Here is a 57671-nt window from a genome sequence, read left to right as displayed (position 1 = left end):
ATCGCTGATAAATGTAAGTTGTCATCGATAACTTTATGCGTTGATTCATTCGTATATGTTAACCAACATGGAAGTTGATCTAAAATATATTCTGTAGTTTCGAAACTGAACGCTCTGCCAACGTCATCACCGGGTTGGATTTCTGTTTTGTCATAATCTATAGTTTTAGCGTTAACACGTGGTGGTGTTCCTGTTTTGAATCTCACAACGTCAAAGCCAAGACCTCTTAAATTATCTGCAAGTGTGACAGATGGTAATTGATGGTTTGGACCACTTGAATATTTCATGTTTCCTAAAATGATTTCGCCACGTAAAAATGTACCTGTCGTAACAATAACTGCTTCTGCATAATATTCCGATTGAATATTCGTACGTACACCCTTAATTACGTCGTCTTCGATAATTAATTCATCGACCATGCCTTGCATAACGTCTAAGTTAACTTCTTCTTCTAAAACACGTTTCATTTCTTGTTGATACAATACTTTATCTGCTTGTGCTCTTAACGCTCTTACTGCAGGTCCTTTACCTGTATTTAACATACGCATTTGAATGTGTGTTTTATCGATTGCTTTAGCCATTTGACCACCTAAAGCATCTATTTCACGAACTACAATCCCTTTCGCAGGACCACCTACAGATGGATTACAAGGCATAAATGCAATATTATCCAAGTTAATTGTTAACATTAACGTTTTAGCACCACGTCTTGCAGAAGCTAAACCAGCTTCAATTCCAGCATGTCCGGCTCCGATTACAATGACATCATATTTTTGAGCCATAATTATTTCCTCCTTTTATTTTCCTAAACAGAACTGACTAAATAGTTGATCTATAAGTTCATCACTAGCGGATTCTCCGATAATTTCACCTAAAATTTCCCATGTGCGTGTTAAATCAATCTGTACCATATCCATTGGCACACCAGACTCTGCTGCATCTATTGCATCTTGAATGGCATTTCTAGCCTGCTTTAACAGTGAGATATGTCGTGAGTTAGATACATACGTCATATCTTGGTTTTGTACGTCGCCACCAAAGAATAAATCTCTAATTTGGATTTCCAACTGATCAACACCTTCTTGTTTTAACATTGATGTTTGAATCAGTGGCATATCACCAATCATAGCTTGAACTTCGCTTAAATCTAAATGTTGTTCCAAGTCCATCTTATTCACGATGACAACCGCATCTTCATTTTTAATGACTTCATAAAGCTTTCTATCTTCTTCAGTTAAAGCTTCGTTATAGTTTAAGACGAATAATACTAAATCCGCTTCGCTCAATGCTTTACGAGAACGTTCAACACCAATACGCTCCACGATGTCTTCGGTATCTCTAATACCTGCTGTATCCACTAAGCGTAATGGGACGCCTCTTACATTGACGTACTCTTCTAAAGTATCACGTGTCGTACCCGCAACTTCCGTTACTATAGCTTTATTATCTTGAATTAAGTTATTTAACATCGAGGACTTACCAACATTAGGTTTACCTACGATTACTGTAGATAGGCCTTCACGCATAATTTTACCTTGTGTGCCAGTATCCAATAATTTATTAATTTCAGCTTTAATTTCTGTTGATTGTTTTAATAAAAATTCAGTGGTAGCATCCTCTACATCATCATATTCTGGGTAATCAATATTAACCTCTACTTGTGCAAGGATTTCGAGTATGGATTGACGCTGTCGTTTAATCATATCACTTAAGCGACCTTCAATTTGATTCATCGCAACTTTCGAAGCGCGATCAGTTTTAGAACGTATAAAGTCCATAACTGCTTCTGCTTGGGACAAATCAATACGTCCATTTAAAAATGCACGTTTCGTAAATTCGCCAGGTTCTGCCATACGTGCGCCGTGTGTCATCGTCAATTCTAAGACACGGTTTATGGTTAAAATACCACCGTGACAGTTAATTTCAACAATATCTTCACGTGTAAATGTCTTAGGTGCACGTAATACAGAAATCATAACTTCTTCTACTACTTCATTTGTTTCTGGATCAATGATATGACCATAATTAATTGTATGTGATTGGACTTCAGCTAAAAGACGTTTACCTTTATATAAGGTATCCGCTATGTCTACAGCTTGTGCACCTGATAGTCGTACAATGCCAATCGCACCCTCCCCCATTGGGGTTGATATACTCGTAATCGTGTCTAATTCCATCATCCATCTCGCCTCCTTGTAACTAAATTATCATTATAATATTGTAAAGACTTTGGACTGAAAAAGCTAATATCATGAATTACATTTTTCACAATTCAGTCTTCCGTTTGTCTGAGGTAAGGCTAACGTACGTCTAAATATTACCTTCCCCCTACCCTATCGAATACGTTTATTGAACACTTTCGCAATTTTTAAGACATGTTCCAAACTAGCTTGAATTTGTAATGCGGTCATATCTTTGGCAGGCTGTCTCGCGATAACGATAATTTCTGTTGCTATAATATCGTCTTTATGTACTTTAAACGTTTCTCTAACGCCACGCTTAATTCGATTTCTAACGACGGCATTACCAATTTTCTTAGATACGCTTATCCCTAATCTAAAATGCGTTAATGTTTTATTCGGTTTGGTATAAACAACAAACTGTCTGTTTGCCACTGATTTACCTTTTTTATAAACAAATTGAAAATCTTTATTTTTTTTAATGCGGTACTGTTTCTCCACGTCATATCACTCGCCTATCTGTTATCCATTTCCTCATCCAGACGTATTTCTTCTATATAATGGTTAATTTTAATGTGTATTGCTATCAGCTTCAAATCATTAAGATTGTTTAACATTACAATTAACTTTACGTCTCCAAAAAGTGATTTAAAACCAAAAAAAAGACCACTGATGAGTCAGTGATCTTATGCAGATAAAACTTTACGGCCTTTACGACGACGACGCGCTAGAACTTTGCGGCCATTGCTAGTGCTCATGCGTTTTCTGAAACCATGAACTTTACTATGTTTACGTTTATTTGGTTGATAAGTACGTTTTACCATGCAAAAACACCTCCATCTTTATTCAGTTATCTAAACGATTATATAGATAAATTTTAGTATACGTTTCTGCTAATAAGTCTTGATTTAACTCAATTATTTTCTAGTCATAATTCAAGCAACTACTAAAATATAACAAATTCTAATTTATAAAGCAAGCACCAATTTACTCATATAGTGAAGAAATATGAAATTTATTTGACTTTCTTATTATGTAATTGGCGCCAAATCCGAACAATATGCCTCCGATTTTACTAGCAATTCAAAAGACGAACATCATTATACATTTTCCATACAATTCATATAAATTATTTCCCAACTCCCCAAAATGCCTTTTTTCTGTTATAATTAAAAACTTCGCAACTTATCCACTTATACACAGTTTATTTGTTCAAAATTGTGGATAATATTATCTATATTCACAACCCATTCGCAGATTTACAAACATATTCACAGTCATTTGACATCTTAACCTGTTAAAACGTATAATTATGTGGATAAGTCAGCTAATTATTGATACATAAAGGGTTGCATTTAGTAGATTTACCGAAAAATGCTGTGTATAACAATGAAATTAATCTAAGTTATCCACTGATTGTTATTAACTTGTGGATAATTATTAACACCCTGTGATTATAGTTATTCACATGTGTTATTTTTGTGTATAAGTCAAAAATTTTAGTGAAAGATGGAGTAGTTAATATGTCAGAACAAGAAATCTGGGAAAAAGTACTTACGCTAGCTCAAGAAGAAATTAGTGAAGTAAGTTATAAAACTTTTCTAAAAGATACCAAACTTTATTCATTACGAAACAATGAAGCCATAGTAATTACCGATAATCCGTTTGTTGCCGATTGGTTGAAAACGCATTATGCTCAAATTATCGAATCCTTATTATATAAAGCTATTGGCCATGAAATTACACCTGTATTTTACTCAGAGGATCAACTTGAAAATCTCCAAACGCAGAGCGAACCAGAAACAACAAGTGCACTCGATGAATCAAGTACGAATGTAGCTGAAGTGAATGGAGAACAATTCAATACGCATAATACATTTGATACTTTCGTCATTGGTCCGGGCAACAGATTCCCGCATGCAGCAAGTCTTGCCGTAGCTGAAGCACCAGCCCAAGCTTATAATCCACTATTTATTTATGGTGGCGTAGGGTTAGGAAAAACACATCTTATGCACGCGATTGGTCATTATGTGTTAGCCAACAAACCCGATGCTAAGGTCATTTATACTTCTAGTGAAAAATTCACCAATGAATTTATTAAGTCTATTCGTGATAATAAAGGGGAACAATTCCGAGAAAAATACCGTAGTATCGATATTTTGTTAATTGATGATATACAATTTATTCAAAATAAAGAACAAACTCAAGAAGAGTTTTTCCATACATTTAATGAATTGCATCAGGCAAATAAACAAATTGTCATTTCAAGTGACCGTCCACCAAAAGAAATCGCTAAGTTAGAAGATCGTTTGCGCTCACGCTTCGAATGGGGCCTAATCGTTGATATTACGCCTCCTGACTATGAAACTCGAATGGCAATTTTACAAAAGAAAATTGAAGAAGAAAATTTAGATATTCCGATCGAAGCCTTAACTTATATTGCAAATCAAATTCAATCAAATATCCGTGAATTAGAAGGAGCGCTTACGCGTGTCCTTGCCTTTTCAAAATTACAAGGAGAGCCTATTACAACTGAACTGACAGCTGCAGCTCTAAAAGATATTATACAAGCACCAAAATCCAAAAAAATTACAATCCAAGATATCCAAAAGGTTGTAGGCGAATATTATAGTGTGCGTATCGAGGACTTTAGTGCGAAGAAACGTACTAAATCTATCGCATATCCACGTCAAATCGCTATGTATTTATCCAGAGAATTAACGGATTTTTCATTACCAAAAATCGGTGAAGAATTCGGTGGCCGTGATCATACAACTGTCATTCACGCTCATGAAAAAATTAGTACTGATATAAAAAATGATCCAACATTTAAACAAGAAGTAGAAAACTTAGAAAAAGAAATTCGTAATCCTTAAAAAAACTGTGTTATAACAGATTGAAAGTAGTAAATTTGAGGAATAGTACAATGTGGAAAAAATAGTTAATTGTGGATAATGTGTAAAAGTAATACACACAGTGCACAAGTTATCCACACCATTAAAAACTTGGCAACAGTAGCATTTTCCGTGTTATCCACTAATTCACAGGCCCTACTACTATTACTACGGTTTTAAAACATATATAATTTATATATAAACGACTGGAAGGAGTTTAAATTACAGATGGAATTCACAATTAGAAGAGATTATTTTATAAATCAATTAAATGACACTTTAAAAGCCATCTCCCCAAGAACAACATTACCTATACTTACAGGTATAAAAATTGATGCTAAAGACAACGAAGTGATACTAACAGGTTCTGACTCAGAAATATCTATCGAAATCACTATTCCAAAACAAGTAGATGGTGAAGATATAGTTACAATAACTGAAACTGGTTCAGTTGTACTCCCTGGTCGTTTCTTTGTTGATATTATTAAAAAGCTTCCAGGTAAAGAAGTAAAATTATCTACAAATGATCAATTCCAAACTCTTATTACATCAGGTCATTCTGAATTTAATTTAAGTGGTTTAGATTCAGATCAATATCCATTATTACCAGAAGTATCACGTGATGATGCAATACAATTATCAGTCAAAGTGTTGAAAAATATTATCGCACAAACAAACTTTGCAGTGTCCACCTCAGAAACACGCCCAGTACTTACTGGTGTGAACTGGCTTATACAAGAAAATGAATTAATATGCACAGCAACTGACTCACACCGCTTGGCTGTAAGAAAAGTTGGTTTAGAAGATGACTGTGAAAACAAAAATGTCATCATTCCTGGTAAAGCGTTAGCGGAATTAAATAAGATCATGAGTGACAGCGATGAAGATATTGATATTTTCTTTGCGTCTAATCAAGTGTTATTTAAAGTCGGCAATGTCAACTTTATTTCACGTCTATTAGAAGGGCATTATCCAGATACATCACGTTTGTTCCCTGAAAACTACGAAATAAAATTAGGCATTAACAACGGTGATTTTTATCATGCTATTGATCGTGCGTCATTATTAGCACGTGAAGGTGGTAATAACGTTATTAAACTAAGTACGGGTAATGAATTAGTAGAATTATCATCAACATCACCAGAAATTGGTACGGTGAAAGAAGAAGTAGAAGCAAGTGATGTTGAAGGTGGCAACTTGAAAATATCATTCAACTCAAAATATATGATGGACGCATTAAAAGCCATTGATAATGATGAAGTAGAAGTCGAATTCTTTGGAACAATGAAACCATTTATTTTAAAACCAAAAGACGATGATTCTGTAACGCAATTAATTTTGCCAATCAGAACATACTAAGAATCTATAGCACTGATTTGCACTTCGAAGTTGCGCTTTGAAGTGCTTTTTTTTTGCGTCTCAAAGCTGCCTAACTTGTGGATAACATTGTGCTCTTAGTTAATGGCTAACACACTAAAGTTACAACTGTGATAGCCATATGCATTTTAAAGCTACTCATAAGCTTTATATAAGGAATTAGGAATAAAGTTGGGTTTTTTCCTCTAGAATTAGATACAATAAGCAAATAGAGTATTTAAAATGCAATACAGGCTATAATTAATATTGTAGTCACCTTTGAAATAGCATGATACATAACTATTGGGATAATCATGTTACTAACAAAGTACATAATTCTACAAAACAAGGTGCTTATTTTTAGTTGTTATAAACCGTATTAAGTAGCAGTCACAGCGTTTGTATTGTGGTGAAAATCGCAATTAAATAAGCTATGAAAAAAATTCACTATAAGTAAACGTTTTCACCCTTGTTTTACATGAAATTTTTCGTGAAAAAAGGTATAATAAATAGATGACCTATATAGAAATGGAGTGATTGGTTTGGTTGAAGAAGTAGTTGTAGATGGCGACATCACATTAGGACAATTTCTAAAGACGGAAGGTATTATCGAATCTGGCGGGCAAGCGAAATGGTTCTTAAATGAGTTTGAAGTATTGTTAAACAATACGCGTGAAACACGCCGTGGTAAAAAGTTAAGCCATCGTGACACAATTGAGATACCAGAAATACCTGAAGTGGGTTCATTTGTGATTTTGCATCAAGGTGAAGAATGAAACTCAAGACACTCCAATTAGAAAACTATCGTAACTATGAGGCAATTGCCTTAGATTGTCATCCTGACGTCAATATCCTAATTGGGGAAAATGCACAAGGGAAGACTAATCTTCTCGAATCTATTTATACATTAGCATTAGCGAAAAGCCATCGCACATCAAACGACAGAGAATTGATTCGTTTTGACCGTGAGTATGCTAAAATAGAGGGAGAATTAAGTTACAGATATGGTGAAATGCCACTCACAATGTATGTCACTAAAAAGGGTAAGCAAGTCAAAATCAATCACTTAGAACAAAGTCGGCTAACGCAATACGTTGGTCATTTAAATGTGGTGTTATTTGCACCTGAAGATTTAAATATAGTGAAAGGCTCACCTCAAATCAGACGACGCTTTATTGACATGGAACTTGGACAAATATCGGCAGTGTATTTAAATGATTTAGCACAGTATCAACGTATCTTAAAACAAAAGAATAATTATTTAAAGCAATTGCAATATGGTCAAAAGACAGATGCCACAATGTTAGAAGTGTTAAACCAACAATTCGCTGAATATGCGCTTAAAGTTACGATACGGCGTCAACATTTTATCAAAGAATTGGAAACTTTAGCACAACCCATTCATGCAGGTATCACTGAAGACCGTGAAGCTTTATCGTTGCGCTATGTTCCCAGTATTAAGCTCTCAGATATTGAGCAGGATGAAGCGGTCCTACTTGAGGAAGTCTTAACAACGTTAAATGACAATATGGAACGTGAGAAAGATCGAGGTGTTTGTTTATTCGGTCCACATAGAGATGATTTAGGTTTCGATGTTAATGACATGGATGCACAAACTTATGGCTCACAGGGCCAACAACGAACGACGGCATTATCGATTAAGCTTGCCGAAATAGAATTAATGAATATCGAAGTAGGGGAGTATCCCATTTTACTTCTGGATGATGTCTTGAGTGAATTAGATGATTCACGACAGACGCATTTATTAAGTACGATTCAACATAAAGTACAGACGTTTGTGACAACAACGTCCGTAGACGGTATCGATCATGAAATAATGACGAATGCCAAGCTCTATCGTATTAATCAAGGCAAAATTATTAAGTAACAGAAAGTGAAGGTGGACGCATTGTCAGACGTGAACAACACGGAAAATTATGGTGCTGAACAGATTCAGGTTTTAGAAGGTCTAGAAGCGGTTCGAAAAAGACCAGGTATGTATATCGGCTCAACTTCAGAAAAAGGTCTACACCACCTTGTGTGGGAAATTGTTGATAACAGTATCGACGAAGCACTCGCAGGTTATGCAGATGAGATCCAAGTAGTAATTGAAAAAGATAATTGGATAAAAGTAACAGATAATGGTCGTGGAATTCCTGTTGATATTCAAGAAAAAATGGGACGTCCTGCCGTTGAAGTTATTTTAACTGTACTACATGCCGGCGGTAAATTCGGCGGTGGTGGTTATAAAGTATCAGGTGGTCTACATGGTGTAGGTTCGTCTGTAGTTAATGCTTTATCCGAAGATTTAGAAGTCTATGTATACTTAGATAATAAAATACACCACCAAGCATACAAACGCGGAATACCTCAGTTTGATTTGAAAGTCATTGGCGAAACAGACGGTGACACAACAGGTACAGCAATTCGCTTTAAAGCAGACTCTACAATCTTTACTGAAACAACAACATACAATTACGAGACTTTAGAGCAACGTATCAGAGAGTTGGCATTCTTAAATAAAGGTATCTCCATCACATTAAGAGATGAGCGTGAAACATTAGAAGATGGCTCTTTCAGAGAAGACAATTACTTCTATGAAGGCGGTATTAAATCTTATGTCGAAATGCTAAATGAAAATAAAGAACCGTTACATGAAGAACCGATTTATGTACATGAATCTAAAGATGAAATCGAAGTGGAAATTGCATTGCAATACAATAGTGGCTTTGCAACTAACTTATTAACATATGCGAATAATATTCACACATATGAAGGCGGCACGCATGAAGATGGTTTCAAACGTGCGTTGTCACGTGTGTTAAACAGTTACGGAATAAAGAGTAAAATTATTAAAGAAGACAAAGACCGACTATCAGGTGAAGATACACGTGAAGGTTTGACTGCCGTCGTATCTATCAAGCATGGAGATCCTCAGTTCGAAGGACAAACGAAAACAAAATTAGGCAACTCCGAAGTACGTCAAGTAGTGGATAAGTTGTTCGCCGAATTATTTGAACGTTTCTTATATGAGAATCCAAATGTGGCTCGTGTCATTGTCGAAAAAGGAATTATGGCATCACGCGCGCGTATTGCTGCGAAAAAAGCACGTGAAGTGACACGCCGTAAATCGGCATTAGAAGTATCAAGTTTACCAGGTAAACTGGCAGATTGTTCAAGTAAGGATCCTGAAAAGAGTGAAATCTTCATCGTAGAGGGTGACTCTGCCGGAGGGTCTACAAAATCTGGCCGTGATTCTGAAACACAAGCAATTTTACCGCTACGTGGTAAGATTTTAAATGTGGAAAAAGCACGTTTAGACAGAATTTTAAATAACAATGAAATCCGTTCTATGGTCACAGCATTTGGTACCGGAATTGGTGGCGAATTTGATTTAAGCAAAGCACGCTATCACAAGATTATTATTATGACCGATGCCGATGTAGACGGTGCGCATATTAGAACCTTGTTATTGACGTTCTTCTATCGCTTTATGAGACCGTTAATTGAAGCGGGTTATGTGTATATTGCACAACCACCATTATTCAAACTGACACAAGGCAAGCAAAAATATTATGTCTTTAATGAGCGAGAGTTAGACAAACTTAAAGCAGAGTTAGAACCGACACCAAAATGGTCTATTGCACGTTATAAAGGACTTGGTGAAATGAATGCGGATCAATTGTGGGAAACTACGATGAATCCAGAAAATCGTTCAATGTTACAAGTAACATTAGAAGACGCGATTAGTGCAGACCAAACATTCGAAATGTTAATGGGAGACGTTGTGGAAAACCGTAGACAGTTTATTGAAGACAACGCAGTGTATGCGACCTTAGATTTCTAATTACAATGAACTGAATTTTGAAGGAGGATATCTTGATGGCTGAAGTACCTGAATCAAGAATTAATGAACGAAATATAACAAATGAGATGCGAGAATCATTTCTAGATTATGCGATGAGTGTAATTGTTTCACGTGCCTTACCAGATGTTAGAGATGGTTTAAAACCTGTACATCGACGTATCTTATATGGCTTAAATGAGCAAGGTATGACACCGGATAAGTCATATAAAAAATCTGCACGTATTGTTGGGGATGTTATGGGTAAATATCACCCACACGGTGACTTATCTATTTACGAAGCAATGGTAAGAATGGCACAGGATTTCAGCTATCGATATCCATTAGTCGACGGTCAGGGTAACTTTGGTTCTATGGACGGCGATGGAGCTGCAGCGATGCGTTATACAGAGGCGCGTATGTCTAAAATTACGTTAGAGTTATTACGAGATATCAATAAAGATACGATTGATTTTATAGATAACTATGATGGTAATGAAAGAGAACCGGCAGTCTTACCTGCAAGATTCCCTAACTTACTAGTGAACGGTGCGTCTGGTATTGCAGTAGGTATGGCTACTAATATTCCACCACACAATCTTACAGAAGTGATTAACGGTGTATTAAAAGTAAGTCATAACCCAGATGCTACAATTGCGGAATTAATGGAAGACATTCAAGGACCAGATTTCCCAACAGGAGCATTAATTATGGGAAAAAGTGGCATACGTCGTGCTTATGAAACAGGTCGTGGTTCCATTCAAATGCGTGCACGTGCTGAAATAGAAGAACGAGGTGGTGGCCGTCAACGTATCGTGGTCACAGAAGTACCTTACCAAGTGAATAAAGCACGTATGATTGAAAAAATTGCGGAATTAGCACGTGATAAAAAAATTGACGGCATTACTGATTTACGTGATGAAACAAGTTTACGTACAGGTGTTAGAGTTGTTATTGATATCCGCAAAGATGCAAACGCAAGTGTTATTTTAAATAACTTATATAAACAAACACCGCTACAAACATCATTTGGTGTGAATATGATTGCCTTAGTTAATGGTCGTCCAAGACTGATTACTTTAAAAGAAGCATTAGTTGAATATTTAGAACATCAAAAAGTGGTCGTACGTCGTCGTACGGAATATAACTTGAAGAAAGCACAAGATCGTGCGCATATTCTTGAAGGTTTACGTATAGCACTAGATCATATTGATGAGATTATTACAACTATCCGTGAATCTGAAACAGATAAAGTCGCGATGGCAAGCTTGCAAGAACGCTTTGAATTAAGTGAACGTCAAGCACAAGCGATTTTGGATATGCGTTTAAGACGTTTAACTGGTTTAGAACGTGACAAAATTGAAGATGAGTACAATGAGCTTGTTGCTTATATTAAAGAATTACAAGAAATCTTAGCAGATGAAGAAAAGCTCTTACAAATAGTGCGTGATGAATTAATTGATATTCGTGAGCGCTTTGGTGATGATCGTTTAACGGAAATTCAGTTAGGTGGCTTCGATAATATTGAAGACGAAGATTTAATTCCAGAAGAACAAATTGTCATTACGTTAAGTCACAACAACTACATTAAACGTTTACCTGCGTCTACATATCGTGCGCAACACCGTGGTGGCCGTGGCGTCCAAGGTATGAATACACTGGAAGAAGACTTTGTCAGTCAATTGGTAACATTAAGTACACATGATCACGTCCTATTCTTTACGAATAAAGGTCGTGTCTACAAACTTAAAGGTTACGAAGTACCGGAACTGTCACGTCAGTCTAAAGGTATTCCAGTCGTCAATGCTATCGAATTAGATAATGACGAAAATATTAGTACGATGATTGCTGTGAAAGACTTAGAAAGTGAAGATGATTTCTTAGTCTTTGCAACGAAAAAAGGTATCGTCAAACGTTCAGCATTAAGTAACTTCTCACACATTAATAAAAACGGTAAAATTGCCATTGGCTTTAAAAATGACGATGAACTGATTGCAGTCCGTTTAACAGATGGTGAGCAAGATATCTTAATCGGTACAGCACATGCATCATTAATCCGATTCCATGAAACATCTCTACGCCCATTAGGACGTACAGCATCAGGTGTGAAAGGTATCACTTTACGTGAAGGCGACCAAGTTGTTGGCTTAGATGTTGCTGATGATGCCAGTGATGATGAAGTACTCGTTGTGACTGAAAATGGTTACGGTAAACGTACACCAGTTAATGACTACCGTTTATCTAACCGTGGTGGTAAAGGTATTAAGACAGCCACTATTACAGAGAAAAATGGTAACATTGTGTGTATCACGACAGTGACAGGTGAAGAAGACTTAATGGTTGTAACAAATTCTGGTGTGATTATCCGTATTGATGTACAGGATATTTCACAAAATGGTCGTGCGGCACAAGGTGTACGATTAATTAAATTATCAGACGAACAATTCGTTTCTACAGTAGCAAAAGTCGACGAGGAAGACGAAGCGTCTGAAGCAGTAGAAACAGAAGAAGCAACATCAGCTACAGAGACAGGTGATAATTCGGAACAAGTCATTGCTGATGATGCACCAGGTAACGCTATTCACACTGAAACAGATAGTGATGACAATGCAGAAGCGCCATCAGATGATGAGCCAAAAGCATTACGTCAAGACTTTATGGATCGTGTAAATGAAGATATAGATAACGCATATAATGATGATTCAGAATCTTAATCGTTAACTTAATTGATTAATATAGCAAACAGACTACACAGTAACGTGTAGTCTGTTTTTTTGTTCTATTATAGTGAGACGGGTTACCCTCTTAAGAATCGTTAATATTACAGTTTATAAAGATTGTGTAAATGTCCGTACACAGAATTTATTTCATGTTAAAATAGAAGCGAATTTCGATATCGAAAAACGATATTAAGAAAGGAGTGGTCCAATGGAATCCAAATTAGAACGCCGTATGTTTCTGGGGTTTATTTATATTCATATTTTACATCATGCGCATGAACACCCAATATATGGTAGCTGGATGATAGAAGAATTAAGAACGCATGGTTATTCAATGAGTGCTGGGACGTTGTATCCAATGTTACATAATATGGAAGCAGAAGGTTTATTGCACAGTGAGAAAATAGTTGTCGAAGGTAAACAGCGAAAGCAATATACTATTACAGATTATGGACGTACTATGTTAAGAAAAAGTCAGCAAAAATTGCAAGAATTAACTCGAGAAGTGTGGTAAGGAGGAAAGCATATGAAATTTTTAGAGATATTGTTAGTATCACTACGATTGGGCTTAACATCATTCGGTGGCCCAACTGCACATTTAGGTTATTTTTATGATGAATACGTTAAGCGGAGGCAATGGTTGACAGAAAGCCAGTACACTAATTTAGTGGCACTATGTCAATTCCTACCCGGACCGGCAAGTAGTCAAGTTGGCTTTGGTATCGGGGTGGCTAAAGGAGGTCTATTAGGAGGCGTCATTTCATTTCTTGGCTTCACTTTACCCTCTGTCATTGTCTTGATGCTGTGTGCGCTATTTTTATTGTCATACAGTGATAATTTAACATGGACGCATGGTTTGAAATTAGTAGCTGTTGCCGTTGTGTTAAATGCTATTTTAGGTATGGCTACAAAGCTAGTACCAGACGTCAAAACGAAGTTACTCGCCTTGTTTACATTAATTATAAGTGTCTTAATAAGTCATTCACTGTCGCAATTAGCTGCATTGATTATTGTTGCTATAGCAGGTCTAGTATTATTTAGAACTCACCATAATGCTCAAAAAATGGTGAAAATCTTTAATATACCGAAGAAAGTTGGCGCTAGCGCACTGATTATGTTTTTTATATTATTAATTTGTTTGCCTATTGCGAACTATGCGTCGACTTCTCAATGGATAGCGATGATTGATGCTTTTTACCGTTCAGGAGCATTAGTATTTGGTGGAGGTCATGTCGTTTTACCATTATTAGAGCAATCCTTTGTGGCGACTGAAATGATTAGTACGACTGATTTCTTAACAGGCTACGCGTTAGCACAAGCAGTGCCTGGACCATTGTTTACTTTTGCATCTTATATAGGAACAGTGATGTCTGGTGTTACAGGAGGTATTGTTGCAACGATAGCAATCTTTCTACCTGCATTTTTATTATTAGTAGGTGTCTTACCTTTTTGGGAATATGTTCAGTCTAATCGTTATGCACAAGCTATGTTAAAAGCGGTTAGTGCAGGAGTTGTAGGTATTTTAATTGCAGCACTGTATGATCCCATCATAACTTCTACAATTAAGTCTCATCTAGATTTTGTAATTGCAGCAATTCTATTTGTATTATTAGCATATTGCAAAGTGCCGTCATGGTGTATTGTACTCTTAGGAATAATTGCTGGTGTTATTTTATATTAACAACGAGAAACCCCTTGCTTAGCATCTATGTAAGAAGTTAAGCAAGGGGGTAATTTTATTGTTCTAATGTTTTCATAGCATAAGGTATTTCACTAATTAATTTAGATGGTGGTACTACATACATTGATTCTGATAATGATTCACCTATATAGCTATGTGTATAAGTCGCACTCGTTACTGCATGTTTCATATTATCGAATTGACCTACAAAACTCGTTATCATACCAGCTAAAGTATCACCCATACCACCCGTTGCCATTGCTGGCGTGCCGATAGGTAGTTTATACTCATTATCTTTAAAATAGATTTCTGTGCCATGCATTTTTAAGACAATCGTACCATTAAGACGGTCTGCCGCTTCACGGTTACGTTCATAAGTTTGTTCGTCGATAGGTATACCACTTAATCGTTCCCACTCTTTTTGATGTGGTGTAAAGACGACATTACACGTTGGTAAGTCTGGTTTCAATTTACTGAAAATTGTTATAGCATCACCATCCACGATTAATTTTTGATGTGGCTGAATATTTTGCAGTAAAAAAGTAATAGCATTATTACCTTTAAAATCACAACCTAGACCAGGTCCGATGAGAATACAATCTGTTGCTTCAATCATCTTAGTTAACATTTTTGTATCATTAATATCAATCACCATTGCTTCAGGGCAACGTGAATGTAATGCTGCATGATTATTTGGATGTGTTGCGACAGTAATAAGGCCACTGCCACTATAAACACAAGCACGTGCAGCTAAAATAATTGCTCCACCTAAATTGGCATTGCCACCAATTAGCAGAATTTTCCCATAATCGCCTTTATGTGTGTCATCTTCTCGTTTAGGTATGTTTACAGATGCTAATGTTTCCACTGTGAAACCTCCTTTTCTCACTTTACATTTACGCTATATCAATCACACAATATTAAGTGTTTATAAGTGTGTTTGTTAGTAAGAATTTTTTAAATACAATAGAAAATAATATACCTGCAAAGCAGTTAAGTCAACAGTAAAAATTAGACATTTTTAGTTAAATTTATGGCATGTCAAAATTTTGTACTTTATCCTATTAAATTAGTAATTTAATACCATATTACGAGTATTGCAAAAGCTATTGTCCTCCTATAAATGTAAGCGTATACTCTGTATGAGTATCGATGTATTTTGAGAGGAGATGGGAACATGACATTAGCATTAACCGGTGAACGATTAACGATTGCCGATATTAAACATTTCTTAAATAATAAGGACACAGTAGTAATTACAGAAGAGGCACTAGCACGTGTAAAACAGAGCCGTGCTATTGTAGAAGGTATTATTAACAACAAAAAAACAATATACGGTATTACGACTGGCTTTGGCTTATTTAGTGATGTCCGTATAGATGAAGGTGAATACGAGCAATTACAAACGAATTTAATTCGTTCTCATGCCTGTGGCGTGGGTCAACCATTTTCAGAAGAAGTCTCATTAGTAATGATGATATTACGTTTAAATACTTTATTAAAAGGACACTCTGGTGCGACCGTCGCATTAGTAGAACAACTAGTATTTTATATTAATCAACGTATTATCCCAGTAATCCCACAACAAGGATCATTAGGCGCATCAGGTGATTTAGCACCGTTGTCACATTTAGCACTGGCTTTAATTGGTGAAGGCTCTGTGTATTATCAAGGGGAAGAAGTAGATAGTAGACATGTGTTACAACAATTAGATCGCCAGCCATTACAATTACAAGCTAAAGAAGGCCTTGCATTGATTAATGGTACCCAAGCAATGACGGCACAAGGTGTGATTAATTATATTGAAGCGGCAAGTTTAGGTTATCAGGCAGAGTGGATTGCAGCGCTCACACATCAAGCATTAAATGGCATTACAGATGCATATAATGCGCATGTACATAAAGTACGTAATTTTGATGAACAAACAGCAGTAGCTGAACGTATGTTAGATTGGTTGGAAGGTTCTGAGTTAACGACACGACAAGGAGAAATCCGGGTCCAAGATGCTTATACATTACGCTGTATTCCACAAATACATGGTGCAAGCTTCCAAGTATTCCAATATGTGAAAGAGCAGTTAGAACGTGAAATGAATGCTGCCAATGACAATCCATTAATTTTTGATGAAGATGATGAAACTTTAGTCATTTCTGGTGGTAATTTCCACGGACAGCCCGTAGCCTTTGCGTTAGACTTCTTAAAGTTGGGTGTTAGTGAGCTTGGAAATGTAGCCGAACGTCGACTAGAACGCTTAGTAAATCCGCAACTAAATAATGGCTTACCTGCTTTTTTAAGTCCACAACCGGGTTTACAAAGTGGCGCTATGATTATGCAATATGCTGCGGCAAGCTTAGTGTCAGAAAATAAAACATTGGCACACCCAGCAAGTGTTGATTCAATTCCATCATCAGCTAACCAAGAAGACCATGTCTCTATGGGAACTATTGCTTCGCGTCATGGTTATCAAATGATTGAAAACTCTCGCCGAGTGATTGCAATTGAATGTATTATTGCATTACAAGCAGTAGAACATAAAGATGTGGATAAATTATCGCCGAAAACGAAAGCTAAATACGATGAACTCCGTCAAATTATACCGTCTATTACGGAAGATCGTCAGTTCCACAAAGATATAGAAGCGGTCGCACAATATTTACGTGATGTCTCATACCAACAATAAAATACGCGCGACAATCGTTTCGCGCTTGAAAAGATTTAAGTAATTTGCTATATTAAATTTAACTTAATATAGTATTGTTTGTAGGCTAAGTAATATTGATGACGAGATTTCAGAGAGCTTGTGGTTGCTGTGAACAAGTAATCCGTCTTAGTACGAATCTACCTACGAGAGTGAACAATCGGTTTAACCGTTATTTTAGTGAGAGTGCAGTCTAATTAGACTGTTAAATAGGGTGGCAACGCGTAGACCACGTCCCTTGTTCAGGGATGTGGTCTTTTTTGCGTCCATTCAAATATAAATGGGAAGGATAGATGAGTGATGTTAGATATTAAATTATTCCGTACAGAGCCTGACTTAGTAAAAGCTAAAGTTGCTAAACGAGGCATGGATGCACAAGTTGTAGACGATGTATTAGCATTAGATGAACAACGCCGCCAACTGATTGGCGAAGCTGAACAAATGAAAGCTGAGCGTAATAAAGTAAGTGGAGAGATTGCACAGAAAAAACGTAATAAAGAAAATGCTGATGATGTCATTGCTGAAATGCGTGACTTAGGAGATAAAATTAAAGCAAGTGATGAGCAATTAACTAAAGTAGATAAATCATTAACTGATACTTTATCTCGTATTCCTAATCTTATTCATGACGATGTGCCAGAAGGTGCATCAGATGAAGAGAATGTGGAATTAAAACGTTGGGGCACACCAAGAACGTTTGACTTCGAAGCAAAAGCACATTGGGACTTAGTAGAAGAATTAAAAATGGTCGATTTCGAACGTGCTGCTAAAGTGTCTGGTGCCCGCTTTGTCTTTTTAACAGGTGAAGGTGCACAATTAGAACGTGCGTTAATGAATTACATGGTAACAAAACATACAACTCAACATGGCTATACAGAAATGATGGTGCCTCAACTGGTGAATGCTGATTCTATGTATGGTACAGGTCAGTTACCGAAGTTCGAAGAAGATTTATTCAAAGTAGAGCAAGAAGGCTTATATACAATTCCAACAGCAGAAGTCCCATTAACGAACTATTACCGTAATGAAGTCATTGCACCGGATGTGTTACCTGCAAAATTCACTGCCCAATCAGCATGTTATCGTAGTGAAGCAGGATCAGCTGGACGTGATACACGTGGCTTAATTCGTCTTCACCAATTCGATAAAGTTGAAATGGTGAGATTTGAAAAACCCGAAGATTCTTGGGCTGCTTTAGAAGAAATGACAAATCATGCGGAAGCTATTTTAGAAGAATTAGAATTACCATATCGTCGCGTCATTTTATGTACAGGTGATATCGGCTTCGGTTCAAGTAAAACGTATGATATCGAAGTATGGTTACCAAGCTATGATGACTATAAAGAAATTAGTTCTTGTTCAAATATTACAGATTTCCAAGCACGTCGTTCTAACATTCGTTTTAAACGAGATAAAACAGCAAAACCAGAATTAGCACATACGCTAAATGGTAGTGGTTTAGCAGTAGGACGTACCTTTGCTGCCATCGTTGAAAATTATCAAAATGCCGATGGTTCAGTGACTATTCCAGAAGCACTTGTACCATTTATGGGTGGCAAAACAGTAATCGGTCCAGTAACGCAATAAGCACAACGATATAAAGTGAAAGCGCGCCAATCAGCATGATGGCGTGCTTTTTTGTGTGGACAGAAGAAGGTAGGGGAGTCTATAAGAATGTCTAAAATAATAGAGGGTTAGTCAAAATTATAAAGCAAGCTAAGATGTTAAATGAATACTAAATAAAAAATATTTAAAGACAAATTTATATAAATTTGTCAAAAATAAATAACATTACACAATCAAAAAATATGTTTTATAATTATTTATGACATGCTTTAGTAGGGTAGGGGGAGTAAAAATAAATAAATAGCATTCCTCGACGACAAAGAGTAAAGGTCCGAGAAATGAAGGTTTTTAGTATTCGGGTAGTCTAACCTCAAACAAACCTAAGTCTAACCTTATTGATGTTCCATTATTTCTATATTAGACTGTTACTATTATTTTACGCTTTAGGAGGGATGAAATGACTGAACATGTGACGTTTAAGCAAGGTGTGAAAGAATGTATTCCTACATTATTAGGCTACGCGGGTGTAGGCTTATCATTTGGTATTGTAGCTGTGGCATCTGGTTTTAGTTTGCTCGAAATAATCTTGTTATGTTTATTAATATATGCAGGTGCAGCACAATTTATTATTTGTAGTTTGGTTATCGCTGGTACACCAATTTCTGCGATCGTACTTACTACATTTATCGTCAATTCTAGAATGTTTTTATTAAGTATGACATTGGCGCCAAGTTATAAAAATTATGGCTTGTGGAATCGTATAGGCTTATCAACGTTAGTTACAGATGAAACATTTGGTGTAGCTATCACACCACATTTAAAAGGCGAGAAAATCAATGATCGTTGGTTGCATGGACTTAACATTACAGCGTATTTATTTTGGACGCTTGCGAGTGTGGTAGGTGCGGTCTTTGGTAAATACATACAAAATCCCGATGTTTTTGGACTCGACTTTGCGATTGTTGGCATGTTTATTTTCTTAGCAGTATCACAATTTGAGACGGTTCAACGTTCTTATATTTCAATTTACTTAATATTGATTGTTAGTGTTCTTGTCATGATGTTGCTATTCAGTCTAATCATGCCGACTTATGTAGCAATTATTTTATCTTCCGTAATTGCAGCGTGTTTAGGGGTGGTGATGACTCGATGACTACTTCAGTACATATGTTAATTATTATTGTGATTTGTGGTTTAGTAACATGGTTAACACGTATTATTCCATTTATTGTAATTTCGAAGATTCAACTTTCAGAGCAAGTCGTTAAGTGGTTGTCATTTATTCCGATTACTTTATTCACCGCATTAATTATCGATGGTGTGATTGAACAACAGAGTGGGAGTTTTGGTTATAGTTTGAATATTCCTTTTTTAGTAACGATAATTCCCACTGTGCTCGTAGCATTAGTAACACGTAGTTTAACTATAACCATCTTGGCAGGTATTTTTGTCATGGCGATGATTCGTTTATTATTTTGATGTTTAGCATTGAAGTAGTAAACGTTATTCGTTAGAATGAAAGTAATTAGAAAATTTAGATTTTTGAGATACTTATACGCAATATTTGTCTAAAGACATAGCGATATACTAAATAAAATTAAATCTTATTCTGAGAAGCTAAGGGACTTGGCCCGATGACGCTTCAGCAACCGACTTGTTAAGCACGGTGCTAAAACCAACGAGTGTTATTCGAATGATAAGTAATTAAGAACTTCTTACTTATATCGGGTAAGAGGTTTTTTAATTTTTGGTAGGAGGAAAACAATGACAAATTATACAGTTGATACATTAGAATTAGGCCCCTTTACAACAGAATCGGGAGAAACGATTAATAATTTAAAATTAAGATATGAACACGTAGGGTATAAAGGTCAACCACTCGTAGTAGTTTGTCATGCATTGACAGGCAATCATCTTACTTATGGGACAGAAGACGATCCGGGCTGGTGGCGTGAAATTATCGATGGTGGTTATATGCCAGTCAATGATTATCAGTTTTTAACATTCAATGTTATTGGGAGTCCATTTGGTTCTAGTTCAGCATTAATAGATGAAGATTTTCCTAAATCAGTAACTTTAAGAGACATTGTGCGTGCAATTGAAGTAGGTATTGAAGCACTAGGGTATAACCGGATAGATATATTAATCGGTGGTTCACTTGGTGGGATGCAGACTATGGAGTTATTGTACAATCGAAAGTTTGAAGTCAATAAAGCTGTTATTTTAGCGGCTACTGACAAAACGTCGTCATATAGTAGAGCTTTTAATGAAATATCACGCCAAGCGATACATCTTGGTGGTACGGATGGTCTCAGCATTGCACGACAGTTAGGATTTTTAACGTATCGCTCGTCTAAAAGTTATGATAAACGCTTTACACCAGATCAAGTCGTTGCATATCAACGACATCAAGGAAACAAATTCAAAAAAAACTTTGATTTAGACTGTTACTTAACACTGCTGGATGTCTTAGATAGTCATGATATTGACCGTGGTCGAGATGATGTTACCGAGGTGCTAAGTTCATTAGAAACAAAAGTATTAACAATGGGCTTTACTGATGATTTACTGTATCCAGATGATTTAGTACGTGCAGTAGGGGAGCGTTTCAAATATCATCGTCATTTCTTTGTGCCTGATAATGTAGGACATGATGGCTTCTTATTAAATTTCAATGATTGGGCGCCAAACTTGTATCATTTCTTAAAAGTATCGCAATTTAAACGTAAATAACACTGATGCCTTAATTTTAGTGTGTAAGCTGCTAAAATTAAGGCATTTTGATGTGTACAGTGAGTTTGAGTAAACTATGTGTATAAAAGTGTCTTTGTGATAGATGAAAATCTACAAAAAGTAGTGACGTGTCGCGTTTCTAGTAGAATTTAAGAAATACAGTTATAATATATTTCCTATAATTGTATAAAACTTTTAAAGAGGTTAGAATAGTAATACAGTCAAAAAAGTATAGGAGTGGCGAATTTGTTTTCAAAAATAAAACCTAAAGCAACTATATTGAGTATTTTAGCATTAATTATAGTAGCTTTAGTCTTGCATATATTACCGCCGCTTGGTCTTGTTTTATGTCTTTTTGCGACGATACCAGGCATCGTGTTATGGCAGAAATCCAAAGAATCTTTTGGTCTAGCGGCTGTGATAACAGTAATCCTAACGACATTGTTAGGAAATGTTTTTGTATTAAGCGTAATGGTCTTAATACTTGTGTTAAGTTTTATCATCGGTCAGCTATTAACCGAACGTACGTCTAAAGAACGTATCTTATATATTACGACAACGTTTGTCAGTATCATAACGTTAGTCGCATTTATGTTATTACAAGCATTTAATAAAATTCCTAGTGCAGCATCATTAACGAAACCACTAAAAGATCAAATGCATAGTGTTATTACAGGTAGTGGTGTCGAAGGCGACTATAAGCAAATGTTAGAAGAAGGCTTTCGTCAAATGGCAGTGCAACTACCAAGTTATGTTATTGTAGCGGCATTTGTGTTGATCTTGATTAACTTGCTGATTACATTTCCAATTTTACGCAAATTTAAAGTAGCAACGCCTATTTTCAAACCACTATTCGCATGGCAAATGAAAAAATCATTACTGTTTATGTATTTAGTTGTACTTATTTGTGTTATGTTTGCGGTCCAACCGGGTACATTTCAAAGTATCATATTAAATTTTGAAATTGTGTTATCATTATGTATGTATATTCAGGGGCTAAGTGTGATTCACTTCTTCGGCAAAGCCAAGTCAATGCCACCTATATTAACAGTGTTATTAATGGTGATAGGGACAATATTAACACCATTAACACATATTGTAGTTTTAATAGGGTTTATAGATTTAGCATTTAATTTAAAAGGTATCATTAAAAAATGATTTGAGGTGGGAAAATGAACCGTCAATCCACTAAGAAAGCGTTAGTTTTACCATTTATTATAATGGCGCTCACGGCAATTGCACTTGTAGTAGTATGGTTTATTTTTAGCCAACTCATTGCAGGTATTGCCGGGGCAATATTAATTGTGATTATTATTCTCGCAGCATTAATGGTGAGGCAAGCGCTGCACAAGATGGACAATTATGTAGACGAACTCAGTGGACACATATCAGCTGGTAGCAATACTGCTATTAAGCACTTACCTATTGGTATGATTGTGATAGATGAGAATGAAAACATAGAGTGGATGAACCAATTTATGTTAGAGCGTTCAGCTAGAAACGTAATTTCTGATCCAATTAATGAAGTATATCCTAATATTTTAAAGCAACTAGAAAAAACCAAAGAAATTGAAATTCAGGATAATGAGTATTACTATCGTGTGAGATATTCAGAAGATGAACACGTAGTGTATTTCTTTGACATAACAGAAGAAGTACATACGAATGAACTGTATCAAGAATCAAAGCCGATTATTGCGACTTTATTCTTAGACAATTATGATGAAATCACACAAAATATGAACGATACGCAACGATCTGAAATTAACTCTATGGTGACACGCGTTATCAGTCGTTGGGCATCAGAATATGATATTTATTTTAAACGCTATAGTACAGATCAATTTGTGGCATATTTAAACCACCGAATCTTAAATGATATTGAAGAAACGAACTTCGATATACTCAGTCAATTACGTGAAAAGAGTGTAGGTTATCGTGCGCAATTAACATTAAGTATCGGTGTCGGTGAAGGTTCGGAAAACTTAATTGACTTAGGTGAATTATCACAGTCAGGTCTCGATTTAGCCTTAGGCCGTGGAGGTGACCAAGTCGCTATTAAAAATATGAACGGTAACGTACGTTTCTATGGCGGTAAGACTGACCCAATGGAAAAACGTACGCGTGTAAGAGCACGTGTTATTTCACATGCGTTAAAAGACATCTTAATGGAAGGCGACAAAGTAATTATTATGGGTCATACACGACCTGATTTAGACGCTATTGGCGCTGCTATAGGGGTATCACGTTTTGCGATGATGAATAACTTAGATGCCTACATCGTGTTAAATGATTCAGATATTGATCCAACGCTACGACGTGTTATGGATGCTATTGATGAAAAACCAGAATTAAAAAATCGCTTTATCAATTCGGATGACGCTTGGGACATGATGACTTCAAAAACAACAGTAGTCGTTGTTGATACGCATAAACCAGAAATGGTCATTGATGAAAATATTTTAAACAAAGCAAACCGTAAAGTAGTCATTGACCATCATCGACGTGGAGAAAGCTTTATTTCAAGTCCACTATTAGTATATATGGAACCATATGCTAGTTCGACAGCAGAGTTAGTCACAGAGCTGCTAGAGTATCAACCGACGGAACAACGGTTAACACGTTTAGAATCGACGGTCATGTTTGCAGGTATTATCGTCGATACACGTAACTTCACATTACGTACGGGTTCACGTACGTTTGATGCTGCAAGTTATTTACGCGCACACGGTGCAGACACTATCTTAACGCAACATTTCTTAAAAGATGATATTGATACGTACATTAATCGAACAGAGTTAATTCGTACGGTCGAATTACAAGATAACGGTGTAGCTATAGCACACGGTCCAGACGATAAAACTTATCATCCGGTGACAGTTGCACAAGCAGCCGACGAGCTGTTAAGTTTAGATGGTGTAGAGGCATCTTATGTCGTAGCACGTAGAGAAGAAAACTTAATTGGCATGTCTGCCCGCTCTCTAGGTGCAGTCAATGTGCAATTAACAATGGAAGCATTAGGCGGCGGTGGCCATTTAACTAATGCGGCGACACAACTGAAAGATGTTTCCGTAGAAGAAGCCATTGCACAATTACAACAAGCAATAACAGAACAAATGAGTAGGAGTGAAGACGCATGAAAGTAATATTCACACAAGACGTTAAAGGTAAAGGTAAAAAAGGCGAAGTTAAAGATGTACCAGTAGGTTATGCAAATAATTACCTTATTAAAAATAAATTAGCTGTCGAAGCAACAGCTGGAAATTTAAAACAATTAGAACAACAAAATAAAGCTGCTGAAGCGGAGAGACAACAAGAAATTGACGATGCTAAACAACTAAAAGCGCAATTAGCAGACATCGAAGTTGAAGTTTCTGCAAAAACGGGTGAAGGCGGTAAAATGTTTGGCTCAGTTAGTAGTAAACAAATCGCTGAAGCTTTAAAAGCGCAACACGACATTAAATTAGATAAACGTAAAATGGATTTACCAAATGGTATCCATGCTTTAGGTTATACAAATGTACCAGTGAAATTAGACAAAGAAGTAGAAGGTACGATTCGTGTGCACACGGTTGAACAATAATTTTGGATTGAGATATGAGGTGTAATTGGAAAAATGGATGGAATGTATGAACAAAATCAAATGCCACATAGTAACGAGGCTGAACAATCTGTCTTAGGTGCCATTATCATCGATCCAGAATTGATTAATACTACTCAGGAAGTGTTGCTTCCTGAGTCCTTTTATAGAGGGGCGCATCAACATATCTTCAGAGCAATGATGAACTTAAATGAAGATAATAAAGATATCGATGTAGTCACTATTATGGATCAGCTGTCGCAAGAAGGCCGATTGAGTGAAGCAGGTGGTCCGCAGTATTTAGCAGAATTAACAAACAACGTTCCGACCACACGTAACGTTCAATACTATACTGAAATTGTCTTTAAGCACGCCACAAAGCGTAAATTAATCCAAGCAGCTGATAGTATTGCGAACGATGGTTATAACGATGAATTAGAACTTGATACGATTCTAAATGATGCTGAACGACGCATTTTAGAGTTATCATCATCACGTGAAAGTGATGGCTTCAAAGATATTCGAGATGTCTTAGGAGACGTGTACGAGAATGCAGAGTTACTAGACCAAAATAGCGGTCAAACACCTGGTATACCAACAGGCTATCGTGATTTAGACCAAATGACTGCAGGTTTTAACCGTAATGATTTAATTATTTTAGCGGCACGTCCATCGGTAGGTAAGACTGCCTTCGCTTTAAATATCGCACAAAAAGTCGCGACGCATGAAGACATTTATTCGGTAGGCATTTTCTCACTCGAGATGGGTGCTGACCAATTGGCTACACGTATGATTTGTAGTTCGGGAAATGTTGATTCAAACCGTTTACGTACGGGTACGATGACTGAAGAAGACTGGAATCGTTTTACGATTGCTGTCGGTAAGTTATCACGTACGAAAATCTTTATAGATGATACGCCAGGTATTCGTATTACTGATATAAGATCTAAATGCCGTCGACTGAAACAAGAGCATGGTTTGGATATGATAGTGATAGACTATTTACAGTTAATTCAAGGTAGTGGCTCTCGCTTTTCAGATAATCGTCAACAAGAAGTCTCTGAAATTTCACGTACACTGAAAGCAATTGCCAGAGAATTAGAGTGTCCGGTCATCGCGTTAAGTCAGTTATCACGTGGTGTGGAACAACGACAAGATAAGCGACCAATGATGAGTGATATTCGTGAATCAGGGTCTATCGAGCAAGATGCGGATATCGTCGCTTTCTTATATCGTGATGATTATTATAATCGTGGCGAAGATGATGAAGACGACGATGATACAAACTTTGAGCCACAAACAAATGACGATAATGGTGAAATAGAAATTATTATTGCCAAACAGCGTAACGGCCCAACAGGTACCGTTAAATTGCACTTTATGAAGCAATATAATAAATTTACTGACATTGATTATGCGCATGCCGAAATGGGATAAGAAAAAAATATAAAATTATTTTTACCGTACATTAAACTGATACATGTATTTAATGTACGGTTTTTATTTATTATTTTCACAATATTTTAATGGAAGTATGTGTTGTATTTTTGATTATAACACTTTTAAAACATTGATATGACAATCATTAACACTAAATTATCAGAAAATAAAAATACAGTGATAGCATTGTGTTTTCGTCAAATCAATGTTCGATTTTTGTTTGCAATATAGCTCATCTCTTGGTAGAATACGTAATGGTTAATTGAGAAAAACTTGGAGGTGCTCATATGTCATCAATCGTAGTAGTTGGGACACAATGGGGAGACGAAGGTAAAGGTAAAATTACAGATTTCTTAGCAGAAGAAGCAGACGTTATTGCACGTTTTTCAGGTGGTAATAACGCAGGTCATACAATTAAATTCGATGGAGAGACTTATAAATTACACTTAGTACCATCTGGTATTTTTTATAAAGACAAACTCGCTGTTATTGGTAACGGTGTAGTTGTAGATCCAGTCGCATTATTGAAAGAATTAGATGGACTAAATGAAAGAGGTATCTCTACAGATAATTTACGTATTTCAAACCGTGCGCAAGTTATTTTACCTTATCATTTAAAACAAGATGAATATGAAGAAGAGCGCCGTGGAGACAATAAAATAGGCACAACGAAAAAAGGTATCGGTCCTGCATATGTGGATAAAGCTCAACGTATTGGTATCCGTGTTGCCGATTTATTAGACAAAGCAACGTTTGAAACAAGATTAAAAGAAAACCTTGAACATAAAGCAGCGTATTTCAAAGGCATGTTCGATAAAGAATGTCCTACATTTGAAGAAATTTTCGATACTTATTATGAAGCTGGACAACGCTTAGCACCATTCGTTACAGATACAGCTAAAGTATTGGATGATGCATTTGTTGCAGAAGAAAAAGTATTATTCGAAGGTGCACAAGGTGTAATGTTAGACATTGACCATGGTACATATCCATTTGTTACATCAAGTAATCCAGTTGCTGGGAACGTAACTGTAGGTGGCGGTGTAGGTCCAACATTTGTGTCTAAAGTCATCGGTGTATGTAAAGCTTACACATCACGTGTAGGTGACGGTCCATTCCCAACGGAACTCTTTGACGAAGATGGTCATCATATCCGTGAAGTTGGTCGTGAATACGGTACAACAACAGGACGTCCACGTCGTGTCGGTTGGTTTGACTCTGTAGTATTACGTCATTCTCGTCGTGCAAGTGGTATTACTGATCTGTCTATTAACTCAATCGACGTCTTAACAGGTTTAGACACAGTGAAAATTTGTACAGCATATGAGCTAGATGGTAAAGAAATTACTGAGTACCCAGCAAACTTAAGTGACTTACAAAGATGCCAACCTATCTTTGAAGAATTGCCAGGTTGGACAGAAGATGTCACAAAATGTCGTACATTAGATGAATTACCAGATAACGCACGTAGATACTTAGAACGTATTTCTGAATTATGTAATGTTAACATTTCAATCTTCTCAGTAGGTCCAGATCGTAATCAAACAAACTTAATTGCACCTTTATGGTAATAATATAGTTAGTCCTTATCGACAACAGTTTTCTGTCTGTCGATAAGGATTTTTTTGTGCTATAAATGAGGGTGATTGTGCGGGTTGTCTATCCGAGAGGCTTACAGCTAACATATTACAGTGGGTTTTATACAGTAACGGTAAAAAAGAAGCTAGAATGCGCACTTAGTGTTAGCACAATAATGTTGCTATGTGTAGCAGGTAATAATTATTAAGTGATGGTGTGCAGACGTTAATCGTTGCTTGTTCGTAAGCATAGTAGTGAATAGAACGTTTATGCAGATTATAAGATAATGCGTTCTCTATGTTGCGTATCGCTCGACAGAGAAAAGCATTATATTGAAGGTTATTTGTTAAGCGAGTTAACGGTTTTTTTAGCTACTAACAGCGGTTAATCAAACGAATTCACACTTTATACAATTAATAAGGAAAATTATACTAAAAAAATTTAAAAAATAGCTTGTCTTCATTACGAAGAGTTGCTATAATTATTTTTGTGCTTAAGAGAGGCTCCTTGGTCAAGCGGTTAAGACACCGCCCTTTCACGGCGGTAACACGGGTTCGAGTCCCGTAGGAGTCACCATTTTTTAGGTCTCGTAGTGTAGCGGTTAACACGCCTGCCTGTCACGCAGGAGATCGCGGGTTCGATTCCCGTCGAGACCGTATTGCCCATCCAATAGGATGGGCATTTTTTTGTGCGTTTAACTAGAAAATAGCTTATGATGAGGAGTAAGAGGAGGCAAAGTTATGAGTGGTAACCAACAACTACATGAGTTAGATTTTATTGATTTACTCAGCGAACGTCATGCGCAATTGAGACAGTTAACTGAAACAGCAGCTAATGTGGATCAGGAAAGCAAAATATCATCTTCAGAGTGGTATATCATCTCTATTATTGGTGCCGAAACATATACCTTGTCTGAATTAACAGCACTCGTGAAATTGACGCGCCAAGCGATACACAAAACGGTTAAACAACTAGAACAAAAAGAGCTTGTAGTACTAAAAGCAGTCACAGGTAATAAAAAAGAAAAATGTGTAAACCTTACAACATTAGGTCGTGATTTATGGCAACGCAATCAGGCTTATCAACAAGAATTAGAACAACATATTAAAACAAAGATAGGCGTAGCTCAATTTGAGCAATTAAAAGCATTACTTCAAACAGATTGGGATTTACCTACTATAGCTAAAAAATGACTGAGTTAAACACTTAATTGAGTCTTAGATATATTAATCGTCGGCGTATTGTTTTATGCTGACTGACCATTGTTAGAGCGAGTACAGGAAAGCGACAATATTAAATGCTTTCACACGCGCTCTTATTTTTTTATATTATTGTCAACCTAGTTGACAATTTTATATATATTTTGGTAAAGTAACAAAGTTAGTATTATGGAGGTGTGCTAGACGGCATGATGTCTCAGGCTATGAGTCGGAGTGTTTTAGTTCGACTACATAGTTTAGACGAAGTAATACGGAAATAACATAAAGAAAAAGGGAGATTATGTCACAATGGCAACACAAGTAGAAGTACAAAGACCAAAGCTATTTGCATTTGTCTTAATGATTGGTGGATTTATGGGCTTATTTAGTGAAACAGCTCTAAATATGGCTTTAACAGATATTATGGCAGACTTTCAAATCGAAGCAGCATTGGCACAATGGTTAACGACAGGTTATTTACTAACGATGGCTTGTATGGTACCCATTTCAGCATATTTAACGAAATGGTTTAGTACTAGAACACTCGTTTTTGCAGGCTTAATATTATCGTTAGTAGGAGTTATTAGTGGTGCTTTAGCACCTAATTTTGGAGTGCTATTAGCCGGACGTGTGATTCAAGCATTAGGTACGGGGCTATTATTACCTATTATGATTACAGTATTAATGTTAATTTTTCCGCTAGAAAAGCGAGGCGCTGTAATGGGAATAATGGGACTCGTAATTACAGCTGGCCCCGCCGTAGGTCCAACTTTAGCAGGTATTATTATTTCAGCTTCAAGCTGGCATTTTATCTTTTGGATTAGTGCACTGTTATACATCGTAGTGCTATGTATTGCACTGACTACAGTAGAAAATGTGGCAGAGTTAACTCGACCACGTATTGATATTATCTCAATCTTACTATCGACACTTAGCTTTGCGTGCTTAATATTTGCCTTAAGTTCAATGGGCACAGCATCATTAACACAATGGATTGTCTGGGTGGCATTAGTTGTTGGTATTATTAGTTTGATCGTATTCACACTACGTCAGTTTAGCTTAAATGAGCCAATGCTCAATTTACGCGTGTTTAAATACCCAATGTTTACGTTGGGAGCGTTACTAGTATTTTTAGTTATCTTATGTATTTTGTCTACAGGTATTTTATTACCATTATATTTAAAAGGAGCATTATTATTTAGTTCAGTTATAGCAGGACTTATATTGCTACCGGGTAATGCTGTGAATTTATTATTGTCACCTGTAGTTGGTTCATTATTTGATCGTTATGGTGCACGCTATTTCTGTATCTTTGGATTTGCGACTATGTTTATCGCTACATTAATCTTTACGTTAACGATTTCGACAACGACACCAGTGTGGATCATTATTTGTGCCTTTATGCTACTCTTTGTCGGTATTTCAATGGTAATGATGCCAGCACAAACAAATGCCTTAAATCAGCTACCACAAGCATTGTATGCAGATGGTTCAGCAACGATTACTACATTAATTCAAGTCGGGGGCTCAGCAGGAACAGCTATCGCGATTGCTATTTATACGAATCATATGCAACAAGTTACTGCAGCAAAAGCACAACTAGCCCCAGAAGCAATTGTCTCTAGTGGTATTCAGTTTACCTTTATCTTCATTTGTGCAATAACTGTCATAGGTTTTATTTGTGCACTCTTTATAAAGAAACAGAAACAAGTGTAAGACTTAAGTAATTGCTGTGAAGAACATGAGAAGAACGAACGTAATATTGAAATGGGATTTATTGCTAATATGTTTTATAAGACTGGAACAGAAAATTGTTTCAGTCTTCTTTTTATAGTTCTCGTCACAAGCTCTTTTGTTCGCCTGCAACTTAAGTTAAGATAAAAGTACGTATGTGGGAAAATAGAAAAATTCAGAATTGTAGCGGAACATGGTATAATTATACAATGCACTCAAATAATTTTTTATTTGGATAAATAGAATTCGCTTGCTATAAATGGTAAATTATATAATAGAGTACTGTGTAATTATTGAATAAAATACACAATTTAGAAATGAGGTTTATAATATGGCTAGAAAAGTTGTTGTAGTCGATGATGAAAAACCAATTGCTGATATTTTAGAATTTAACTTAAAAAAAGAAGGATATGAAGTATTCTGCGCGTACGATGGTAACGATGCAGTGGACTTAATATATGACGAAGAGCCAGATATTGTCTTGCTAGATATTATGTTACCTGGGCGTGACGGTATGGAAGTATGTCGTGAAGTACGTAAGAAATATGAAATGCCAATCATTATGTTAACAGCTAAAGATTCAGAAATTGATAAAGTCTTAGGTTTAGAATTAGGTGCAGATGATTACGTGACGAAGCCGTTTAGTACACGTGAGTTAATTGCACGTGTGAAAGCGAACTTACGTCGTCATTATTCACAACCAGCACAAGAAGTTAACGAAGAGACTAATGAAATTGTGATTAAAGATATTACAATTTATCCAGATGCTTATTCGATTAAAAAACGTGGTGATGATATCGAATTGACTCACCGTGAATTTGAATTGTTCCATTATTTATCTAAACATATGGGGCAAGTTATGACACGTGAACATTTATTACAAACAGTTTGGGGCTATGACTATTTTGGTGATGTACGTACGGTAGACGTAACAATTCGTCGTTTACGTGAAAAAATCGAGGATGATCCTTCACATCCAGAATATATCGTGACTCGTCGAGGCGTTGGATATTTTCTCCAACAACATGATTAGAGGCCACGTAGATGAAATGGCTTAAACATTTTCAATCTCTACACACGAAGCTTGTTATTGTCTATGTATTACTAATTGTCATCGGGATGCAAATTATCGGTTTGTATTTTACCAATAGTCTTGAGAAAGAACTGACTCAAAGTTTTAAAAATAATATTACGCAGTATGCGAAACAAATCGAAATAAATATCGAAAAAGTATACGATAGTGACGGTTCTGTAAACGCACAAAAAGAAGTGCAAGACTTGTTGAATGAGTATGCGAACCGTCAAGAAATCGAAGAAATTCGTTTTATTGATCGCGATCAAATTATTATGGCTACGTCTAAGCAGTCTACGCGTAGTCTAATTAACCAACGAGCGAATGATAATTCCATCCAAAAAGCTTTGTCGATTGGTGAAGCGAACAGTCATACTATGTTAAAAGATTATGGTAATGGTAAACAACGTATGTGGGTTTACAATTTGCCAGTCAAAACGTCTGACGGGACAGTAATTGGCGATATCTACATAGAGGCTGATATTAATGATGTATATAATCAGTTAAGCAGCATTAATCAAATCTTTATTGTTGGTACGGGCATTTCGTTGTTAATTACAGTTATACTTGGGTTCTTTATTGCACGTACTATCACGAAACCAATTACAGATATGCGTAACCAAACGATTGAAATGTCGAAAGGTAATTATACGCAGCGTGTGAAAATTTATGGTAACGACGAAATTGGAGAGCTCGCATTAGCATTTAATAACTTGTCGAAACGTGTACAAGAAGCACAAGCTAATACGGAAAGTGAGAAGCGGCGCTTAGATTCCGTCATCACGCATATGAGTGATGGTATTATCGCCACAGATCGTCGTGGTCGTATTCGTATTGTCAATGACATGGCATTGAAGATGATGGGGACAACAAAAGAAGATATTATCGGTTACTTCATGTTAAATATTTTGAAATTGGAAGATGAATTTTCATTAGATGAAATTCAAGAAAGTAATGAAAGTTTCTTATTAGATATTAATGAAGTAGAAGATATTATTGCCCGTGTGAATTTCAGTACTATTGTCCAAGAAACAGGCTTTGTTACAGGGTATATTGCCGTAATGCATGATGTTACAGAACAACAACAAGTTGAACGTGAACGTCGCGAATTCGTAGCTAACGTGTCACACGAATTACGGACACCATTAACGTCTATGAATAGTTATATTGAAGCCTTAGAAGAAGGTGCGTGGAAAGATGGACAATTGGCACCGCAATTCCTATCTGTTACACGAGAAGAAACAGAACGTATGATACGTTTAGTTAATGATTTATTACAATTATCGAAAATGGATAATGAATCAGAACAAATTACAAAAGAAATTGTAGATTTTAATTCCTTTATTAATAAAATTATTAATAGACATGAGATGTCAGCGAAAGAAACACAATTTGTGCGTGAAATTCCAAACAACACTATCTTTACAGAACTTGATCCAGACAAAATGACACAAGTATTTGATAATGTCATTACCAACGCCATAAAATATTCTCGTGGTGATAAACGCGTCGAGTTTCACGTGAAACAAAACGCATTATATAATCGTATGACGATTCGTATTAAAGACAATGGTATTGGTATTCCAATCAATAATGTGGATAAAATATTTGATCGTTTCTATCGAGTAGATAAAGCACGAACGCGTAAGATGGGTGGTACAGGTTTAGGACTCGCAATTTCCAAAGAGATTGTTGAAGCTCATAATGGACGCATTTGGGCGAACAGTGTCGAAGGACAAGGTACGTCAATCTTTATTACACTTCCTTGTGAAGTCATTGAAGATGGTGATTGGGATGCAGAATAAAGAACTAATTAAAACGATTATCCTTGTTATCTTAGTGCTTATGAGTGGCGTCCTCACTTATATGACTTGGAATTTCTCGCCAGACTTAGCTAATGTCGATAATCAGACAGACAAAGACAAGCAAACACATGCTATCGGTAAACCACTTAATCAAGGTATGGAGCAAGTTGTGACACCGTATCAAATCATTCATTCAAAAGGTGAAGATACGGAAGGTGTCACAGCGACTAAAGATAACGTTAAAACAATGTTGGACCCATTAATGGATCAACGTGTCACACGAGCTGAACGTATGCACAGTCAACATAATTTGATTATTCCAGATTTAAGTGATGATTTTGTAGTACTTGATTTTACGTATGATATGCCTTTAGCAACATATTTAGGACAATCACTAAATATCAGTGCGAAAATACCGAATAACTTTAAATTTAATCGCTTATTAATTGACCAAAGTCACAATGGTAAAGTTCAATTATATGCGGTGAGTAAAGACAGACATGATGTCGTGCGCATGACGACAACAGCAAAAACAAGTAAATTGAAACAAGCTTTAAGTAGCTTAAACAAAAAAATGCAACCTTACACTGAAATTATTACGAGTAAGGACACTATCGATAAAGCGACACATATTTATGCACCAGATGATCCTAAAGGATTAAAATCATATCGCACGATTTATAATCGTATTAGTGTGGATGCGATGAATGCAATTCTCTTTAATGATTCGCTAGTTGTGCGTAGTGCGAAAAGTGGAACTACGACTTACAATAATAATACTGGCGTTGCAAATTACAATGATGAAACCGAACGTTATCGTTATACTAATTTGTCAGAGGATGAAGACCGCTCAAATAATATGAAAGATACGATACCAAGTACATTTGACTATATTAATAGTCACGGAGGTTTCACAGATGATTTCCGTCTATTTAGTACAAATAACGATAGTGGTGAATTAACGTATCAACTATTTTTAAATGGGCGACCAACCTTTAATGAAAAGGACTTAAATCAAATTAAAGTATCATGGAGTGAGAAAGGCATATTTAGTTATGCCCGTTCCTTATTAAAAACAAATGTTACGATTGATAGTGGTGACAGTGAAACTGATTTACCGGGTGCTGAAGAAGTGAGATCATCTTTAGCAAATAACAGAACTATTGATTTTGAGAAAGTGACAGACTTAGCAATTGGTTATACGATGAATGATAAACCGGATAATAAAGATATTGAAATTCAACGTAATAGTGAATTTACGCCACAATGGTATGTTGAATATGACGGCAAATGGCATCCGTATAAAGATGGGAGGCTAGAATAATGAACTGGAAACGTGCAAAAACATTATTTATCATCGTCTTTATTCTAGTTAATATCTCCCTGATTGTGATTTATATCGATAAAGTAAATAAATCACATATCAATGAAAGCAAGGACGAAAATAAAGTAGATTTCAAACAAGAAGAAATCACTATTCCGCAACATCTTCAATCCGTCGATGGCGTAAAAATGCAGTTACTGACTGCACGCTCGAAAGATTTTTCGTCTTATGCGAAGGACAAAGATGATGTATCTGCGGAGTCATCTGGACGTGTAGCCAAAGGAGATATGAAAGACGCCATCAGTATTAAAAATAATGCCTTTACCGATTTGAAAAAATTCATTGTCGATGATGTGTATAAAGGTACACAATATCAAATGAGCGATGTCAGCAACGATAAAGTGACCTTTGAACAAACATATCAATCATTTCCGATTATGAATAACAATAAAGCACAATTGACGTTCAATATTAATGACGATGAAGAGGCCACAGATTATAGACAAACGGCTATGCAGACAATAGAACCATCTAAAGGTGAAAATAACAGCAAAAAACAAGTCATCAGTGCACGATCAGCAATTGAAGCACTGTATTACAATCGTTATTTAAAACAAGATGACGAAGTGACGAAATTACGCCTTGGTTATTACACCGTAGTTAAAGAACCTAATGTGCAAGTATTAGAAGGTAATTGGGAAATCAAAGTTAAACATGCCGGCGAGGACAAAGTAAAAACATACTACGTTGAAGCCGTCTCAAAAAGTCCTAAAATAATCGAGGAAAGTTAAATAATGAGCGCTTACCCAGACGGTAGGCGCTCATTTTGTATATAAAATACACAACTGCAAATTGAAAATATAAAATTTGTAAGTAAGGAAGTGGATATCTTGATAGTATTATAGAGGAGTAAGTGCCATCAAGCGCTAAATAATTATTAATAAGAAACTAGTTGTGTTATTTTAAAGCATTACACATCATGAGTGAAAGAGGGACCCAACAATCGTATATGTAACGCGGGAGTGTGTTGAATATTATTTAAAGCACTTAACATAGCCATTGTGATAATGAAAGCGAATATGACTATGCTTGATATAAAACTATCAAAGATATTATTGCAACTGTAATTACATAGAGCAACTTTAAGTTGCTCCTAAAGTGTATTGTAGCACCATTTTACATTATAGTTAGTGGTTTAGTGCACAAGGTAAAATTTCAACAGAAAATAACAAAAAATAGTAATATATGTTGGGTGCTGTATGCTATTAAATTAATAAAAAATGATAGAGGGATACTAACGGTTGTCTGCGTGCACTATTTCCCGGGCTATAATGTTAATAGGATATAGTGGATATGCAACAACTTTGGATTGAGTGAATTATTTTAGAAACTTTGTTTTCCCACAAGTCCTACGACCATGATTTTGACAGAATTTCAAAATCAGAGTAATTGATGACGCATAACACTACTTGTTATAGTATAATGTAATAGTGAAATTCAAGAACGGGACGATGAATCAACTCACAGCACGTAGAACGTACATATGAATGTCATACGAGTTACTGTAAACGGTCAGTGAAGTATAGCAGTAACAACGATATGACTGATGAGCAACGTGATAAATTTAAATTTTTGAAGCAACTGTGAAGACGATAGACATGTTTAGAGATGTCGATGTAGATGTAGCAGTGTGTTCTTAGTAGAAAGGGTGAAACCGCTTGATACGAATGAGTGTCTTAGCGAGTGGTAGTACAGGAAATGCGACGTATGTCGAAAGCGATAAAGGTAGTATCCTAGTAGACGTAGGTCTTACAGGTAAAAAGATGGAAGAACTATTTAGTCAGATTGATAAAAAGATAGCTGATTTAAATGGTATTTTAGTCACACATGAACATATTGATCACATTAAAGGATTAGGCGTTTTAGCACGCAAGTACAAGTTGCCTATTTATGCCAATGAAAAAACGTGGTCAGCGATTGAGAAAAAAGACAACAAAATTCCGATGGATCAGAAATTTATTTTTAATCCATATGAAACGAAATCTTTAGCAGGTTTTGATATTGAGTCATTTAACGTATCTCACGATGCAATTGATCCACAGTTTTATATTTTCCATAACAACTATAAGAAATTTACGATGTTGACCGATACAGGTTATGTATCAGACCGCATGAAAGGTATGATTCAAGGTAGCGATGCCTTTATGTTTGAAAGTAATCATGATGTGGATATGTTACGTATGTGTCGTTACCCATGGAAAACCAAACAACGTATCTTAGGTGATATGGGACATGTTTCAAATGAAGATGCCGGATTAGCCATGTCAGATGTGATTACAGGCAGTACAAAACGTATTTACTTATCACATTTATCTCAAGATAATAATATGAAAGATTTAGCACGTATGAGTGTGGCACAAGTATTGAATGAGCGTGATATTGATACTGAGCGAGAAGTATTATTATGTGATACAGATAAAGCTCAAGCGACACCAATTTATACATTATAATAAGTTAGATAACTAGAGCACCTTTACGGTAACGTAGAGGTGCTTTTTTAGTGTTAAAGGGTGCTTAATTTATCGTGCTGTAAACTTAATATTGGACGTTTAGTAAGAGTAAAATATAACTTTAGTATGAGCTAGTTGTGTTGGTCTTAATAGTAGAATAAGCAGTAATAATCCACAGTGGATAACTATAAAGCTGATGTAAAGGGATATAAAGAAAATGTAAATAACTGTGAATAACTATGTAAGACAGAAGGGGACTTATCCACTATTTTGTCCATAGTTATCCAGAGATGTGTACAATTTACATGTGAATACCCACATTATACACAGAGTTATCCACAAATACACAAGTTATACAGTACTTTCTGTTTATAAATCGTAAATTTTGTATAAAAATCGTATACATTCTTGTTATAATAAGAGGGTATCATGTGCACAAGTGTATAACTTGTGGATAAGTATAATAACTTATAAACACAGCGTGGAGGACATTATGAAAATTACAATACTCGCAGTTGGTAAATTAAAAGAAAAATACTGGAAACAAGCACTTGCTGAATATGAAAAGAGGTTAGGTGGCTACACTAAAATCGAACTCATCGAAGTTGCAGATGAAAAAGCACCGGAAAACCTGAGCGACAAAGAGGTCGAACAAGTCAAAGCGAAAGAAGGTCAACGCCTACTTGCCAAAGTCAAATCACAATCCACAGTGATTACCCTTGAAATTCGAGGCAAAATGTTAACATCCGAAGGTTTGGCACAAGAACTTCAAGGTAGAATGACCCAAGGGCAAAGCGACTTTACTTTTATTATTGGCGGCTCACATGGTCTGCATCAAGACGTCTTAAGTAGAAGCAACTACGCTCTTTCATTCAGTACCATGACCTTCCCACATCAAATGATGCGCGTCATGCTCATCGAACAAATCTACAGAGCCTTTAAGATCATGAAAGGCGAAGCGTATCACAAGTGATGCGGTTTTTTAAATATTTTAGCTAATAAGCGAGTCTAATAAATATATGTAAAAATCCACTGAATTAGAATAAAATTTTAAATTAAAGTAATTAAGGTTGAAAAATGAGTATTATTGTAAAATATTTGTATTACTAATTGTAAGGTTGTAAAATAAGTATATTTTAACTATACTAATTACATTCTGAGAAAATAATATAATAAGCTATATATTAATTAGAATGGAAAATTTGAGGAAAAATAACAGGAGGTTTTCATGGAGAATTCAGTAGATTTAATAAAGATATGGAGAATAATTAAAAGAAATTTTAATTTAATCATAATTTTACCAATAGTTGGTTTAATTATAGGTCTTCTATGCTCTTTAATTTTAGTTCAACCAATGTTCCAAGCATCAACACAAGTAATAGTTAACGAAAAAGAAAGCGATTCCGCAATGCAGGCTCAACAGGTTCAAAGTAATATTCAATTGGTGAATACATATGCCGAAATTGCAACAAGCCCTCGTATGTTAGAAGAAGTTTCAAAAGAGTTAGATAACAAATATTCGGCAAAAGAATTATCAAGTATGATCTCAGCAACAAGTGAAACTGAATCACAAATTTTAAATATTGCAGTTGAAAGTGCGAATAAGAATGATTCAGAAAAAATAGCAAATGTATTTTCTGAAGTTTTTAGTGATGAAACACCTAAGATTATGAACATAGACAATGTATCTATTTTATCTAAAGCAGATGACACTGCAACTCAAACTGAACCTAAAATGTTAGTAAATGCTTTACTTGGCATAGTAATAGGTTTAATGGTTGCAGCGGTTGTAATAGTTTTAAGAGAAATCTTTGATACACGCATTAAAAATGAACAAGATGTACAAGATGAATTAGATATTCCAGTTTTAGGTTCAATACAAAAATTTAAATAAGGAAGGATATTATTTATGGCAAAGAAAAAAGAAAAAACAATATCACCTTTATACGTTCATAACAATCCTAAGTCTACAATTAGTGAAAAGTTTAGAGGGATTAGATCAAATATTATGTTCTCAGGTGCGAATTCAGAAATAAAATCACTTATAGTTACATCTGAAAAACCAGCATCAGGTAAAAGTACAATAACTGCAAATATTGCTATTACATATGCGCAAGCAGGCTATAACACTTTAATTATTGATGGCGATATGAGAAAACCAACTCAACAAAATTTTTTCAATCTAGCAAATCATAGTGGCTTATCTAATTTAATAATTGGCAAAGCACTTCAGACTGATGCTATAAAAGAAACGCACATTGAGAATTTAAATGTACTAACGTCAGGACCAATACCGCCAAATCCTTCAGAACTTATTACATCAACAAATTTCCACGAATTACTTAAAAAGTTAACTGATGATTTTGATTTTATTTTAATTGATACACCGCCAGTGACCACTGTCACAGATGCACAATTATATGCTAAAAATGTTAGAGATTGTGTGTTAGTGATTGATGGTTCAAAAAATGAAAAAAATGAAGTGAAAAAAGCTAAAGAATTATTGATTAAATCAGGTGGGAAAGTTATCGGTGCAGTCTTAAATAAAATGACAATCGAAAAAGGTTCAAGTTATTACTATTATTATGGGGATGAGTAAAAATGATAGATATACACAATCATATATTGATTGGAGCTGATGATGGTCCAAAAACAAAGGAAGACACTATTAATTTAATAACTCAAGCGAAGGAAGAAGGTGTTACTAGTATTGTAGCAACGCCGCATCATTTGCATACAAGATATAACAATCCTGTAGATAATGTGAAGTCAAAGGTGAATGAGATAATATCTATTGAAGAAATTAAAAAACTAGGTATTGAATTCTATTATGGTCAAGAAATTCGTATTACTGACCAAATACTTCCGGAAATTGATAATGGAAATATAGTTGGAATTAATAACTCTCGGTATTTATTAATTGAGCTTCCTTCAAATGAAGTTCCCCATTATACTCAAAATTTATTGAACGAGCTACAAGTTTTGGGATACATTCCTATAATCGCTCATCCTGAAAGGAATAGAGCAATTGCACAAAACTTAAATCTGTTATTTCAGTTAATTAATGGTGGTGCTTTAAGCCAAATAACATCTACATCATTAAATGGTAGTATGGGTAAAAATATTAAGAAAGTCACTTTGCAAATGATTGATAATAATCTTACGCATTTTATAGCTTCGGATGCACATAGTGTTAATGAAAGGCCATTTTTAATGAAATCATTATTAAAAGATAAAAAACTTAAAAATTATAGGAAAGAAATCATTGAATTGATTGAAAATGCAAAATTAATTATTGAAGACAAAAAATTAATAAAGGAGATTCCAACGCAAGGTTATAATCATAAAAAAAGATTTGGAATTTTTAAAAAATGAATGAGGAGATTTTATAGGTGGCACAAATTTCTGCAAGATTACGTCTAATTATGTTAATTATATTAGATTCGGTAATTGTAACGTTTTCTGTGTTTTTGGGATATATTATATTAGAACCATACTTTGAAAGTTATAATATTGATTTATTAATTTTAGCATCTATTATATTGCTTATTTCTCATCATGTGTTTGCAGCATTGTTCAACTTATATCATAGGGCTTGGGAATATGCTAGTGTAAATGAACTGATGTTAGTTGTAAAAGCAGTAAGTTCTTCTGTGTTAACTACATTAATTGTTGTTTCTCTTATAACAGGGAGTAGCCCATTCTTTAGGTTGTATTTTATAACTTGGATGATGCACTTAATACTTATAGGTGGCTCTAGATTATTTTGGAGAGTATATCGAAAATATATAATTGGTAAAAATATAAAAAAGAAACCAACATTAATAGTAGGTGCTGGCCAAGGTGGATCAATGTTAGTCCGTCAAATGTTAAGAAGTTCAGACATGAAAATGGAACCTGTGTTAGCTGTAGATGATGATAAAAATAAACAAAAAATAGTTATTACAGAAGGTGTGAAGGTACAGGGGTACATTAAAGATATTCCTGAATTAGTGAAAAAATTTAAAATCAAAAAAATTATAATAGCAATACCTACTCTAAGTGCAAAGAGACTTAAAGAAATAAATGATATATGTAATATCGAAGGAATAGAATTATTTAAAATGCCAAACATTGAAGATGTGTTGTCTGGCGATATAGAAGTAAATCAACTAAAAAAAGTAGATTTAGAAGATTTATTAGGTAGAGAACCAGTGGAATTAGATATGGCACTTATATCAAACGAACTTTCTCATAAAACAATTTTAGTGACTGGTGCAGGAGGTTCTATTGGTTCTGAAATTTGTAGGCAGGTATGCAAATTTGAACCAAGCAAAATAATTTTATTAGGACATGGTGAAAATAGCATTTATCTAATAAATCAAGAATTAACAAAGTTGTATAAAAATAAAATAGAAATTATACCAGTGATTGCTGATGTTCAAAATAAATCGAGATTACAAGAAGTAATGTTGAAGTATAAACCATATGTTGTTTATCATGCTGCGGCACATAAACATGTACCTTTAATGGAAGCAAATCCATTTGAAGCAATGAGAAATAATATATTGGGAACAAGAAATACTGCTGAGGCAGCAATAAATGCTGAAGTAAATAAATTTGTAATGATTTCTACGGACAAAGCAGTTAACCCACCTAACGTAATGGGAGCTACGAAGCGAGTGGCTGAGATGTATATTCAATGTTTAAATCACGAAAATTCTAAAACGGATCTTGTTGCCGTAAGGTTTGGAAACGTATTAGGTTCAAGGGGATCCGTAATCCCATTATTTAAAAAACAAATAGAGGCAGGTGGGCCATTAACTGTTACTCACCCAGATATAACACGTTACTTTATGACGATTCCAGAAGCGTCTAGACTTGTACTACAAGCAGGTGCCATAGCAACTGGGGGAGAAATATTTGTTTTGGATATGGGAGAACCAGTCAAAATAGTTGATTTAGCTAAAAATATTATTCGCTTAAGCGGTAAAAAAGAAGAAGATATAGGTATAGAGTTTACTGGTATGAGACCAGGTGAAAAATTATTTGAAGAATTATTAAATAAAAATGAAATACATTCTGAACAAGTATATGAAAAAATTTATCGCGGTAAAGCAATCACTATTCCAAAAAGTGAGTTAGATGAAGTTATTAATGAATTTTTTACTAACAAAAATGAATCAAAAGAAAAATTAATACAATTTGCTAATAGGAAGTTATAAAATGACACTTTTTTATAGAATCATAGTTTTAATCTTGTCTCTCATAAGCATTGTTTCAATAATGCTAAGCGACATTCAATTACCAAATAATTTAATAGCACTGCCTTTATTATTTATGTGTTTATACTTTTTATTTCCAATGTTTAGTAGATATATGTTTTATAATATTGGAATTACCATTGTAAATATAACAATGTTAATAAGGTATGTCATTTCTCCATTGTTAATGTCTATTTACGGTGTGAATGTTGGAATTGGTATGTCCACATCTCTTGGTTCTCAAACCAAAGCAATTAATTTAATGCTATTTGAAATGATAGTAATTATTGTAACATTCTGCCTTCTATATAAACGATTTTATTCTAGTAAAACTGAATTTAGAAAAATGGAAGCTAAACCAAATTTATTTGGTTGGGCTTACGTACTCTTAAGTTTTGTGGTTGTATTATTCAATCCAGAAGTACTCGCAAGATATACTTTTATTTGGTCTGCTTCTCAATTGAAAAGTAAAGATGTAGTAGACTCAGTTTCATTATTTTTCTTAATAGTCCAACTTGGGCATGTTGTAGCTACAATAGGCGTGTTAAATTGGATATATAGATTCTATGAATATAACAAAAATATCATATGGTTATTTTTATCATTTATAGTAATAGGTATATCATCATCTTTTATTACGGGTACGAGTAGATTTAGTATAATTTTACCCTTATCAACTGGGTTATTCACTATTTTTATTTTGTATAAAAATTATAGAAAGTTAATTGTTATATTATCAGTAGGCATGTCATTATTATTAATAGCAGTGTCTACTTTGTTAAAACAAAACACGATTGTTACACAAGGAAATACATCTACTGCTAATTCTAGTAGTACATTTGAAAATCTTAATACTGATTTGCAATTATATTTTTCAGGGGTATCAAATGTAGCTCATTCAATTGATACTAGCTATGTTTATGCACCATTTCAATTTGATGCAATTATTAGTGAATTATTTAGGTCAGTTGTGTTTTTGAATTCATTGTTTGGACAACATCAAAGTGCTCTAACATCATTTAATGAAGTTTTTTATCAGAGGCCATTGGTTTCAGATCAAATATTACCAATGATTGGACAAGGTTACTTATACTTTGGTCCGTACTTAGCTCCAATACTTTCTTTTATTAGTATTATCTTAGTTATGGTGTTGGATAAAAAAATATATAAGAGTGACTCAGTATTTAAAATATATATTATGTCATATTTATGTATTAAGTTATCACTATTTTTTATGGCGAATGCAACGATTCAAATGTCATTTTTCACAAATTTCTTCATCCTATTGTTGATAATAAGTTATCTGAATAATAAGTTTATACTGAAGAGGGTGTAGTTCATGAATATTGGAAAAAAAGATGTTGCTTGGAGTTATATCAGTTTAGCTATGGTGCAAGGTATAAATATTATGCTACTACCAATCATATTAAAATTTTTGAATTCAGTTGAACTAGGTTTATGGTATACGTTTACTTCACTATATGGATTAGCAATGTTAATTGATTTTGGATTTCAAGCAGTTATTGCTAGAAATATTAGTTATTTATGGTCTGGCGCTCAAACTGTTAAAAAAGAGGGCTTTGATGAGAGTGATATAAAAGATGATGGAATAAATCTTCGGTATTTTATAAAAGTATTATCAACTGTGAAGTTTATTTACTATATCATGGGTTTATTAATTCTAATAACATTTATGACTTTTGGTACTTTATACTTAGTACAAATTACAAATGGCGAAATTGACCTATTTACAGCATTAGTTGCATGGTTTTTTTATATGTTATCTATTGTGTTAAATATTGCGTTTTCTTTTTGGAATGCTGTTTTAAAAGGGATAGGAGCAATAAAGGTATACAATCAAATTTTAGTAGTTACTAAAGTAACACAATTATTATTATCAATTATCTTTTTATTGTTAGGATACGGAATAATTGGAGTTTCACTTGCATACTTTATTTCTGTAATTGTAAATAGATTACTACAATCATTTAATTATTACAGATTTTCAGATGAAACAAGAGCAACAAATAATAGGATAAAAGTTAAATATGATAAGGAAATTTTTTCGGCGTTTTTACCTAATACTATAAAGACTGGAATCTTATCTTTATCTAATTATTTAGTAATAAATTTTCCATTAATTTTATGTTCTTATTTCTTATCTTTAAAAATTTCAGGGCAATTTGGATTGATAAATCAAATAATCACATTAATTTTAACGTTATCAAATTCTTATTTTAATACATATCTATCTAAATTCAATTACTTAAGAGTTAGAAATCAGTTTGACGAATTGTTTAGATTGTTTATTAAATCGATGATAACAAATTATATTTTCAACATTTTTGCATTTGTTTTGTTATTAATATTTGGTAATTTCGCTTTGGATATCATTGGTGCTGATTATAAATTATTACCAATTGGTTTAATGCTAATTATTATTGTTTATAGGTTCTTGTACAACAATCAAATTCTGTTCACAACATTTTTGACAACTAAAAACCAAATCCCTCATTACAAACAATTTTTAATGTTTGCAATTATAACTATTATTGCACAGGTTATTGTATTGACGTTCGTTGAATCAAAATTATTATACTTAATAATGCCATTATTTATTATTCAATTAGTATTTAATAATTGGTACTGGGTTTATTACGTTATTAAAGATATAAGGAGTGAAAGAAATGAAAAAGAAATCATTAATGAATAAATCAATAATATTAATGACTAAACTTTACCAAAAAAACATTCCAATATTACCAAGGCTAATGCAGCAATTTAACCGATTTATATTTGCCTGCGACATACCAAGAAGTGTGAAAATTGGTAAAGGAACAATCTTTCCACATAGTGGTTTAGGGTGTGTTATTCACTCAAATGCAATAATCGGAGAAAATTGCAAAATTCAACAAAATGTAACAATTGGAGGTCGAGGGCAACATGGAAGACCTACAATTGGAAATAATGTATTTATAGGGGCAGGATCCACTATTATTGGTGGTATTAAAATTGGGGATAATGCAACAATTGGGGCTATGACATTGGTTTTAAAAGATGTAGATGAAAATGAAACTGTTGTTGGTATTCCGGCAAGAGGAGTGAAAAAGTGAAATTATTATTTGTGGTAAATAATTTTAATTTTGGTGGACCTCAAAAGAGTCTTGTGAATTTATTATATGAATTAAAAGATACTGATGTACAAATTGATTTGATGATTTTAAATCAACAAGATAAATTAACGAGTTACATTCCTGATTATGTAAACGTTGTTCAAGTTCCAAGTAAGTACTCATTATTAATGCTAGATAAAAGTAATTTATTTAAAAAAATAATGCGAAATTTAAATAAGCCAATATTGATTTTAAAAGTATTAATGTTTGTGATTAAAAGCCAACTAAAATTACAGGACAATACTAAAAGTAAACAAAAATTTTGGATTGAAAATAAATGGAACAATGAAGATTTTTCAAAACAATATGATGTTGCTGTTGGTGTATCTGGAGGGCATTCTGTTTACTTTATAGAAGATTTTATTAAAGCTAATCATAAAATTGGTTGGATTAGAACAGATTATAAAGTATTAAAAAGAGATCATAAGTTGGACAAAAAATATTTTGAAAAAATGAATGGTATGATTGCCGTTTCAAAAATGACAGCTGAAAATTTTGAAAATATCTTTAATATAAAACCTTATGTTTACTACAACAGCTTACCTATTAAACTATATGAAAATATAGAGGGTGAAAATTTTGATAAAGATTCAAAATATATGAATTTATGTACAATTTGTAGGTTGGACAATGGTAAAGGTTTAGATTTATTAATTGAAGCGGCAAAAATTTTGAAAAATCAACAAATAAAATTCAAATGGTATATTGTTGGTACTGGAAAATTGGAAGAATGGTTAAAAGAAGAGATACAAAAGAGTAGTTTAGAAAAATTAGTTTTACCAATAGGATTTAAATTCAATACAGGGAATATTCTTAAAAAAATGGATGTTCTTGTACATCCTTCTAGGTTTGAAGGCAAATCAAATACTATTGATGAAGGGCTTTATTATGAAATACCTGTTGTAGCTACTAATTTTGAAACGGTCTATGAACAAATTGTTGATGGTGAAAATGGATTCATTACGAATATGAATGGAAATGAAATAGCGGCAAAAATTATCAGATTATATGAAGATAAGCAACTTTATAAAAAAATAAAAACCGAACTTCATAATAATAGGTATGTCCCTGAGAATAAAGGAATAGAATTTATTAATTTACTGTATAAGATAGGAGATAATAAATGACTAAATTAACTATTTTCACACCGACATATAACAGGGCACATACGTTACCTAGACTTTTTGAATCATTACTGAATCAAACTAATTATGATTTTGAATGGTTAATTGTTGATGATGGATCTACAGACAATACTGAACAATTAGTGAAAACATTTTCGACAGAAAAATTTCCAATTAGATATATAAAACAAAACAATGGTGGAAAGCATATAGCTACCAATATAGGTTTGAAATCTGCATCTGGTGAGTTATTTACTTGTCTTGATAGCGATGATTGGTTTTACTCATACGCAGCTGATTACTTCATTTCAAAATTCGCTGAAAATCCAAGTATGGCAGCGTTAATAACACTAGATTCTTATGAAAATGGTGATGTTTTAGGTGAAACTTTACCAGAAGTAGATAAGGTTAATTGGGTGGATTTAAGATATTTATATAAAGTAAAAAGAGATAAATGCTATGTATATAAAACATCACTTATTAGATATATGACATTTCCACAATATGGTGATTCACGACATATGCCACCTTCATACCAGTTGCTTGAATTCAGTGAATTATATGACTGCCATTTGTCAAACGTGAAAACAAAATATGTTGAATATTTAGATGATGGTATAAGTAGTAGTGTTAAAACTAATTATTTTAAATCTGCAGAAAATTATTGCGAATATAGAAAAAAAGCATATAATCAGCTTCCTAATTTGAAAGAAAAGTTGATTGATATATTATTGTTTGATATCTCATGGATAGATACATCTTTAAATCCTAGGTACAAATTTAAAGATAAAATTCCGTTACTTATTTCAATCTTTGCACTGCCTCCAGCAACACTATTATATATATATTACAAATACAAATTTAGGAAATTGTGATGATTATGAAAAATAAAATGAATACAATTATAAAATTAATGCAAAAGCCATATAATTATGCACCTAAAACGATTTGCAATCTATTATGGGATGTTTTTAATATTAGTGAATCGAAAATTGCGATTTTATATAGAAATTTATATGTAAATAAATTCGCGGAAAATGTAGGTAGAAATTTATTTGTAGGAAAGTTTGTATCTATAAAGAATATACAAAATTTATCTATTGGAAATGATGTAAGCATCCACGCATACACCTATATTGATGCATTTGGGCAAATAAAAATTGGTGACGATGTATCTATAGCAAATCACTCGACATTAATTTCATCAGATCATACGTGGACTGATGGTAAAATACCAATTAAATTCAATCAAGTTGAACCCAAAAAAATTGTCATTGAAAATGATGTGTGGATAGCTACAGGTGTTAGAGTACTTGGTGGTATCACTATCAATAAAAGAAATGTTATTGGTGCAGGGGCAATTGTAAATAAAAATACTGAAGAAAATTGCGTTTATGTGGGTGTACCAATCAAAAAAGTGAAGGAGATATAAAATATGAAAATTTTAATCACAGGTACTGCTGGTTTTATTGGATCACATCTTGCGAAAAAGTTAATTAAACAGGGCCATCATATAATAGGCGTAGATAGTATTAATGATTATTATTCCGTTACTTTGAAAGAAGATAGATTAGAATCCATAGGAAAAGAGAATTTTACTTTTTATAAATTGAAATTAGAAAATTATGACGAATTATCTAAAGTATTTAGAGATGAACAACCAGCAGTAGTAGTTAATTTAGCAGCTCAAGCGGGTGTTAGATACAGTATAGAAAACCCAAGGGCATATATTGACTCTAATATTGTTGGTTTTATGAATATTTTAGAATGCTGTAGACATTTTAATATTCAAAATTTAATTTATGCTTCCTCTAGTTCAGTATATGGTGCTAATACAACAAAACCATTTAGCACTTCGGATAACATAGACCATCCGTTAAGTTTATATGCAGCAACTAAAAAATCAAATGAGTTAATGGCACACACGTATAGTCATTTATACAAATTACCTACAACAGGTTTGAGGTTCTTTACGGTATACGGTCCATGGGGTAGACCAGATATGGCACTATTTAAATTCACAAAAGCAATCGTAAATGACGAGGTTATAGATGTTTATAATTATGGAAATATGATGAGAGATTTTACGTATGTTGATGACATTGTTGAAGCAATTAGTAGACTTGTTAAAAAACCAGCATCACCAAATAAAGAATGGTCAGGTGCAAATCCAGATCCTGGATCATCCTATGCACCATATAAAGTCTACAATATTGGAAACAATAGCCCAGTTAGATTGATGGAATTTGTAGAAGCTATAGAAAATAAATTAGGTAAAGAAGCTAAGAAAAACTACATGGATTTACAACCTGGAGATGTACCTGAAACTTATGCAAATGTTGATGACTTATTTAGAGATATTGATTTTAAACCAGAAACTACAATTCAAGATGGTGTAAATAAATTTGTTGATTGGTACTTAGAATATTATAAATAAAATTAGGGAGATGTTTTTTGATGGAAAGAAATATTGCTGTAGTTGGATTAGGTTATGTAGGTTTACCAGTAGCTGTGACTTTTGGGAATAAACATAAAGTAATCGGATTTGATATTAATGAAGCAAGGATTCAAGAACTAAAAAATAATTACGATAGAACAAATGAAGTAACTGAAGAAAAATTAAAAAAAACGAATATAGAGTATACATCAAACGCGGAGGATTTGAAACAAGCTGACTTCATTATTGTGGCTGTACCTACACCAATTGATAAACATAATAAACCTGATTTATTGCCATTATTAAAAGCCAGTGAAACAGTGGGGAAAGTAATTACACCAGACACAATAGTTGTTTATGAATCAACAGTTTATCCTGGTGCCACAGAAGAAGAGTGTGTACCTGTATTAGAAAAATACTCTGGTCTAGTATGCGGTAAAGACTTTTTTGTTGGCTATTCACCTGAAAGAATTAATCCAGGAGACAAAGTGCATACCTTTGAAACGATTACAAAAGTGGTATCAGGTCAAACGCCAAAAGTATTAGAAGTTGTTGCAGACGTATATAGCTCAGTAGTTACTGCAGGAGTTCATAAAGCTTCATCTATTAAAGTAGCAGAAGCGGCAAAAGTAATTGAAAACACACAACGCGATGTGAATATCGCATTAATGAACGAATTAGCAATTATTTTTAATAAATTAGATATAGATACAAACGAAGTATTAAAAGCTTCAGGAACAAAATGGAATTTCTTGAATTTCAAACCAGGTTTAGTAGGGGGACATTGCATTGGAGTAGACCCTTATTATTTGACTCATAAAGCACAAGAAGTCGGTCATCATCCAGAAGTAATATTAGCTGGAAGAAGAATAAATGATAACATGGCTCAACATATTGCATCAAATATTATCAAAGAAATGTTAAAACAAGGTTTAGAAGTCCAAGGTGCTTCTGTTAATGTTTTAGGACTGACATTTAAAGAAAATTGTCCAGACTTACGTAATACAAAAGTTATTCATATTATTGAAGAACTAAAGGAATTTGGATTGAATGTTGTAGTTAATGATGTTGAAGCAGATAGAAGTGAAGCAGAGAGATTATTTGGATTTGACCTAACAGAAAAACAAAATCTAAAAAAATCTGATGCCTTATTGTTTGCAGTGGCCCATAAAGACTATATCGATAATAAATCGGAATATCTAAATTTAGTTAAAGATAATGGAGTTGTTTTTGATATTAAAGGTATTATTCAAGAAAATGAAATTTTAGAATCACAAAATTTATGGCGCTTGTAAAAAATTTATTAATAAACAGATTAGGTGTTGATATATTGGAAAGAAATAAAATCTTTCATTTAGTAACTGTTTCAAAAAGTATTCCTCTAATGAAAGGACAAATCGAATATTTACGTGAGAATAATCTTGATGTAAATGTTGTTACCTCGAAGGGTGAAGAATTAAAAGTTTATTCTTCTGATATTGTTCATGAAATTAACATGGAAAGAGAAATATCTTTGAAAAATGACATTAAATCTTTATTTAAAATGATTAAATTATTTTTGAAGGAAAAACCTTATATAGTGAATTCTGGAACACCTAAAGCTGGGTTGATTGGAACTGTGGCTGCCTTTTTAACTAGGAGGCCAGTTCGTATATACACTGTTAGAGGATTAAGATTAGAAACTGTAACAGGTATTAAATATAAAATATTATATTTAATGGAAAAAATTGCTATGTTTTGTGCTACTGATATAATTGCAATATCTGAAAGTTTAAAAACAAGAATTATAGAGCTCAATCTACAAAAGGAAAAGAACATAAAAGTTTTAGGTTATGGAAGCTCAAATGGGCTTATCTTAGAAAATTTCAAAAAAGAATTTACAGATATTCCTGAAGAATTAGCCGAAAAGTTAAATGATTATTTTGTAATTGGCTTTGTTGGAAGAATTGTGAAGGATAAAGGCATAAAAGAAGTGATAAAATCATTCCAGATCATTAAAGAAAAGGGATATAATGTTAAGCTTTTAATAGTAGGTAAGATTGAAAAAGATAATTCAATAAGTAAAGAAGATTTTAATTTTTTAATGAATGATGAAAATATCGTACTTGCAGGCCAAGTGTCAAATACAGTATATTATTATAATCATATGGATGTATTAGTTTTCCCAACGTATCGTGAAGGGTTTGGGAATGTCAGTATAGAAGCTCAAGCATTAGGCGTCCCTGTAATTACTACAAACGTAACAGGTGCGAAAGATACCGTTATTGATGGTGAAACAGGATACATTGTGCCTAAAGGTGATTACGTTGATATTGCAAGTAAAATTGAAAAGCTTTTAAATGATTCAGAATTAACTGAAACCCTAGGTAATTCTGCCATTAAAAGAGTGAATGAAAAATTTGATAGCAAAATCATTTGGGATGATTTATTGAAGGTTTATCGCGAAAAAATAAAATAAGTAGTTCATAATTTTATAAGGAAAGGGATGAACTTATGGCTAAACGATTTTTAGACATTATTACAAGCTTATTTGTACTCATAATGACTTTACCTATAACCCTAGTAACAATGATATTAATTTCAAAGAAACTCGGTAAACCAGTATTGTTTAAGCAAACGCGACCTGGAAAAAATGAAAAACCTTTCGACATTTATAAATTTAGAACAATGACAACGGAATTTGATGATAAAGGTCAATTGTTACCAGATGAGTTACGTATGACTAAACTTGGTTCTAAAATTAGAAATTCAAGTATTGATGAATTGCCGCAATTAATAAATGTGTTGAAAGGTGATTTAAGCTTAGTTGGACCAAGACCATTACTAATGGAATACTTACCTTTATATAATGAAGAACAAAGAAAACGTCATAATGTTAAACCGGGCATTACAGGTTGGGCACAAATAAATGGTAGAAATGCAATAACATGGGAACAGAAGTTTAAACTTGATGTATGGTATGCTGAAAATCAATCATTTAAACTAGATATGTATATTTTATATAAAACAATAGAAAATGTATTGAAGAAAAAAGATATTAGTTCTGAATCTCATGTCACTGCAGAAAAATTTAGAGGTAATGTTTAATGAAACGTATAATCTTAATAGGAAATGGTGGCCACTCTAAAGTGATTAAAGATATTATCGATGAATCACCGGACTATACTGTCGTAGGATTTTTGGATAATAAGTTCTCTTCGTATGAAGAAGATGGGAATTGTTTTTATGATAATTTAGATAATATACAATTGTATAGTGAAAATTATTATTTCTGCTTAGCAATAGGTAATAATGTTATAAGAAATAAACTGTTTAAAGAAATGCAACTTCATAAAAATCGATTTCCATCACTGATACATTCGACTGCGAGTGTAAGTCCAAGTGCTCAAATTGGGTTTGGCACAGTTGTCATGCCTAACGCTGTTATTAATGCAGACGCACGAATAGGCAACCATGTAATAGTTAATTCAGGATCAGTTATTGAACATGATAATTTTATAGAAGATTACGTTCATATTTCTCCAAATGCGACATTAGCAGGAAATGTTGAAATAGGAAAACGTTCGCATATTGCAATTGGCGCATCAGTTTTACCGCAAATAAAAATAGGTAGTGATTGTATCGTAGGTGCAGGAGCGACCGTTATTAATAATGTTAATGACAAACAAACAGTTGTTGGTACACCAGCAAAACCCAAGGAGGAGTGAGAGTAGTTGACAAATGAACGCGTATATTTATCTAGACCACATATGGGTGGGAATGAACAAACTTATATAGAGAGAGCATTTGAACAGAATTGGATAGCGCCATTAGGAGAGAATGTGACTGAATTTGAAAATAGTATAAAATCTTATATCAATATAGATCAAGCATTGGCTGTTAGTAGTGGAACTGCTGCTATACATTTGGCACTGATAGAGAGTGGGGTAACAGAAGGGGATTATGTATTTTGTACCTCTTTAACTTTCTGCGCAACTTCTAATCCAATCTTATATCAAAATGCTATACCTGTATTCATTGATTCTGAATTAGATTCTTGGAATATGTCGCCTGTTGCATTGGAAAAAGCATTCAAAGAATTTGAAAAAAAATCAATTAAACCAAAAGCCGTTATAGCAGTTAATTTGTATGGACAATCTGCTAAATTAGATGAAATTAAAGCAATTTGTGATTCATATAATGTAACTTTAATCGAAGATGCGGCTGAATCTTTAGGTGCAGAATTTCACGGGGAAATGAGCGGAAGTTTTGGCGATTATGGTATTTTTTCATTTAATGGTAATAAAATAATTACTACCAGTGGTGGTGGTATGTTAGTCACAAATGATAGTAAATCAAATGAACATGCATTTTTCTTAGCAACTCAAGCTAGGGATAAAGCGATATATTATCAACATAGTGAATTAGGTTTTAACTATAGATTGAGCAACATATCAGCTGGTATCGGACGAGGACAAATGGAAGTATTGGAGCAACGTGTTCAAAAAAGAAGAGCAATTTTTGATAAATATTATCATGAATTGTCAACTATTGAAGGCATCGAATTTCAACCAGAACTACCTAAATCTAAGTCTAACAGATGGTTAACAGCATTAACGATTGATGAGAATAAAACAGGATTTTCAGCAAATGATGTAATTGAAGCACTTAGTAAAGAAAATATAGAAGCGAGACCTGTATGGAAACCAATGCATTTACAGCCACTATATAGTCAATATGAATATTATTTTGATGGTGTTGACAATGCTAAATATTTATTCGAACAAGGTATATGTCTACCTTCTGGTTCTGATATGGCAGTCGAAGATCAACAACGTATTATTCAAATTATAAAAAGATTGCTAGTCAAAAAGTAAGGATGGGTGGTATATGGAAAGAAGAAAAAGAAAGAAAAATTCAAAAGCAAAAAAAGTTATTCTAACAATAATCATTATTTTAGGGTTATTTGTAATATTTGCAGCAGCGTTTATTTTTTATAAATTAACAGTATTAAATAGTTCCATCAATAATCCTTTGGATAGAGAGCATTCTGAACTGAGAGATAAGCCGTTAAAAGACGGGGAGCCTATTTCTATTGCGTTGTTCGGTATTGATTCTGATGAGGTTAGAGCATCTGAGAATGGTGGTCAAAGATCTGATTCTATCGTACTTCTTTCAATTAACCCGAAAGATAAAAAGACAGAAATGATTAGTGTGCCTCGTGATACACATGCTAAGATAGTTGGTAAAGATACAGAGGAGAAAATTAATCATGCATATGCATATGGTGGACCGGATATGGCAGTGAAATCTGTAGAAAAATTAATGGATGTCCCTATTGATCATTATGCTGCTATTAACATGGACGGAGTTTCTACGCTTATTGATGAAGTGAACGGTGTAGACGTTGTTAGTAATGGGGATTTTACCAAATCTAATTATTCTTTTGAAAAAGGAAAAAAATATCACATGGATGGTAAAGAAGCTTTAGCATTTATGCGTAGTAGAAAAGAAGCAGGTGCTGGAGGCGATGAAGGAAGACAAGCACGTCAACAACTCGTCATCGAAGCAGTAGCTAAAAAATCAATGAATCCAAGTTCTATTCCTAAAATTAATTCAATTTTTAATGCGGTAGAAGATAATGTTGAAACGGATTTGAGTTTAACTGATTTAAATGATATTCGCTCTGATTATAAAGCTGCGCAAAAAAATGTGAATCGTCATACTTTAAATGGTGAAAATACTTTAGGCGATGATGACCTTTATTACTTCTATCCTGGTGATAATGATCAAATCATTAAAGATTATCGAGACAATTTGAATTTGAAATAACATTTTTATCAAACGGCAATTGCTACAATAGCAATTGCCGTTTTTGTATGAATTACTCTCATATAACCACAAAGGTAGATAAACGACTATAATTGCTTTTGTTAACAGTATCATTACATTAATATTTTATGAATATTTCTTAGTCAAGAATCATAATTTAAGTTTGTCTTTATATATTAGAAAATAAAAAGTAATAGAAGTGTCAAAATATTACTATACTTCTAGCTTTAAGTTATATCGTCTAATGGAATAAGTTTTACAATCTGAGTAAATAATACAGTCATAGAATAAAATACCCATCATTTCAATGATGAACATTATCAATTCGATTACATTGATATCTTTAGGAGAGGGTGTTACATTGCTACTTGAATTATTATGAACTGGTATAATACTATTTACGTTACTAAGTATTGTAGTTTTGAATATTTCTCTGGATGAATCACTGTTTGAATGTGTGGGTTCATTTTTACTATTCATACATATAAGAATGCGATGTTCTAGGTCATATTTCACAATGAATGATTGCATAGTTTCTGCAACATCCTCAGGACTGGTAATACAATCTTTTAGATAACTTAATGTATCTGTTTTTATCATTTGTAGTGAAACGATATTGATTTCTTTCATCTTTTACCTCCATATATTTGTTATGCTTTCAAAATCCATTTCTGTCTCGCTTTTGGATTAAGGGGATGCATGATTTCATTGGTTGTTGGGTTCATGAGTTGTTTCACTTTCTTTTTATGTGGTTTCAACATCTCTAATACTTCATTGACGCGTGCTTCAACAACGGGCTTTTTAGCGTAAGCACCCCATGCTAATATCACTTCATCTGATTCTTTCACTGCCTTCATAATTTGAATATCTGTATGCTTATCATAGGCATTTTCTAAATGTTTGAGATTGATAGGGGTTTTAATATTAGAGTATAGATTCACAAAATTGATGGAACCAAATGCATCCATTTCTGAAACTTTGTTCATAATGAGCTGAGTTGTTAGGTCGATGTTGAGAATGCCATCATAATGCGGATACATTGTGATGATTGTGATTGTTTGTTTTTCACTGTCCCATGTTTTCTTAAGTAGATAGCGATGTTGTTGGTCATCACTGAACATGGCTTCAGTTTCTAATGTATTTTTTATTGTTTTCATGTAATATTCACTCCTCTAGTATTCTTCTGGTAATAACATGACATAATAAGAAAGGTCTATATCATCTTCACGAATGATATAGACCCTATTGATATTGATAGCTTTTGAATAATTAGCTTTATGAAATTTGACATACTCAGGACGTTCTTGTTTGTGTTTGATATATAGTTGATTATTGTGCATATTGAATTGGAATATATGAAAATAATCCAATGATTCCTTGCCTTTTGATTGTGTTTGTTCTCGTCGTACTACAAGTTGCCATAATTGGTGTTGTAATGTGAAAGGTAAGTTATTGGCAATGCCGCGTGTTATATATCTATTCATAAGCGTTTTCCTTTCTTTCTGATTCTTTCATCCAAATAATAACTTCACTAAGAATTGTGATGACTAGTTGTGTGATTTTGATGTATTTTTGCATATTATTGTCCTCCTGTTAGTAAGTACCGTTGATCCAAAAGGGGCATGACTGTGTTGTGTAGATATAAGAAATCCATATCGTGGTTTTCATCAATATAACCAATGGCTATGAGCTGTTTCTGATAGTAGAGAATGAAAGGGTAGATATTACTTTCGTGAAGTGTATCAGAGTAGTAGGTGTAGGTTTGAAGTGTTTTATTACTGAGTGGCCCAAGCCTTACATATTGGTCAGGTAAGATATCATCAGCGATTTCCTCGATAGATTCACATTCCCACTTTTCATCTTTTGGCAGTTTGAATAAGTTGGTTATATAGTGCTTGAGTTGTTGTTCTAGTGTCATCATTATGACCTCCTAATGTGTTTGATGGATGTATGCATGTGATACATCATT

At 34.0% G+C, this 57671-nt stretch carries 52 protein-coding genes, 2 tRNA genes, 1 riboswitch and 1 other annotated feature (1 of these 56 running past the window's edge); of the genes, 45 read left to right on the top strand and 9 right to left on the bottom strand.

The features are described 5' to 3' along the window. The 4 genes from mnmG to rpmH form a co-directional block, all read right to left on the bottom strand. Nucleotides 1–782, bottom strand: partial view of a tRNA uridine-5-carboxymethylaminomethyl(34) synthesis enzyme MnmG gene (gene mnmG / locus KA845_RS05775; protein WP_210127854.1) — the beginning only. The gene continues 1096 nt to the left of window position 1, outside the view; the window shows 782 of its 1878 coding nt (coding positions 1–782); it begins with the start codon at nt 780–782; its stop codon lies off the left edge, out of view. Between the two features lie 15 nt (nt 783–797). Next, on the bottom strand, nt 798–2177 hold the full coding sequence (mnmE, locus tag KA845_RS05770) for a tRNA uridine-5-carboxymethylaminomethyl(34) synthesis GTPase MnmE (RefSeq protein ID WP_210127863.1): 1380 nt from the start codon (nt 2175–2177) through the stop codon (nt 798–800). Nucleotides 2178–2333: 156 nt separating this feature from the next. Next, nucleotides 2334–2681 carry a ribonuclease P protein component gene (rnpA, locus tag KA845_RS05765; RefSeq protein WP_210127853.1) on the bottom strand — a complete coding sequence of 116 codons (348 nt, stop codon included), beginning with the start codon at nt 2679–2681 and terminating at the stop codon, nt 2334–2336. 185 nt (nt 2682–2866) lie between these two features. Continuing rightward, a complete protein-coding gene (rpmH, locus tag KA845_RS05760; protein WP_002510608.1) occupies nt 2867–3004 on the bottom strand; it encodes a 50S ribosomal protein L34 in 138 nt (45 codons plus the stop codon). 699 nt (nt 3005–3703) lie between these two features. Between rpmH and dnaA the strand changes: the two genes are divergently transcribed. From dnaA to chrA, 8 genes are all read left to right on the top strand, one after another. After that, nucleotides 3704–5056, top strand: coding sequence for a chromosomal replication initiator protein DnaA (gene dnaA / locus KA845_RS05755; RefSeq protein WP_193325434.1), 1353 nt, complete (start codon nt 3704–3706; stop codon nt 5054–5056). Between the two features lie 246 nt (nt 5057–5302). Continuing rightward, nucleotides 5303–6433 carry a DNA polymerase III subunit beta gene (dnaN, locus tag KA845_RS05750; RefSeq protein WP_112369322.1) on the top strand — a complete coding sequence of 377 codons (1131 nt, stop codon included), beginning with the start codon at nt 5303–5305 and terminating at the stop codon, nt 6431–6433. A gap of 530 nt (nt 6434–6963) precedes the next feature. Further along, nucleotides 6964–7206, top strand: coding sequence for a S4 domain-containing protein YaaA (gene yaaA, locus KA845_RS05745; protein WP_002510611.1), 243 nt, complete (start codon nt 6964–6966; stop codon nt 7204–7206). Beyond that, on the top strand, nt 7203–8318 hold the full coding sequence (gene recF / locus KA845_RS05740) for a DNA replication/repair protein RecF (RefSeq protein WP_002510612.1): 1116 nt from the start codon (nt 7203–7205) through the stop codon (nt 8316–8318). The genes yaaA and recF overlap by 4 nt, the downstream gene beginning before the upstream one ends. Nucleotides 8319–8330: 12 nt before the next feature. Further along, entirely contained in the window at nt 8331–10277 is a 1947-nt protein-coding gene (gene gyrB, locus KA845_RS05735) for a DNA topoisomerase (ATP-hydrolyzing) subunit B (RefSeq protein ID WP_172604835.1), read from the top strand. Between the two features lie 35 nt (nt 10278–10312). Continuing rightward, entirely contained in the window at nt 10313–12988 is a 2676-nt protein-coding gene (gyrA, locus tag KA845_RS05730; RefSeq protein ID WP_210127852.1) for a DNA gyrase subunit A, read from the top strand. A gap of 214 nt (nt 12989–13202) precedes the next feature. Further along, entirely contained in the window at nt 13203–13508 is a 306-nt protein-coding gene (locus KA845_RS05725) for a PadR family transcriptional regulator (RefSeq protein ID WP_002510615.1), read from the top strand. Between the two features lie 12 nt (nt 13509–13520). Beyond that, nucleotides 13521–14675 (top strand): chromate efflux transporter, encoded by a 1155-nt coding sequence (chrA, locus tag KA845_RS05720; RefSeq protein WP_210127851.1) that lies wholly within the window; start codon nt 13521–13523, stop codon nt 14673–14675. A gap of 55 nt (nt 14676–14730) precedes the next feature. Here chrA and KA845_RS05715 read toward each other — a convergent pair whose 3' ends face one another. Further along, nucleotides 14731–15543 carry an NAD(P)H-hydrate dehydratase gene (locus KA845_RS05715; RefSeq protein ID WP_002510617.1) on the bottom strand — a complete coding sequence of 271 codons (813 nt, stop codon included), beginning with the start codon at nt 15541–15543 and terminating at the stop codon, nt 14731–14733. A gap of 309 nt (nt 15544–15852) precedes the next feature. On the opposite strand from KA845_RS05715, the gene hutH reads away from it, so the two are divergent. The 37 genes from hutH (at nt 15853) to KA845_RS05530 (ending at nt 55702) form a co-directional block, all read left to right on the top strand. After that, a complete protein-coding gene (gene hutH / locus KA845_RS05710) occupies nt 15853–17355 on the top strand; it encodes a histidine ammonia-lyase (protein ID WP_103388672.1) in 1503 nt (500 codons plus the stop codon). Nucleotides 17356–17423: 68 nt separating this feature from the next. Further along, nucleotides 17424–17615: a binding site (T-box leader), on the top strand. Between the two features lie 58 nt (nt 17616–17673). After that, on the top strand, nt 17674–18960 hold the full coding sequence (serS, locus tag KA845_RS05705) for a serine--tRNA ligase (protein WP_002510619.1): 1287 nt from the start codon (nt 17674–17676) through the stop codon (nt 18958–18960). Between the two features lie 436 nt (nt 18961–19396). Then, entirely contained in the window at nt 19397–20092 is a 696-nt protein-coding gene (locus tag KA845_RS05700) for an AzlC family ABC transporter permease (protein WP_112369328.1), read from the top strand. Next, complete coding sequence (locus KA845_RS05695; protein ID WP_021459420.1) at nt 20089–20418, top strand: AzlD domain-containing protein; 330 nt, start codon at nt 20089–20091, stop codon at nt 20416–20418. The genes KA845_RS05700 and KA845_RS05695 overlap by 4 nt, the downstream gene beginning before the upstream one ends. Before the next feature lie 122 nt (nt 20419–20540). Continuing rightward, a riboswitch (SAM riboswitch) is annotated at nt 20541–20642 on the top strand. Between the two features lie 61 nt (nt 20643–20703). After that, nucleotides 20704–21672, top strand: a complete 969-nt coding sequence (gene metX, locus KA845_RS05690) for a homoserine O-acetyltransferase MetX (RefSeq protein ID WP_002510622.1) — start codon at nt 20704–20706, stop codon at nt 21670–21672. A 231-nt stretch (nt 21673–21903) separates the two neighbouring features. Beyond that, entirely contained in the window at nt 21904–22830 is a 927-nt protein-coding gene (locus tag KA845_RS05685; protein ID WP_204171866.1) for a YybS family protein, read from the top strand. Between the two features lie 14 nt (nt 22831–22844). After that, a complete protein-coding gene (locus KA845_RS05680) occupies nt 22845–24812 on the top strand; it encodes a DHH family phosphoesterase (RefSeq protein WP_167868024.1) in 1968 nt (655 codons plus the stop codon). Further along, nucleotides 24809–25255 carry a 50S ribosomal protein L9 gene (gene rplI / locus KA845_RS05675; protein ID WP_002510625.1) on the top strand — a complete coding sequence of 149 codons (447 nt, stop codon included), beginning with the start codon at nt 24809–24811 and terminating at the stop codon, nt 25253–25255. Before KA845_RS05680 ends, rplI begins: the two co-directional genes overlap by 4 nt. Nucleotides 25256–25288: 33 nt before the next feature. Next, nucleotides 25289–26689, top strand: coding sequence for a replicative DNA helicase (dnaB, locus tag KA845_RS05670; protein ID WP_002510626.1), 1401 nt, complete (start codon nt 25289–25291; stop codon nt 26687–26689). A 290-nt stretch (nt 26690–26979) separates the two neighbouring features. Beyond that, nucleotides 26980–28263 carry an adenylosuccinate synthase gene (locus KA845_RS05665; RefSeq protein ID WP_103388676.1) on the top strand — a complete coding sequence of 428 codons (1284 nt, stop codon included), beginning with the start codon at nt 26980–26982 and terminating at the stop codon, nt 28261–28263. A gap of 508 nt (nt 28264–28771) precedes the next feature. Next, nucleotides 28772–28846, top strand: a tRNA-Glu gene (locus KA845_RS05660). Nucleotides 28847–28853: 7 nt separating this feature from the next. After that, nucleotides 28854–28926: transfer RNA gene (locus KA845_RS05655), tRNA-Asp, on the top strand. 84 nt (nt 28927–29010) lie between these two features. After that, entirely contained in the window at nt 29011–29463 is a 453-nt protein-coding gene (locus KA845_RS05650; RefSeq protein ID WP_103388677.1) for a MarR family winged helix-turn-helix transcriptional regulator, read from the top strand. Between the two features lie 315 nt (nt 29464–29778). Next, on the top strand, nt 29779–31185 hold the full coding sequence (locus KA845_RS05645) for a DHA2 family efflux MFS transporter permease subunit (RefSeq protein ID WP_103388678.1): 1407 nt from the start codon (nt 29779–29781) through the stop codon (nt 31183–31185). A 349-nt stretch (nt 31186–31534) separates the two neighbouring features. Further along, nucleotides 31535–32236, top strand: coding sequence for a response regulator YycF (gene yycF, locus KA845_RS05640; protein ID WP_002510630.1), 702 nt, complete (start codon nt 31535–31537; stop codon nt 32234–32236). 11 nt (nt 32237–32247) lie between these two features. Further along, complete coding sequence (gene walK / locus KA845_RS05635; RefSeq protein WP_002510631.1) at nt 32248–34080, top strand: cell wall metabolism sensor histidine kinase WalK; 1833 nt, start codon at nt 32248–32250, stop codon at nt 34078–34080. After that, a complete protein-coding gene (locus KA845_RS05630; protein WP_002510632.1) occupies nt 34070–35404 on the top strand; it encodes a YycH family regulatory protein in 1335 nt (444 codons plus the stop codon). The genes walK and KA845_RS05630 overlap by 11 nt, the downstream gene beginning before the upstream one ends. Further along, complete coding sequence (locus tag KA845_RS05625) at nt 35404–36195, top strand: two-component system regulatory protein YycI (protein WP_002510633.1); 792 nt, start codon at nt 35404–35406, stop codon at nt 36193–36195. The genes KA845_RS05630 and KA845_RS05625 overlap by 1 nt, the downstream gene beginning before the upstream one ends. 936 nt (nt 36196–37131) lie before the next feature. Beyond that, nucleotides 37132–37914, top strand: a complete 783-nt coding sequence (locus tag KA845_RS05620; RefSeq protein ID WP_107373693.1) for an MBL fold metallo-hydrolase — start codon at nt 37132–37134, stop codon at nt 37912–37914. A gap of 493 nt (nt 37915–38407) precedes the next feature. Beyond that, nucleotides 38408–38887, top strand: coding sequence for a 23S rRNA (pseudouridine(1915)-N(3))-methyltransferase RlmH (gene rlmH / locus KA845_RS05615; RefSeq protein WP_103388679.1), 480 nt, complete (start codon nt 38408–38410; stop codon nt 38885–38887). A 255-nt stretch (nt 38888–39142) separates the two neighbouring features. Beyond that, nucleotides 39143–39808, top strand: a complete 666-nt coding sequence (locus tag KA845_RS05610; RefSeq protein ID WP_038679421.1) for a YveK family protein — start codon at nt 39143–39145, stop codon at nt 39806–39808. Between the two features lie 15 nt (nt 39809–39823). Further along, nucleotides 39824–40513 carry a polysaccharide biosynthesis tyrosine autokinase gene (locus tag KA845_RS05605; protein WP_038679419.1) on the top strand — a complete coding sequence of 230 codons (690 nt, stop codon included), beginning with the start codon at nt 39824–39826 and terminating at the stop codon, nt 40511–40513. A gap of 2 nt (nt 40514–40515) precedes the next feature. Next, nucleotides 40516–41289, top strand: coding sequence for a tyrosine-protein phosphatase (locus tag KA845_RS05600; protein WP_038679417.1), 774 nt, complete (start codon nt 40516–40518; stop codon nt 41287–41289). 17 nt (nt 41290–41306) lie between these two features. Further along, on the top strand, nt 41307–43118 hold the full coding sequence (locus tag KA845_RS05595; protein WP_038679415.1) for a polysaccharide biosynthesis protein: 1812 nt from the start codon (nt 41307–41309) through the stop codon (nt 43116–43118). A gap of 1 nt (nt 43119) precedes the next feature. Then, nucleotides 43120–44493, top strand: a complete 1374-nt coding sequence (locus KA845_RS05590; RefSeq protein WP_038679413.1) for a hypothetical protein — start codon at nt 43120–43122, stop codon at nt 44491–44493. Nucleotides 44494–44496: 3 nt separating this feature from the next. Beyond that, a complete protein-coding gene (gene wzx, locus KA845_RS05585; protein WP_038679411.1) occupies nt 44497–45870 on the top strand; it encodes an O-unit flippase-like protein in 1374 nt (457 codons plus the stop codon). Continuing rightward, nucleotides 45845–46270, top strand: coding sequence for a serine O-acetyltransferase (locus tag KA845_RS05580; RefSeq protein WP_051664355.1), 426 nt, complete (start codon nt 45845–45847; stop codon nt 46268–46270). Before wzx ends, KA845_RS05580 begins: the two co-directional genes overlap by 26 nt. After that, complete coding sequence (locus KA845_RS13120) at nt 46267–47457, top strand: glycosyltransferase (RefSeq protein ID WP_038679409.1); 1191 nt, start codon at nt 46267–46269, stop codon at nt 47455–47457. The genes KA845_RS05580 and KA845_RS13120 overlap by 4 nt, the downstream gene beginning before the upstream one ends. Next, a complete protein-coding gene (locus KA845_RS05570) occupies nt 47454–48329 on the top strand; it encodes a glycosyltransferase family 2 protein (protein ID WP_051664354.1) in 876 nt (291 codons plus the stop codon). Before KA845_RS13120 ends, KA845_RS05570 begins: the two co-directional genes overlap by 4 nt. Next, a complete protein-coding gene (locus KA845_RS05565; RefSeq protein ID WP_080704792.1) occupies nt 48329–48886 on the top strand; it encodes an acyltransferase in 558 nt (185 codons plus the stop codon). The genes KA845_RS05570 and KA845_RS05565 overlap by 1 nt, the downstream gene beginning before the upstream one ends. A 3-nt stretch (nt 48887–48889) precedes the next feature. Further along, nucleotides 48890–49891, top strand: a complete 1002-nt coding sequence (locus KA845_RS05560; protein WP_210127850.1) for an NAD-dependent epimerase — start codon at nt 48890–48892, stop codon at nt 49889–49891. A gap of 20 nt (nt 49892–49911) precedes the next feature. Further along, nucleotides 49912–51186: a nucleotide sugar dehydrogenase gene (locus KA845_RS05555; protein ID WP_038679404.1), complete on the top strand. Its 1275-nt coding sequence runs from the start codon at nt 49912–49914 to the stop codon at nt 51184–51186. Nucleotides 51187–51221: 35 nt separating this feature from the next. Continuing rightward, on the top strand, nt 51222–52349 hold the full coding sequence (locus tag KA845_RS05550; RefSeq protein WP_038679402.1) for a glycosyltransferase family 4 protein: 1128 nt from the start codon (nt 51222–51224) through the stop codon (nt 52347–52349). Nucleotides 52350–52384: 35 nt separating this feature from the next. Continuing rightward, entirely contained in the window at nt 52385–52978 is a 594-nt protein-coding gene (locus tag KA845_RS05545) for a sugar transferase (protein WP_038679400.1), read from the top strand. Next, a complete protein-coding gene (locus KA845_RS05540) occupies nt 52978–53598 on the top strand; it encodes an acetyltransferase (protein ID WP_210127849.1) in 621 nt (206 codons plus the stop codon). Before KA845_RS05545 ends, KA845_RS05540 begins: the two co-directional genes overlap by 1 nt. Before the next feature lie 42 nt (nt 53599–53640). Beyond that, on the top strand, nt 53641–54747 hold the full coding sequence (locus tag KA845_RS05535; RefSeq protein ID WP_051664374.1) for a DegT/DnrJ/EryC1/StrS family aminotransferase: 1107 nt from the start codon (nt 53641–53643) through the stop codon (nt 54745–54747). A gap of 13 nt (nt 54748–54760) precedes the next feature. Then, nucleotides 54761–55702, top strand: a complete 942-nt coding sequence (locus KA845_RS05530) for an LCP family protein (RefSeq protein WP_038679397.1) — start codon at nt 54761–54763, stop codon at nt 55700–55702. 213 nt (nt 55703–55915) lie between these two features. Here KA845_RS05530 and KA845_RS05525 read toward each other — a convergent pair whose 3' ends face one another. From KA845_RS05525 to KA845_RS05510, 4 genes are all read right to left on the bottom strand, one after another. Then, nucleotides 55916–56332: a JAB domain-containing protein gene (locus KA845_RS05525; RefSeq protein ID WP_080704791.1), complete on the bottom strand. Its 417-nt coding sequence runs from the start codon at nt 56330–56332 to the stop codon at nt 55916–55918. 20 nt (nt 56333–56352) lie between these two features. Then, nucleotides 56353–56859, bottom strand: coding sequence for a DUF1643 domain-containing protein (locus tag KA845_RS05520; RefSeq protein ID WP_038679395.1), 507 nt, complete (start codon nt 56857–56859; stop codon nt 56353–56355). A gap of 15 nt (nt 56860–56874) precedes the next feature. Continuing rightward, nucleotides 56875–57186, bottom strand: coding sequence for a DUF960 family protein (locus KA845_RS05515; RefSeq protein WP_210127848.1), 312 nt, complete (start codon nt 57184–57186; stop codon nt 56875–56877). A 95-nt stretch (nt 57187–57281) separates the two neighbouring features. Further along, nucleotides 57282–57620: an SAUGI family uracil-DNA glycosylase inhibitor gene (locus KA845_RS05510; RefSeq protein ID WP_107628101.1), complete on the bottom strand. Its 339-nt coding sequence runs from the start codon at nt 57618–57620 to the stop codon at nt 57282–57284. Nucleotides 57621–57671 lie beyond the last annotated feature (51 nt).

The sequence above is a fragment of the Staphylococcus sp. GDX8P114P-2 genome (genome assembly GCF_017892945.1).
In the GTDB taxonomy this organism is placed as follows: domain Bacteria; phylum Bacillota; class Bacilli; order Staphylococcales; family Staphylococcaceae; genus Staphylococcus; species Staphylococcus arlettae.
The sequence above is the reverse complement of the archived record's forward strand: the minus strand, read 5'-3'. Positions and strand labels throughout refer to the sequence as shown.

Coding starts and splice junctions, on each gene's coding strand:
- mnmE (WP_210127863.1), bottom strand. CDS start 2,177: ATGGAATTAGACACGATTACGAGTATATCAACCCCAATGGGGGAGGGT.
- rpmH (WP_002510608.1), bottom strand. CDS start 3,004: ATGGTAAAACGTACTTATCAACCAAATAAACGTAAACATAGTAAAGTT.
- dnaA (WP_193325434.1), top strand. CDS start 3,704: ATGTCAGAACAAGAAATCTGGGAAAAAGTACTTACGCTAGCTCAAGAA.
- dnaN (WP_112369322.1), top strand. CDS start 5,303: ATGGAATTCACAATTAGAAGAGATTATTTTATAAATCAATTAAATGAC.
- recF (WP_002510612.1), top strand. CDS start 7,203: ATGAAACTCAAGACACTCCAATTAGAAAACTATCGTAACTATGAGGCA.
- gyrA (WP_210127852.1), top strand. CDS start 10,313: ATGGCTGAAGTACCTGAATCAAGAATTAATGAACGAAATATAACAAAT.
- KA845_RS05725 (WP_002510615.1), top strand. CDS start 13,203: ATGGAATCCAAATTAGAACGCCGTATGTTTCTGGGGTTTATTTATATT.
- chrA (WP_210127851.1), top strand. CDS start 13,521: ATGAAATTTTTAGAGATATTGTTAGTATCACTACGATTGGGCTTAACA.
- hutH (WP_103388672.1), top strand. CDS start 15,853: ATGACATTAGCATTAACCGGTGAACGATTAACGATTGCCGATATTAAA.
- serS (WP_002510619.1), top strand. CDS start 17,674: ATGTTAGATATTAAATTATTCCGTACAGAGCCTGACTTAGTAAAAGCT.
- KA845_RS05700 (WP_112369328.1), top strand. CDS start 19,397: ATGACTGAACATGTGACGTTTAAGCAAGGTGTGAAAGAATGTATTCCT.
- KA845_RS05695 (WP_021459420.1), top strand. CDS start 20,089: ATGACTACTTCAGTACATATGTTAATTATTATTGTGATTTGTGGTTTA.
- metX (WP_002510622.1), top strand. CDS start 20,704: ATGACAAATTATACAGTTGATACATTAGAATTAGGCCCCTTTACAACA.
- KA845_RS05680 (WP_167868024.1), top strand. CDS start 22,845: ATGAACCGTCAATCCACTAAGAAAGCGTTAGTTTTACCATTTATTATA.
- rplI (WP_002510625.1), top strand. CDS start 24,809: ATGAAAGTAATATTCACACAAGACGTTAAAGGTAAAGGTAAAAAAGGC.
- dnaB (WP_002510626.1), top strand. CDS start 25,289: ATGGATGGAATGTATGAACAAAATCAAATGCCACATAGTAACGAGGCT.
- KA845_RS05665 (WP_103388676.1), top strand. CDS start 26,980: ATGTCATCAATCGTAGTAGTTGGGACACAATGGGGAGACGAAGGTAAA.
- KA845_RS05650 (WP_103388677.1), top strand. CDS start 29,011: ATGAGTGGTAACCAACAACTACATGAGTTAGATTTTATTGATTTACTC.
- KA845_RS05645 (WP_103388678.1), top strand. CDS start 29,779: ATGGCAACACAAGTAGAAGTACAAAGACCAAAGCTATTTGCATTTGTC.
- yycF (WP_002510630.1), top strand. CDS start 31,535: ATGGCTAGAAAAGTTGTTGTAGTCGATGATGAAAAACCAATTGCTGAT.
- walK (WP_002510631.1), top strand. CDS start 32,248: ATGAAATGGCTTAAACATTTTCAATCTCTACACACGAAGCTTGTTATT.
- KA845_RS05630 (WP_002510632.1), top strand. CDS start 34,070: ATGCAGAATAAAGAACTAATTAAAACGATTATCCTTGTTATCTTAGTG.
- KA845_RS05625 (WP_002510633.1), top strand. CDS start 35,404: ATGAACTGGAAACGTGCAAAAACATTATTTATCATCGTCTTTATTCTA.
- KA845_RS05620 (WP_107373693.1), top strand. CDS start 37,132: ATGAGTGTCTTAGCGAGTGGTAGTACAGGAAATGCGACGTATGTCGAA.
- rlmH (WP_103388679.1), top strand. CDS start 38,408: ATGAAAATTACAATACTCGCAGTTGGTAAATTAAAAGAAAAATACTGG.
- KA845_RS05610 (WP_038679421.1), top strand. CDS start 39,143: ATGGAGAATTCAGTAGATTTAATAAAGATATGGAGAATAATTAAAAGA.
- KA845_RS05605 (WP_038679419.1), top strand. CDS start 39,824: ATGGCAAAGAAAAAAGAAAAAACAATATCACCTTTATACGTTCATAAC.
- KA845_RS05600 (WP_038679417.1), top strand. CDS start 40,516: ATGATAGATATACACAATCATATATTGATTGGAGCTGATGATGGTCCA.
- KA845_RS05590 (WP_038679413.1), top strand. CDS start 43,120: ATGACACTTTTTTATAGAATCATAGTTTTAATCTTGTCTCTCATAAGC.
- wzx (WP_038679411.1), top strand. CDS start 44,497: ATGAATATTGGAAAAAAAGATGTTGCTTGGAGTTATATCAGTTTAGCT.
- KA845_RS05580 (WP_051664355.1), top strand. CDS start 45,845: ATGAAAAAGAAATCATTAATGAATAAATCAATAATATTAATGACTAAA.
- KA845_RS05570 (WP_051664354.1), top strand. CDS start 47,454: ATGACTAAATTAACTATTTTCACACCGACATATAACAGGGCACATACG.
- KA845_RS05565 (WP_080704792.1), top strand. CDS start 48,329: ATGATTATGAAAAATAAAATGAATACAATTATAAAATTAATGCAAAAG.
- KA845_RS05560 (WP_210127850.1), top strand. CDS start 48,890: ATGAAAATTTTAATCACAGGTACTGCTGGTTTTATTGGATCACATCTT.
- KA845_RS05555 (WP_038679404.1), top strand. CDS start 49,912: ATGGAAAGAAATATTGCTGTAGTTGGATTAGGTTATGTAGGTTTACCA.
- KA845_RS05545 (WP_038679400.1), top strand. CDS start 52,385: ATGGCTAAACGATTTTTAGACATTATTACAAGCTTATTTGTACTCATA.
- KA845_RS05540 (WP_210127849.1), top strand. CDS start 52,978: ATGAAACGTATAATCTTAATAGGAAATGGTGGCCACTCTAAAGTGATT.
- KA845_RS05535 (WP_051664374.1), top strand. CDS start 53,641: ATGGGTGGGAATGAACAAACTTATATAGAGAGAGCATTTGAACAGAAT.
- KA845_RS05530 (WP_038679397.1), top strand. CDS start 54,761: ATGGAAAGAAGAAAAAGAAAGAAAAATTCAAAAGCAAAAAAAGTTATT.
- KA845_RS05525 (WP_080704791.1), bottom strand. CDS start 56,332: ATGAAAGAAATCAATATCGTTTCACTACAAATGATAAAAACAGATACA.
- KA845_RS05520 (WP_038679395.1), bottom strand. CDS start 56,859: ATGAAAACAATAAAAAATACATTAGAAACTGAAGCCATGTTCAGTGAT.
- KA845_RS05515 (WP_210127848.1), bottom strand. CDS start 57,186: ATGAATAGATATATAACACGCGGCATTGCCAATAACTTACCTTTCACA.
- KA845_RS05510 (WP_107628101.1), bottom strand. CDS start 57,620: ATGACACTAGAACAACAACTCAAGCACTATATAACCAACTTATTCAAA.